The sequence below is a fragment of the Chromohalobacter moromii genome (assembly GCF_023091865.1).
GTDB lineage: Bacteria > Pseudomonadota > Gammaproteobacteria > Pseudomonadales > Halomonadaceae > Chromohalobacter > Chromohalobacter moromii.
Map to the genome: position 1 here is coordinate 226,371 of NZ_JAHXDI010000002.1, position 52,559 is coordinate 278,929.

The 52,559-nt window shown below is 61.0% G+C and carries 71 protein-coding genes and 1 tRNA gene (2 of these 72 cut by a window edge); 51 read left to right on the forward strand and 21 right to left on the reverse strand.

Features of this window, described 5'->3' with window-relative positions; all coding sequences use genetic code 11:
• From rdgC to KZO83_RS07525, 12 genes are all read right to left on the reverse strand, one after another.
• On the reverse strand, positions 1–573 hold the start of the coding sequence (rdgC, locus tag KZO83_RS07470) for a recombination-associated protein RdgC (RefSeq protein ID WP_336296571.1). The gene continues 645 nt to the left of window position 1, outside the view; the window shows 573 of its 1,218 coding nt (coding positions 1–573); the start codon lies at positions 571–573; the stop codon falls past the left edge of the window.
• Between the two features lie 2 nt (positions 574–575).
• Positions 576–905, reverse strand: a complete 330-nt coding sequence (locus KZO83_RS07475) for a hypothetical protein (RefSeq protein WP_247620325.1) — start codon at positions 903–905, stop codon at positions 576–578.
• Positions 902–1,228, reverse strand: a complete 327-nt coding sequence (locus KZO83_RS07480; protein ID WP_247620326.1) for a hypothetical protein — start codon at positions 1,226–1,228, stop codon at positions 902–904. The genes KZO83_RS07475 and KZO83_RS07480 overlap by 4 nt, the downstream gene beginning before the upstream one ends.
• A gap of 501 nt (positions 1,229–1,729) precedes the next feature.
• Positions 1,730–1,975, reverse strand: a complete 246-nt coding sequence (locus tag KZO83_RS07485; RefSeq protein WP_178998762.1) for a hypothetical protein — start codon at positions 1,973–1,975, stop codon at positions 1,730–1,732.
• A gap of 14 nt (positions 1,976–1,989) precedes the next feature.
• A complete protein-coding gene (locus tag KZO83_RS07490) occupies positions 1,990–2,205 on the reverse strand; it encodes a hypothetical protein (RefSeq protein WP_247620327.1) in 216 nt (71 codons plus the stop codon).
• 224 nt (positions 2,206–2,429) lie between these two features.
• A complete protein-coding gene (locus KZO83_RS07495; protein WP_247620328.1) occupies positions 2,430–2,684 on the reverse strand; it encodes a hypothetical protein in 255 nt (84 codons plus the stop codon).
• Positions 2,681–2,992: a hypothetical protein gene (locus KZO83_RS07500; RefSeq protein ID WP_247620329.1), complete on the reverse strand. Its 312-nt coding sequence runs from the start codon at positions 2,990–2,992 to the stop codon at positions 2,681–2,683. Before KZO83_RS07500 ends, KZO83_RS07495 begins: the two co-directional genes overlap by 4 nt.
• Positions 2,989–3,291, reverse strand: a complete 303-nt coding sequence (locus KZO83_RS07505; RefSeq protein ID WP_247620330.1) for a basic helix-loop-helix domain-containing protein — start codon at positions 3,289–3,291, stop codon at positions 2,989–2,991. The genes KZO83_RS07500 and KZO83_RS07505 overlap by 4 nt, the downstream gene beginning before the upstream one ends.
• Positions 3,288–3,692: a LuxR C-terminal-related transcriptional regulator gene (locus tag KZO83_RS07510; RefSeq protein ID WP_247620331.1), complete on the reverse strand. Its 405-nt coding sequence runs from the start codon at positions 3,690–3,692 to the stop codon at positions 3,288–3,290. The genes KZO83_RS07505 and KZO83_RS07510 overlap by 4 nt, the downstream gene beginning before the upstream one ends.
• A gap of 145 nt (positions 3,693–3,837) precedes the next feature.
• Positions 3,838–4,590, reverse strand: coding sequence for a DUF1828 domain-containing protein (locus tag KZO83_RS07515; protein ID WP_247620332.1), 753 nt, complete (start codon positions 4,588–4,590; stop codon positions 3,838–3,840).
• A 3-nt stretch (positions 4,591–4,593) separates the two neighbouring features.
• A complete protein-coding gene (locus KZO83_RS07520; protein ID WP_247620333.1) occupies positions 4,594–5,106 on the reverse strand; it encodes a hypothetical protein in 513 nt (170 codons plus the stop codon).
• A gap of 38 nt (positions 5,107–5,144) precedes the next feature.
• On the reverse strand, positions 5,145–5,894 hold the full coding sequence (locus KZO83_RS07525) for a LexA family transcriptional regulator (RefSeq protein ID WP_247620334.1): 750 nt from the start codon (positions 5,892–5,894) through the stop codon (positions 5,145–5,147).
• 90 nt (positions 5,895–5,984) lie between these two features.
• Between KZO83_RS07525 and KZO83_RS07530 the strand changes: the two genes are divergently transcribed.
• Complete coding sequence (locus tag KZO83_RS07530; RefSeq protein WP_247620335.1) at positions 5,985–6,251, forward strand: helix-turn-helix domain-containing protein; 267 nt, start codon at positions 5,985–5,987, stop codon at positions 6,249–6,251.
• Between the two features lie 37 nt (positions 6,252–6,288).
• Entirely contained in the window at positions 6,289–6,597 is a 309-nt protein-coding gene (locus KZO83_RS07535; protein WP_247620336.1) for a hypothetical protein, read from the forward strand.
• 208 nt (positions 6,598–6,805) lie between these two features.
• On the opposite strand, the gene KZO83_RS07540 is transcribed toward KZO83_RS07535, so the two are convergent.
• A complete protein-coding gene (locus tag KZO83_RS07540) occupies positions 6,806–6,991 on the reverse strand; it encodes a hypothetical protein (protein ID WP_247620337.1) in 186 nt (61 codons plus the stop codon).
• 92 nt (positions 6,992–7,083) lie between these two features.
• Here KZO83_RS07540 and KZO83_RS07545 point away from each other — a divergent pair, with 92 nt between their 5' ends.
• The 15 genes from KZO83_RS07545 (at position 7,084) to KZO83_RS16470 (ending at position 14,441) form a co-directional block, all read left to right on the forward strand.
• Positions 7,084–8,004 (forward strand): DnaT-like ssDNA-binding domain-containing protein, encoded by a 921-nt coding sequence (locus KZO83_RS07545; RefSeq protein ID WP_247620338.1) that lies wholly within the window; start codon positions 7,084–7,086, stop codon positions 8,002–8,004.
• Positions 8,005–8,044: 40 nt separating this feature from the next.
• Positions 8,045–8,644, forward strand: a complete 600-nt coding sequence (locus KZO83_RS07550; protein ID WP_247620339.1) for a replication protein P — start codon at positions 8,045–8,047, stop codon at positions 8,642–8,644.
• 2 nt (positions 8,645–8,646) lie between these two features.
• Entirely contained in the window at positions 8,647–9,429 is a 783-nt protein-coding gene (locus KZO83_RS07555) for a Rha family transcriptional regulator (RefSeq protein ID WP_247620340.1), read from the forward strand.
• Positions 9,426–10,172: an adenylosuccinate synthase gene (locus tag KZO83_RS07560; protein ID WP_247620341.1), complete on the forward strand. Its 747-nt coding sequence runs from the start codon at positions 9,426–9,428 to the stop codon at positions 10,170–10,172. Before KZO83_RS07555 ends, KZO83_RS07560 begins: the two co-directional genes overlap by 4 nt.
• Entirely contained in the window at positions 10,169–10,369 is a 201-nt protein-coding gene (locus KZO83_RS07565) for a hypothetical protein (RefSeq protein ID WP_247620342.1), read from the forward strand. Before KZO83_RS07560 ends, KZO83_RS07565 begins: the two co-directional genes overlap by 4 nt.
• Complete coding sequence (locus KZO83_RS07570; protein WP_247620343.1) at positions 10,366–10,563, forward strand: hypothetical protein; 198 nt, start codon at positions 10,366–10,368, stop codon at positions 10,561–10,563. Before KZO83_RS07565 ends, KZO83_RS07570 begins: the two co-directional genes overlap by 4 nt.
• Positions 10,560–10,862, forward strand: a complete 303-nt coding sequence (locus KZO83_RS07575) for a hypothetical protein (protein WP_247620344.1) — start codon at positions 10,560–10,562, stop codon at positions 10,860–10,862. The genes KZO83_RS07570 and KZO83_RS07575 overlap by 4 nt, the downstream gene beginning before the upstream one ends.
• Complete coding sequence (locus KZO83_RS07580) at positions 10,862–11,359, forward strand: VRR-NUC domain-containing protein (RefSeq protein ID WP_247620345.1); 498 nt, start codon at positions 10,862–10,864, stop codon at positions 11,357–11,359. Before KZO83_RS07575 ends, KZO83_RS07580 begins: the two co-directional genes overlap by 1 nt.
• A gap of 27 nt (positions 11,360–11,386) precedes the next feature.
• Positions 11,387–11,983, forward strand: coding sequence for a hypothetical protein (locus tag KZO83_RS07585; protein ID WP_247620346.1), 597 nt, complete (start codon positions 11,387–11,389; stop codon positions 11,981–11,983).
• Positions 11,984–12,045: 62 nt separating this feature from the next.
• Positions 12,046–12,612 carry a hypothetical protein gene (locus KZO83_RS07590; RefSeq protein WP_247620347.1) on the forward strand — a complete coding sequence of 189 codons (567 nt, stop codon included), beginning with the start codon at positions 12,046–12,048 and terminating at the stop codon, positions 12,610–12,612.
• Positions 12,613–12,792: 180 nt separating this feature from the next.
• Positions 12,793–12,868: transfer RNA gene (locus KZO83_RS07595), tRNA-Met, on the forward strand.
• 81 nt (positions 12,869–12,949) lie between these two features.
• The gene (locus tag KZO83_RS07600; RefSeq protein WP_261505568.1) at positions 12,950–13,486 is read left to right on the forward strand and encodes a glycoside hydrolase family 24 protein; all 537 of its coding nucleotides are present in this window, start codon (positions 12,950–12,952) and stop codon (positions 13,484–13,486) included.
• A 37-nt stretch (positions 13,487–13,523) separates the two neighbouring features.
• Positions 13,524–13,874 carry a phage holin family protein gene (locus KZO83_RS07605; RefSeq protein WP_247620348.1) on the forward strand — a complete coding sequence of 117 codons (351 nt, stop codon included), beginning with the start codon at positions 13,524–13,526 and terminating at the stop codon, positions 13,872–13,874.
• A complete protein-coding gene (locus KZO83_RS07610; protein WP_247620349.1) occupies positions 13,871–14,329 on the forward strand; it encodes a hypothetical protein in 459 nt (152 codons plus the stop codon). Before KZO83_RS07605 ends, KZO83_RS07610 begins: the two co-directional genes overlap by 4 nt.
• Positions 14,262–14,441 carry a hypothetical protein gene (locus KZO83_RS16470; protein WP_418904303.1) on the forward strand — a complete coding sequence of 60 codons (180 nt, stop codon included), beginning with the start codon at positions 14,262–14,264 and terminating at the stop codon, positions 14,439–14,441. Before KZO83_RS07610 ends, KZO83_RS16470 begins: the two co-directional genes overlap by 68 nt.
• Positions 14,442–14,693: 252 nt before the next feature.
• Here KZO83_RS16470 and KZO83_RS07615 read toward each other — a convergent pair whose 3' ends face one another.
• Complete coding sequence (locus KZO83_RS07615) at positions 14,694–15,011, reverse strand: hypothetical protein (protein WP_247620350.1); 318 nt, start codon at positions 15,009–15,011, stop codon at positions 14,694–14,696.
• Between the two features lie 92 nt (positions 15,012–15,103).
• Here KZO83_RS07615 and KZO83_RS07620 point away from each other — a divergent pair, with 92 nt between their 5' ends.
• The 26 genes from KZO83_RS07620 to KZO83_RS07745 all read left to right on the forward strand — a co-directional run bounded on the left by KZO83_RS07620 (position 15,104) and on the right by KZO83_RS07745 (position 37,818).
• Positions 15,104–15,424 carry an HNH endonuclease gene (locus tag KZO83_RS07620; RefSeq protein ID WP_247620673.1) on the forward strand — a complete coding sequence of 107 codons (321 nt, stop codon included), beginning with the start codon at positions 15,104–15,106 and terminating at the stop codon, positions 15,422–15,424.
• Positions 15,425–15,588: 164 nt separating this feature from the next.
• Positions 15,589–16,059, forward strand: coding sequence for a phage terminase small subunit P27 family (locus tag KZO83_RS07625; protein ID WP_247620351.1), 471 nt, complete (start codon positions 15,589–15,591; stop codon positions 16,057–16,059).
• A 6-nt stretch (positions 16,060–16,065) separates the two neighbouring features.
• A complete protein-coding gene (locus KZO83_RS07630; RefSeq protein WP_247620352.1) occupies positions 16,066–17,781 on the forward strand; it encodes a terminase large subunit in 1,716 nt (571 codons plus the stop codon).
• On the forward strand, positions 17,775–17,954 hold the full coding sequence (locus KZO83_RS07635) for a hypothetical protein (protein WP_247620353.1): 180 nt from the start codon (positions 17,775–17,777) through the stop codon (positions 17,952–17,954). Before KZO83_RS07630 ends, KZO83_RS07635 begins: the two co-directional genes overlap by 7 nt.
• Entirely contained in the window at positions 17,954–19,228 is a 1,275-nt protein-coding gene (locus KZO83_RS07640; protein ID WP_247620354.1) for a phage portal protein, read from the forward strand. Before KZO83_RS07635 ends, KZO83_RS07640 begins: the two co-directional genes overlap by 1 nt.
• A complete protein-coding gene (locus KZO83_RS07645) occupies positions 19,213–20,151 on the forward strand; it encodes a S49 family peptidase (RefSeq protein WP_247620355.1) in 939 nt (312 codons plus the stop codon). The genes KZO83_RS07640 and KZO83_RS07645 overlap by 16 nt, the downstream gene beginning before the upstream one ends.
• A 78-nt stretch (positions 20,152–20,229) precedes the next feature.
• Complete coding sequence (locus KZO83_RS07650) at positions 20,230–21,531, forward strand: phage major capsid protein (protein ID WP_247620356.1); 1,302 nt, start codon at positions 20,230–20,232, stop codon at positions 21,529–21,531.
• 75 nt (positions 21,532–21,606) lie between these two features.
• Complete coding sequence (locus KZO83_RS07655) at positions 21,607–21,840, forward strand: hypothetical protein (RefSeq protein ID WP_247620357.1); 234 nt, start codon at positions 21,607–21,609, stop codon at positions 21,838–21,840.
• A gap of 62 nt (positions 21,841–21,902) precedes the next feature.
• Positions 21,903–22,463 (forward strand): head-tail connector protein, encoded by a 561-nt coding sequence (locus KZO83_RS07660; protein WP_247620358.1) that lies wholly within the window; start codon positions 21,903–21,905, stop codon positions 22,461–22,463.
• 2 nt (positions 22,464–22,465) lie between these two features.
• The gene (locus KZO83_RS07665) at positions 22,466–22,801 is read left to right on the forward strand and encodes a phage head closure protein (RefSeq protein ID WP_247620359.1); all 336 of its coding nucleotides are present in this window, start codon (positions 22,466–22,468) and stop codon (positions 22,799–22,801) included.
• Positions 22,788–23,330: an HK97-gp10 family putative phage morphogenesis protein gene (locus KZO83_RS07670; RefSeq protein ID WP_247620360.1), complete on the forward strand. Its 543-nt coding sequence runs from the start codon at positions 22,788–22,790 to the stop codon at positions 23,328–23,330. The genes KZO83_RS07665 and KZO83_RS07670 overlap by 14 nt, the downstream gene beginning before the upstream one ends.
• A 2-nt stretch (positions 23,331–23,332) precedes the next feature.
• Positions 23,333–24,052: a hypothetical protein gene (locus KZO83_RS07675; RefSeq protein ID WP_247620361.1), complete on the forward strand. Its 720-nt coding sequence runs from the start codon at positions 23,333–23,335 to the stop codon at positions 24,050–24,052.
• Between the two features lie 16 nt (positions 24,053–24,068).
• A complete protein-coding gene (locus KZO83_RS07680) occupies positions 24,069–24,254 on the forward strand; it encodes a hypothetical protein (protein WP_247620362.1) in 186 nt (61 codons plus the stop codon).
• On the forward strand, positions 24,241–25,182 hold the full coding sequence (locus tag KZO83_RS07685; protein WP_247620363.1) for a phage tail tube protein: 942 nt from the start codon (positions 24,241–24,243) through the stop codon (positions 25,180–25,182). Before KZO83_RS07680 ends, KZO83_RS07685 begins: the two co-directional genes overlap by 14 nt.
• Before the next feature lie 94 nt (positions 25,183–25,276).
• A complete protein-coding gene (locus KZO83_RS07690) occupies positions 25,277–25,633 on the forward strand; it encodes a hypothetical protein (protein WP_247620364.1) in 357 nt (118 codons plus the stop codon).
• Positions 25,634–25,710: 77 nt separating this feature from the next.
• A complete protein-coding gene (locus KZO83_RS16475; protein ID WP_418904304.1) occupies positions 25,711–25,962 on the forward strand; it encodes a DUF1799 domain-containing protein in 252 nt (83 codons plus the stop codon).
• 191 nt (positions 25,963–26,153) lie between these two features.
• On the forward strand, positions 26,154–26,648 hold the full coding sequence (locus tag KZO83_RS07700) for a BRO family protein (RefSeq protein ID WP_247620366.1): 495 nt from the start codon (positions 26,154–26,156) through the stop codon (positions 26,646–26,648).
• Positions 26,649–26,985: 337 nt separating this feature from the next.
• The gene (locus KZO83_RS07705) at positions 26,986–27,939 is read left to right on the forward strand and encodes a phage antirepressor N-terminal domain-containing protein (RefSeq protein WP_247620367.1); all 954 of its coding nucleotides are present in this window, start codon (positions 26,986–26,988) and stop codon (positions 27,937–27,939) included.
• 82 nt (positions 27,940–28,021) lie between these two features.
• Positions 28,022–28,417: a hypothetical protein gene (locus KZO83_RS07710; protein ID WP_247620368.1), complete on the forward strand. Its 396-nt coding sequence runs from the start codon at positions 28,022–28,024 to the stop codon at positions 28,415–28,417.
• A gap of 58 nt (positions 28,418–28,475) precedes the next feature.
• The gene (locus KZO83_RS07715) at positions 28,476–32,723 is read left to right on the forward strand and encodes a coiled-coil domain-containing protein (protein WP_247620369.1); all 4,248 of its coding nucleotides are present in this window, start codon (positions 28,476–28,478) and stop codon (positions 32,721–32,723) included.
• Positions 32,720–34,162: a hypothetical protein gene (locus tag KZO83_RS07720; RefSeq protein WP_247620370.1), complete on the forward strand. Its 1,443-nt coding sequence runs from the start codon at positions 32,720–32,722 to the stop codon at positions 34,160–34,162. The genes KZO83_RS07715 and KZO83_RS07720 overlap by 4 nt, the downstream gene beginning before the upstream one ends.
• A 2-nt stretch (positions 34,163–34,164) precedes the next feature.
• Positions 34,165–35,133, forward strand: a complete 969-nt coding sequence (locus tag KZO83_RS07725; RefSeq protein WP_247620371.1) for a hypothetical protein — start codon at positions 34,165–34,167, stop codon at positions 35,131–35,133.
• A gap of 16 nt (positions 35,134–35,149) precedes the next feature.
• On the forward strand, positions 35,150–35,518 hold the full coding sequence (locus tag KZO83_RS07730) for a hypothetical protein (RefSeq protein WP_247620372.1): 369 nt from the start codon (positions 35,150–35,152) through the stop codon (positions 35,516–35,518).
• Entirely contained in the window at positions 35,518–35,952 is a 435-nt protein-coding gene (locus tag KZO83_RS07735) for a hypothetical protein (protein WP_247620373.1), read from the forward strand. Before KZO83_RS07730 ends, KZO83_RS07735 begins: the two co-directional genes overlap by 1 nt.
• Before the next feature lie 46 nt (positions 35,953–35,998).
• Entirely contained in the window at positions 35,999–36,814 is an 816-nt protein-coding gene (locus KZO83_RS07740) for a hypothetical protein (protein ID WP_247620374.1), read from the forward strand.
• A 2-nt stretch (positions 36,815–36,816) separates the two neighbouring features.
• Complete coding sequence (locus tag KZO83_RS07745; protein WP_247620375.1) at positions 36,817–37,818, forward strand: phage tail protein; 1,002 nt, start codon at positions 36,817–36,819, stop codon at positions 37,816–37,818.
• Positions 37,819–37,951: 133 nt separating this feature from the next.
• Here KZO83_RS07745 and KZO83_RS07750 read toward each other — a convergent pair whose 3' ends face one another.
• A complete protein-coding gene (locus tag KZO83_RS07750) occupies positions 37,952–38,488 on the reverse strand; it encodes a hypothetical protein (protein WP_247620376.1) in 537 nt (178 codons plus the stop codon).
• Positions 38,489–38,518: 30 nt separating this feature from the next.
• Between KZO83_RS07750 and KZO83_RS07755 the strand changes: the two genes are divergently transcribed.
• Positions 38,519–39,172 (forward strand): SOS response-associated peptidase, encoded by a 654-nt coding sequence (locus KZO83_RS07755; protein ID WP_247620377.1) that lies wholly within the window; start codon positions 38,519–38,521, stop codon positions 39,170–39,172.
• 113 nt (positions 39,173–39,285) lie between these two features.
• Here KZO83_RS07755 and KZO83_RS07760 read toward each other — a convergent pair whose 3' ends face one another.
• From KZO83_RS07760 to KZO83_RS07770, 3 genes are read right to left on the reverse strand one after another with little or no spacing between them, the layout of a single operon-like run.
• Positions 39,286–40,560, reverse strand: a complete 1,275-nt coding sequence (locus tag KZO83_RS07760; RefSeq protein ID WP_247620378.1) for a Y-family DNA polymerase — start codon at positions 40,558–40,560, stop codon at positions 39,286–39,288.
• Positions 40,557–41,003, reverse strand: a complete 447-nt coding sequence (locus KZO83_RS07765) for a LexA family protein (protein WP_336296572.1) — start codon at positions 41,001–41,003, stop codon at positions 40,557–40,559. The genes KZO83_RS07760 and KZO83_RS07765 overlap by 4 nt, the downstream gene beginning before the upstream one ends.
• Complete coding sequence (locus tag KZO83_RS07770) at positions 41,000–41,251, reverse strand: DUF1654 domain-containing protein (protein ID WP_247620379.1); 252 nt, start codon at positions 41,249–41,251, stop codon at positions 41,000–41,002. The genes KZO83_RS07765 and KZO83_RS07770 overlap by 4 nt, the downstream gene beginning before the upstream one ends.
• A 606-nt stretch (positions 41,252–41,857) precedes the next feature.
• Between KZO83_RS07770 and KZO83_RS07775 the strand changes: the two genes are divergently transcribed.
• The 3 genes from KZO83_RS07775 to KZO83_RS07785 all read left to right on the forward strand — a co-directional run bounded on the left by KZO83_RS07775 (position 41,858) and on the right by KZO83_RS07785 (position 46,282).
• Positions 41,858–42,553 (forward strand): endonuclease/exonuclease/phosphatase family protein, encoded by a 696-nt coding sequence (locus KZO83_RS07775; RefSeq protein ID WP_336296573.1) that lies wholly within the window; start codon positions 41,858–41,860, stop codon positions 42,551–42,553.
• A gap of 81 nt (positions 42,554–42,634) precedes the next feature.
• On the forward strand, positions 42,635–42,865 hold the full coding sequence (locus tag KZO83_RS16280) for a ComEA family DNA-binding protein (protein ID WP_247620381.1): 231 nt from the start codon (positions 42,635–42,637) through the stop codon (positions 42,863–42,865).
• Between the two features lie 1,005 nt (positions 42,866–43,870).
• Positions 43,871–46,282, forward strand: coding sequence for a membrane-bound PQQ-dependent dehydrogenase, glucose/quinate/shikimate family (locus KZO83_RS07785; protein ID WP_247620382.1), 2,412 nt, complete (start codon positions 43,871–43,873; stop codon positions 46,280–46,282).
• A gap of 69 nt (positions 46,283–46,351) precedes the next feature.
• Here KZO83_RS07785 and KZO83_RS07790 read toward each other — a convergent pair whose 3' ends face one another.
• Positions 46,352–47,113, reverse strand: a complete 762-nt coding sequence (locus tag KZO83_RS07790; RefSeq protein WP_247620383.1) for an EAL domain-containing protein — start codon at positions 47,111–47,113, stop codon at positions 46,352–46,354.
• A 212-nt stretch (positions 47,114–47,325) separates the two neighbouring features.
• Here KZO83_RS07790 and KZO83_RS07795 point away from each other — a divergent pair, with 212 nt between their 5' ends.
• Positions 47,326–47,700: an MliC family protein gene (locus tag KZO83_RS07795; RefSeq protein ID WP_247620384.1), complete on the forward strand. Its 375-nt coding sequence runs from the start codon at positions 47,326–47,328 to the stop codon at positions 47,698–47,700.
• Positions 47,701–47,751: 51 nt separating this feature from the next.
• A complete protein-coding gene (locus KZO83_RS07800) occupies positions 47,752–48,360 on the forward strand; it encodes a LysE family translocator (protein ID WP_178999616.1) in 609 nt (202 codons plus the stop codon).
• 19 nt (positions 48,361–48,379) lie between these two features.
• Here KZO83_RS07800 and KZO83_RS07805 read toward each other — a convergent pair whose 3' ends face one another.
• Both KZO83_RS07805 and KZO83_RS07810 read right to left on the reverse strand, forming a co-directional pair.
• Entirely contained in the window at positions 48,380–50,032 is a 1,653-nt protein-coding gene (locus tag KZO83_RS07805) for an acyl-CoA dehydrogenase family protein (protein WP_247620385.1), read from the reverse strand.
• 88 nt (positions 50,033–50,120) lie between these two features.
• A complete protein-coding gene (locus KZO83_RS07810; protein ID WP_247620386.1) occupies positions 50,121–50,690 on the reverse strand; it encodes a TetR/AcrR family transcriptional regulator in 570 nt (189 codons plus the stop codon).
• Positions 50,691–50,777: 87 nt separating this feature from the next.
• On the opposite strand from KZO83_RS07810, the gene KZO83_RS07815 reads away from it, so the two are divergent.
• Complete coding sequence (locus KZO83_RS07815) at positions 50,778–52,010, forward strand: MFS transporter (RefSeq protein WP_247620387.1); 1,233 nt, start codon at positions 50,778–50,780, stop codon at positions 52,008–52,010.
• 103 nt (positions 52,011–52,113) lie between these two features.
• Positions 52,114–52,559: the 5' portion of an NUDIX hydrolase gene (locus KZO83_RS07820; RefSeq protein WP_247620388.1), read on the forward strand. Its footprint extends 112 nt past the window's final position; 446 of the gene's 558 nt are visible here — the first part of the coding sequence; its start codon is at positions 52,114–52,116; the stop codon falls past the right edge of the window.

The window sequence follows — 52,559 nt, forward strand, 5'->3', positions numbered from 1 at the left end:
CAGCCAGGCCGGGCGGATTTTGGGTTGATGCACCCAGTTAGTCATGGTGCGCGATGGCAGCTGGCGGACAGCCAGAGGCGTCACCTGCAGCGAGCCGAGGGACTGCCGCAGCAGGTCGAGCACTTCCTCGGCGCGCGTGCGGCTGGCGGCGTTGATGGCGATGAGGGCGCGATCGGTGTCCCACCACATATCGATGCGCTGCGTGCGCGTGAAGGCCCGGGGCAGCAGTTCCTCGATGACCTGTTCTTTGATTGCCTGCCGGTCGCGGCGCGGCACGGGCCGGCCCTCGGTGGCCTCGCGTTCGGCGACGCGTTCCTCGACCTCCTCGCGGATCACCGAGGCGGGCAGGATGCGCTCCTGGCGCAGCACAGTGAGCAGGCGGTGGCCCTGGATCTCATGAACAAGCTGCGTGCCCTGGCGACCCGCTGGCGGATACCACCCCAGGCGGCGGGCCTCGGCGGATGACACGGGCCGGTGGGTGTGCTCTGCGAGGGCGCTGGTCAGAGTGTCGAGGGCTATGCCGGCGGCGGCCGCGCCGTGTAGGCGGTAGGCGTGTACGGTCTTGAACCACATGGTTATTGCTCCTTTCTCCTGATCCACTCGCCGTCGACGAGCATGTCGCTGATGCCGATGGCGTTGAGCTCATCGTGTGTAAGGCTCTCGCCGCTGTATCCGCCTTCGGGCTCGATGACCATGCGCACCGTCAGGTGTTTGATCCGTCCGATAACGACTTCGCCTGCGACAGGGTGGTCCTCGCCGTTGATAGTTCTTGTTGGGTCATGACCGCCCGCCTCCGCCTTGGCGGTTGCCTGGAGGATTGGGGCGGCCAGTGACGTGAATGCTTGCTGTACGGCCGGCTTATCGAGCCAAACCGATAGTGATTGGATATCTGGTGAGGTGCTCACGCGGCGTTCTCCTGTCGTTTCTCGCATGCGATCAAGCCCTGCCGTTCCAGTTGGTGCAGGGCGCCCATGTCATTCGGTGTCGCTCGCTCGATTAGCTGGCCGTCGCGGCACCACCAGGTGTTGATGCCGACAGCCACGTATTCACCGCTTTCGTAGCGCTGGATGACGTACTGCAGATGCTGGCGGTGGCGTTCATCGGCGGAGAGCATTGCGCGCGTTTCGGCGAGCTCGTCGTGTAGCCGGTCCAGGTTGCGCGCGCCCTGGGCAAGAAGCTTTTCCAGTTCGTCGATGTCGGCCTGGATGGTTTCGGGATCTCGGTGCATGCGGCCTCCTAGTCAGGCAGGCGATAGCTAGTCACTCGGCTTTCGAGCAGATCCATGCCGGCGGGCTCTATCTCGCCACGAGTCGCCAGAGACTGGATGGTTCGTGGATGAACGGGGGTGCCGTCTAGTAACCGCCACCCCCCCCAATGATGTAATTGACCTTCTGGCCTCGCTGCATTGAGCGCACAAGGCGCTCTTGTGGCTTGGTTAATGACATGAGGACCTCCTGGGTTTTCAGTGGGTCAGCGCACTGGTCAGGCATCAGTCGTCGAGGATTGCTTGACCACTGCACTGGTGTGGAAAAAGCCCCGGCGGGCGCCGGGGCAAGAGCATGGCTTTCCAAGAGACGCCGAGACGGGACCCCTCCACGCCTCGGCAACGATGCCAACAGGCATCGGGAAACACGCCTGGGGCGCGCTTGCCGATGGCTGCTGAAAAAGCCCCGCCCAGGCGGGCGGGGAAGCAGGGGACTATCGTGATACGCCCGGGGCGCGGTGTGGGTTACATCGGCCCCATGACGGTTACCGGAAAAGCACCGCGACCGGGCTGACACTCGGTCATCCACGACAGCCAGCCATCGGGTGGCGGAGTTTTGCGCATGTAGGTGTGTCGTGGCTGGTCCATGTCGTCCGGGTCATCGCCGGTCATAGCGGCGTAGTCGCGGCGGAATTCGTCAAGGTCGTGATGACCCTTGGCCACCGCCATCGGGCTGCCGTTGCAGTCGATTTCCTCAATCTCGATAGCCATCGTGCTCTCCTTCTCTACGCCCGGGGCGCGGCGTGGACTTGAGCGGCGTACTCGGCAGGCGTAGCGCCTGCACGCCAAGCGTCTCGCGCTCCATCAATCGAATAGCCGTCGATCCATTCAGTGCCATCAAGGTCGTGACCCAGAATGCGCTCGGCATTGGCTGCCCAGCCCTCGAAGTGACTGGGCGCTGCCTGAGCGCTCTCCATTACTCCCATCTCGATATGATTCATGTCGTGCTCTCCTGTCTGTCGTGCATCGGAAAGCGCCCGATCCGCTTGGCGAGAGGGACTAACCCTTGTCTCCAAGGCGTGGACGCTTTCTGATGCCCAGCAGTGTTGCCGTGACCGCTGCTGGGACCGGTCGGGGTCCGCATTGTTAAAGAGCGACTGCATCCGGTAGCGCCACACGTGACGCTGGCGGTTACAGGCCGGCGTGCGCCGCCGGCGGCGTGGTGTTACTGGCTGGCGAGCTGGGCGCCGTTGTAGTCGGGCACGCAGACCTCGCTCGCAATGCCGTCGTAGTCCGGGTGCCCGTACCGGCGGTCGGGAGCGATGCCGCGGGCCGCTTCGGCGCGCCATTGCGCGACGTTGTCGCAGTACTGGGCCTCTTGCCGCTGCTGCACCTCGTATTCGCTGGGCCCCACGCCCGCCAGCAGCGTTAGCCCGCCGGCGGCGACCAGGGCCAGGGCGATGATGGGTGTGCGTTTCATGCCGAGGCCTCCCGATATTTGGAATAGAGCGTCACGCTGCCGTTGTTGTGGAGCTGCTCGAGCATCCAGCTCAGCCAGGCGCACGCCTCGATCTCAGTGCGGTGCGGCTCGCAGGCAACGATCACGACCAGCTCGCCGGTGCTCGGTACGTAAAACGCGGGGCGGTAACCGGCGCGCGGCGATCCCTCGACGGCCTGGCGGGCGAGCAGCTCGGTCTCCGGGTCGGTGATGCCTGAGCGCTGAGCGTGTTCGCGCCAGGCGCCCGCCAGTTCGCGTACCTGGTAGGTGAATACGGTCGCGTCGTTCATGACTGACTCTCCGGCAGCAGAGATTTCAGGTGGTCGTACAGCGCCGCCAGCTCGTTATTGACGCGCTCGCGATGCGCGACCTCGTCTTCGTCGGCGTAGCGCGCCAGGAATGCGACCAAGGATTGGGATTCGTTCGTGGAAAACCATTCGTCGGCGAGGCAGGTGCTGACGAACACCGTATGTACATCACCTCGGTAATCGGCGACGGCCTTGTGCGTGCCGTGCAGCGACACGTCGATGGCGGTGTCCACGATCAGGCTGATGAGCGAGCGCTGGGCGGTGGTCAGTGGGGTCTTCATGCGGCGATACCTCCCCCGATAATTGCCGACTCTTCGCGGCGGGACTGCTTGGTGATCTGGACGCGAGTTCGCGGCTGGCGGACGCGCTGCATGTGCATGTCAGGTGTGAGTGCGCTGACCGCGATGGCGAGCATCAGTGGTGCGATCCAGCCGCGCTTGAGTGCTTCCGCCACCGCCGCGCTTGCCCTGGCGGCGTGCAGCCAGAAGTAGAGGGATTCAGCGGTGCTTTTGACCGTGGTGGGGGATACGCCACGTAACCGGGCGATCTCCTTTTGAGTCATTCCGGCGGCCAGGCCTGCGATGACCTGAGCCTGCTTTTCTGTGGGTAGGCCTTGGGCCTGACGCCCGATGCGGCAGCGATAGCCTGCGAACTCGATGGTTTCCTGCGCTTGTATATCCATGGGTTCATCCCATCTGTCGTTGTGCGATGGGGTAACTATGAACCGATAGTGCCTAATCGGTCAAGAACCGATAGTGCGTAATTTTTAAATGGGCACAAAAAACCCGCCACGGTGGGCGGGTTGGGGTTTTGTTGAGGCAGCCATATCAGTGTATGGGTAGGGTGCTGGCGGCTCGGTGCTGAAGATCGGACAGCAAAGTGGCCTGGGTCAATCGACCCAATACGTCGCGCTCAGCCTCGGCCTTGAGCCGCGATGGGCGATCATCAATCACGAACAGCATTTTCGGAGTGTCCTCGTCGCTTTGCAGCATCAGAACTTTGCGGAGCCGGCTATTAATGCTTTGAGCATTGGGTCGCAGCGCATCCACGTAAGTACTTCCCCAGCGTAGGTCGAAACTGACTTCACCTGTTGGGGTGCTGATTTTCGGCGACCGGACAACCTCTAGGCCCGGCTCAAGGAAGTGGAGGAGCCGCTCCACTTCCTCGGTCAGACTGAAGTCTTGGTCCCCTTCAGCATAATGCTCACGCTCCCAGGCAATCAGTGCCGAGTATAGCTGCAAAAGGCTGTCGATGTGGCTGCCTAAACGTTCACGAGGAAACTCTGTCGTCAGTTCACCGGACTCGGTGAGTTCGAAGCCGTATTCGCTGGCCATGCTGATTAGCCCCTTCCATCGGCGCTTGTCTTCCAGGGCATAGCCGATGCGATGAAAGTGGCTCAGGGTGTCTCCATCATCCGATAGGCGCAACCGATCACCGGGCTCTTCGAAGACGTATATGTCACAGGGATGCCCCGTCGCGAATGTCACCGGGAGGGAAACGTATAGGCACGAAACACCTTTGCTCGCCTCGATGGGCGTGCAGCGCCAGCCAGATGCCTTGAAGAATTCGGTGCATTCCATGACTCAGCCGAACAGGTCGTCTCCGAATGGTGGAAAGAGAATAGTAGAAGTATGGCTTACCCAGGCCAGCTTGCCAAAACGGCGAGCCCATTCGCGCCAGTGGTCACGCTCCGGTGGGACTCGCCATTCTCGCACACAATAGCTGCCAGCACGCTTGTCGCCGAGCTGAACATGAGTGCCGTAGATGTCCGTTCCGTCCGGCTCAGCGTGCGTACGCTTCCAGTCCTCGTCTATTTCGATACACAACACTCGCCGATGTTGCCCCTTTGGCATCGGGTCACGCCACATCAACTGGAAGTCGTAGGTCTCGCGGCCTGTGCGAAGGCCCAAGCGATACTCGGCTTTGAAATAGAGATGCGGCATTGTCTCGCGCCTGTCATTCAGCACCTGGGCGCGGAGCCATAGAGTGTTAGGCTGCTTCTCGCGCCACTCACGATGCTCCGACTGGATCGCTATATACTTGACCTGTCGGCACCAGTTACGACAGTCATCGATCCACGTTGGGGCGTTCGCCATGCTTTACTCCCATGCGTGCTGCTTCCTCTTGGCGTTCTTTACAGCCGTGTCTTGGCTTCCACGGCCACACCGACGATTCGGCAATTGCCATTGATGGCAATGACGGGATAGGCCGGGTTGAGCGCTTTCAAGAACCGCTGTCCGCCATCTTCGACGAGCTTCTTGAATGTCGCCTCATTGCTGTCATCGACCTGTGCAACCACCAGCTTTCCTGGCGCTGCTTCAACACCGGGATCAATAAGCACCAAGGTGCCTTCTGGGATCGTCGGCGTGGCGCCAGGCGGCGCTGTCATCGAGTCACCCTTGATCTCAAGCCAGAACGCGTGCCCCTTGGCCTGATAATCGGTCGCCTCGAGGTGAGGCTCGACGCCTGGGGCGTACGGGATGACGCACTCAGTCCATCCGCCAGCCTGACCGTAGCCAATCACGGGGTAGCGATAGTAACTGGCGGGCTGATCCGCTGGTCGGGTATTGGGGGCTATTTGTCCATCGCCGGCCGGTTTTGCCTCATATGCTGCCGAGGTGTCACTGACTTTCGCTAATTCCATCGGGCCACGACCGTAGGCTAGCCACTCCTCTCTAACCTGCAGGCGTTCGGACAGCGTCATGATCTTCTCATGACCAGGTATGGAGTCACCGTTCAGCCACTTGATGGCAGCTCGCGGCGAAACCTCGCACATTTTGGCGAGTTTTTGGCCGGATCCCCAGTCACGAATGCCTGCATTCCTCAGGGCTTCACGCAGCCTCTCGGCGAAGGCCTGCTTTGCTTGCTCAGAAGTTTGAACCATAAGTACATCATCCCACTACTTGAAGGCACTATCAGTTCCGTATACAGTTCAGCGTAATTGGCACTATTGGTTCTTAATTCGGAGTGAGCCATGACCGTATTGCGCAAAGCTATCGACCAGGTGGGCGGTGTATCCGCCTGCGCTGACATCTGCGGGATCTCCCCTCGAGGGGTCTACAAGTGGCTGCATCGTGGCTCTCTTCCGCGTACCGAATACACCGGAGAAACCCGGCATGCCCAGCGCTTGGCCAAAGCCAGCGACGGGGCGTTCAGCGCCGAGTGGTTGCTGGCGAATGCCAAGCCCTCCGTATCTGGTTCACAGCTTATGCCAGTCGAGGACCACGCCGCGTCCTCTTGACGGGGGTGGTTGTACATACAGGGGAATGGGGGAAGTCATGGATATACCTGATTACAACACATGGTCACGCGACGACCTGATCGATCAGACCCACCGGCTCGCATGTCGCATGTCGCAGCTGGCGGGCGATCCGGATAGCACACGTGAGCGTCGCCACGGCGTCGCGGCCCGTTACCACGCGGCGTATGCGGCATTGCTGGGCATGACCGAGCCATTCGATATCGCCGCGCGTGAGCGCCTGGCGAAAGCGCAGCAGTGGAACCTCGACGAGAGCGAGCGCCATGAGCGGCTGGCACTCGGCATGGAAGCGCCGGCAGGGCGCCGGGCGGGTGTGTCATGCAGCTAAGAAGAGGATACGGGCGTGTCTGGTGCCCAGCGGGCGCGCATTGGGTCGGTGAGGGCCAGGTAAGTGATTACGATCCGATGACGCATGAACGCCGCCAGCTCAAGACATGCCGGCAGTGTCAGCTCAGCTCCGGGAAGCTCAATCGCAAGGCGCGTGCCGTGTCAGCGGCGGGGAGGGCGTGATGCGCCCCACCCTTAAAAGAACGTACTTACGGCTTCCGGTCGAGCTTCTCCTGAAGAATGTGGAGCATGTAGCCGCAATGTCCGTCGCCCCAATGCGCGATCAGCTTGAGATCGTCGGCGTTCTCATCGATGAAGTCATTGAAAAGCTTCACCGCTCGACGTTCGCGCTCGATCTCATCCTGCTTCGCCGCTTCGTGGTGCGCGTTATCCATGTGCCGCTCCTCAGTTTCTCGCGTGGTGTGGTCGCCGTAGCTTACACCCGATCACAAATGAGCCGTCAATTCGCGATGCGGGGATGTCACTGATGCAGTACCTCGTCGCCATCAACCAAGCCAAGGCCGTCGAGTGGGGGCTCAATGCTCAGCAGGCGATGCTGTTCGCGTTCCTGCATCAGGTGCCGACCTGGGCGGATGCGCGTCAGATCGATGGCCACACGTATTTCAACATCGGCAAGGGGAAGATCTGCGAGGAGCTTCCGCTACTGACCGATAAGCACGACACCGCCTACCGGCTCATGAAGCAACTGGCCAAGCTCGACCTGATCGTGATGACCAGCTGTGACAACCGGACGTACATGCGCCTGACCGAGAAGGGCATCACTTGGAATCGCTCGGCAGGGTCGGAAAAATCTCCGACCTCTGGCAAGAAGTCCCAAGGGTCGGAAAAAAATCCGACCTCGGAAAATTATCCGAGCGGGGTCGGAAAAATATCCGATCTAGGGTCGGAAAAATCTCCGACGAATCAAGATACCAATGATCATAACTCCAACACTCACTCTGGCGCTGGCGAATCGATATTCGAGCAAGCGGCGCGATGCACGGACGACGGCGACCCGGTGCCGACCGGAGGTGCCCGCCAATTCCCGATGACACTCGACTGGCAGCCCGATCCCGAGCAGCTGGCGGCCGCATGTCAGCGAGCTGGTTTGTCTGCCGACACCCAGCCCGCCGCGCATCAGCTCGCCAAGTTCACCGCACACCACGCCGACCAGGGTCGCCGCTACGGCGCCATGGCGTGGACTGCCAAGCTCGTCGATTGGCTCCGCAACGATGCGCGCCAGCAGGCCCAGCAACAGACCCAGCCCACCGGAGGATCCCATGCAAACCGCCAGCAGCGTACTTCGCGCCGCCGTCTCACCGCAGCAGAAGCGCGTGAACGTGACCGAGCCCTCGTCCGAGGCGAGCACCCCGGCGACGTCCTCGACGGAGAGTGCACCCCGGGTTAGCGAGCAGGACATGGACCAGGTGTTCGACGCGATGGCCCGCATGTACGGCGCGAAATTCACGTCGCAGTGGGGCGAGTACGACGACGGCGCATGGCTTGCGGAGCTTGCTCATCTGCCACGCCATTGCCTCGAGCTGGGTTTTCGGCGCCTCCGCCAGGAGGTGAGCGCCGCGGCACGGGCCGGTGATACGGCGTGGCCACCTCAGCCGGTGGCATTCGCGGCGATGTGCGAACCCCGGCCCGAGGACATGGGGATGCCGACCGTGGACGCAGCATGGCGCGAAGCCTGTGACCACAGCCACGACCCGAGCGGCTGGCGGTGGAGCCATGAGGCCGTTCGACTGGCTGGGCAGGCGGTGGGCTGGCGGGAGATACACGGCGCCACGGCGCAGAGCGTCCGCGCTCGGCTCGAGTCGCGCTTCGCTCGCCAGTACAGCGCTCTGGTTAATCGCGTCATGGCCGGCGAGGAACTGACGCCCCGGCATTTGCTCGAGCAAGACGGGCAGCGCACTGCTGCAGAGCTGGCGGAGCGAGCCGGTCGGGAGGCCGCTGCCCAGCGTGCGGAGGCCGAGGGTTTGCCGGATCGCATGATTGCCAGCCAGGGGCTGGCGATGCTCAAAGCCGCCACGGGGAGAGCGTGAGGATGACGGAGATCGTGATTGCCGGTGAGTCCGGCGAGCTGTTGACCACCACTGCTGCGATTGCCGAGGGCATCGAGCGTGATCATGCCTCGGTCATTCGCCTGGTTCGCGAGCATCAGGACGACCTCGAGGACTTCGGAAGGGTCGGATTTGAAATCGTGCCCTTGACCACCGCCGGCGGCACCCAGCGGCGTGAGGTGGCCAGGCTCAACGAGCCCCAGGCGACATTGCTGCTCACGTTCATGCGCAACAACGAGATCGTGCGGGCATTTAAGAAACGCCTGGTGCGCACGTTCTTCGAGATGCGTGACCAGTTGCACAACGCGCCGCCAGAACCGGAAGCCGTCGATACCACGGCGATCTCGCGGGCCTCGGCGTTTGCCGGTGCCCTGGACGCGGCAGCGCGCGCCCTGGGCCTGGACGACAACATGCGGCTGTTGAGCGTCAACCAGGCCGTGCAGAAGCGTACAGGCGTCGACTTGTTGAGCGAGCTGGGCGCTACCCACCTGCTGAGCCCGATCAACGAGCGCTACATGACGCCGACCGAACTCGGTGCACCGGTAGACATGAGCGCCGTGGCAGTCAATCGCGTGCTGCGCGACCTGGGCTACCAGCGCGAGGGCCGTGATGGAAAGGGCAAGCTGGTGTGGTCATTGACCGATCGAGGACGAGAGGCTGGTGGCCGGATGATGGACACCGGCAAGAAGCATGGTGACGGCACGGCCGTGCAGCAACTCAAGTGGCCCGAATCAGTGGCGGACGTGCTGGCGGAGGAAGCGGCGTGAGCGACCTGTTCCCGATGAATCACGCCGATCTATGCGCCATTGCGGTGAAGTGGCTCCAGCGTGAACCCAGTAAGAAGGGGCATGGCTGCGATGTGGCGGTCAGCGAGGTGAAGACTGGATACACCGGCGAGATACCCGATGCAGTCGGTTTCCGGCGCAAGGATGATCACAGGGATGGTTCTGTGGTCGTCGAGGTTAAGGTCAGTCGCGCCGATTTCCTGGCTGATGGAAAGAAAGCGCACCGTGTAGACGGTGGTGTGGGCAACTGGCGTTATTTCATGTGCCCCGAAGGACTGATCGCCGCTGATGAGCTGCCGCCTGGCTGGGGGCTGCTGTGGGTGAACAAGCGTGGTCACGTGAAGCCGCAAGCTGGCCCGGTCTTGCAGCGCCACTATGGCCCGTATGTCGAGGCCCTGTGCGAGTGGCGCCACGACACCGACCACGGTCGCGAGCAATTCATTCTCGTGAAGTTGCTGTCCCGCGTCGGTGACGTCGAAGAGATGAACAGCCGTCTTAAGCAGGCCTACAGCGAGCAAAGCCGCTTGGCCAAGCGCTGTAACGACCTTACTCGAGAACTACACAGTTCAAGCCCTGCGGTGCCCGATAGCCTTATCAAAGGTCTTCAGTCCATTGCGCCCTGTGATGGTTGCGGTTCATCGCATGGTGAGCACCACGCGCCTGAATGCCCATCGGTTGATGCGTTCGCTGCGGGCCGAATTGCTGAGTCGGAGGCCCGATCATGATCGTGATCTCATCCGAAGCCGGGAAGCGATTGGCGCAGGCTAAGGCCGCATGCGACCGCTGGTATGCGTGCGGCGCAAGGGGCGAAACCACCGGTGCCGCCCTTCGCTTGGAATATGCCGAGGCGGCGGGGCAGGTGGCCGACGAGCTGATAGCCCAAGGGTTTCATCAGGACGGGGAGTGGGAGGTGCAGTCGTGAGCACGATTTACACAGACCGCTTCGCCTATGAAAAAGCGGATATTGAGATAGCGCCGCCGACGCTCGGGCATGGCGAGTATGAGCTGTGCATCAGCACCGAAAAGCACGAGGTGAGGCTTGAGCTGACCGAAGAGCAGCTTCTCGAGATTGTCGATCAAGTGAAACGGCAAGGAATAGAGGTGCCGGCGTCATGACCACGGAGCGCCAACGAATGGGCGGCAGGCAGGCCCGGCGCGCCGCGATGCTCTGCAACGATGCGCGGTTTCGGCTCTACCTCGATGCGCGCCGCCGAAAACGCAATCGCATGACGCGTGAGCAACTACCAGACGGCACGCACAGCGCGGAAGATGCGGCAGATTTCATCCGCGGTGCATGTGGCATCGGCAGCCGCGCCGCGCTCGATCACAACGCACAGGCCTGGCAGATGTTCGTGAGGATCGTCGAGGACTACAACCGGTGGCAACGCCGCCAGCACCAGAACCGGGGGCAATGATGGGCCTGAATACGAAGCCGCGCCGGCCGCGTGCTCGCAATGCCAATGGCACGCCACGTAAGAAGCCGGTCGATTGGGAAGGGCAAGAACAAACCAGGTTGATGCTGTGGCTCAAGGGCGAGGTGAATCGCGGCACGGCAGTTGGTCTGGCTCACGCAAACACCTACGCGGTACCCAACGGCGGGAGCCGGCACGGCCTCGAGGCGGCCAAGATGAAACAGCAGGGCGTTCGCTCTGGCGTGAGCGACCTTGTGATCGCGGTGCCGCGCGGTGGCTATCACGGCCTCTACCTCGAGCTGAAGGCGACACCGCCTCGCGATGCTGAGCTGGCGGAATCGCAGCGTGAGTGGCTGGCCAAGATGGAAGAGGCCGGCTACTGCGCCAAGCTGGCCCGGGGGATTGAAGAGGCTAAGGCGGTGATACGTGAGTACATGGTCATGTCGCCCACCGAGGTGGCTGGGGGGCGGCTGCCGGTGCTGTCCGGCAGCGAGTGGTAAACCAGGGGATAAAGGGGAGTGTGACGAATGCGGCCATTGGATCGTATGAGCATCGGTCAGCTGCTGGCGGTCATCCGCCAGCAGCCGGAGGGAAGTGACCTACGCGAACGCGCGCTGCGCCAGTGCTTGGATGAGTTGATCGAAGTCGAGATCGAGTGGCGGATCGATCATCGCCACCTCAATCAGGGTTATCACAAGGCGAGCACCATCGCGGGCATCGGCAAGGGGCGTGGCGAGATGACGGGGTGCGTCGATCATGTTGGAGAAGCGGCCGAGCGCTATCGCCATGCTTGTCGCTGGCGGGCGATGGCTCAGGCGCTATTGGGTCACCTCAACGAGCGGCAGCGTATGGCGTTGCTGTTGTGCGGGTATGCGATCCCCGAGCAGCGCTGCGCGGTGCTGGGCGGCAATGAAGCACGCATGCAGTTGATCAAGCAAGGTAGCCGGGCGCTGACGCTGGCAGAGGTGTGCGAAGGCCAGAGCGTGATACTTAAGCGGATGGGTTGGCCTGCCGTTGGCGCCGTGGCAATCTTTGAAGGGAGCGAGAGCTTGAAAAGCAGTGCAAAGCGCGCACGATCCAAACTACTTACCGTAGTAGGAGAGCAGGCGAGCATGGTCGCTTAGAAAAATTAAAGTGGTGCGGTTACGCAGCCGATAGTCGTAATGGAGCAAAGGGAGAACTAAGAATGAAAACTGGCGTACTTTTAATTGCCGCAATGGTTTGCAGTTTTGCAAGCTCAGTCTATGCGGCCACCTATAATATTTCCGAACAAAGAATCAATGGAGATTGGTTTTCAGCCAAGCTGTCGCTAGGAAATGTAGTGTATTATCGTGCAGGAAATGTCCTAAAAGATGGTTCGTCCTTGTTTTTGGATTACTATCCCGGGGATTGTGGCAATCCTCATCTTCAAATAATGACCTCAGGTCCAGAGTCTATGTCGGAAGATGTCGATCTGTATTTAGATTCTTTTGTGCGCGTCGACCATAAAGATGTGATCAAAAGCTCTTCTCACGTGACAGCTTCCCGTGGTGACACTAATGTATTTACTTCCTTCGACAGTGATAACCCACGAAAAATCCTTGAGGCACTAAAAGAAGGAAAGAATGTAAGGTTCAAAGTGGTGACTGATGAGCCTTTTTTCTTCACCTTTGGTCTCAATGGGTCTGCAGCTTCTATGACGTTAGCTTCATCGCGCTGTAAGCGTCAGTCGGATGACCCTGAATCCTATTTCCCTGATACCTCGACCAACTAGTTCGTCAGGCTAAAAGTGAGCGCTCTCAATGCAGCGCCGATACCACATATGGGTATTTATTACATTTAGGAGGAGGTTGAGCACAAGATGTTGCAAAAGCGACACTCATGAGGTACGGTTCAGCTAATCTTGTAATTTCTGCGCCCTGGCGGGCTTACCCGCTGGGGCGCTTTCGTTTGCAGCAGCTGTGGATCACTGGAAGATCGCCGGTCTCATAAGCCGGAGGAAGCGGGTTCGACTCCCGCCGCTGCTACCACGTTCGCCGCTCTGGCAATCCCCCGACGTTCCCCGGCGTTTCCCGGCCTGGGCGGCAACTCTTCCCCCGTGAGACCTCGTCATGTCTGCTCATTTGCCACGCAACTGGCTCGACGAGGTCGAGCTGGCTCCGTTTGATACGCCTGTTGATCCGTCTGCTGATGACGCCGCTAACGTGGCTGCATTCCTGGACATGCTGGCCGATGCCGAGGGTACGCGCCGCTTTGGCGATGAGGATGGTTATAACGTCCTGGTTGGCGGCGGGGTGTTCGACAGCTACGCCGATCATCCGCGTCAGTCGGTCTACCTACCTGCCTACGAGATCCACAGCACCGCAGCCGGTCGCTACCAGTTCCTGGCTGGCACCTGGGACGACCTGGTGAAGCGCTTCGGCTATCGCGATTTCGGACCGGTCAGTCAAGACGAGGCGGCGGTTCAGCTGATTCGACAATGCAAGGCGCTTGGCATGGTGCGGGATGGCCGTATCCGCGACGCGATCCATGCGTGTCGCTCGATATGGGCCAGCCTGCCTGGCGCAGGATATGGGCAGCGTGAGGTGGCAACTGATGACCTGGTCGACGCCTACCGTCTCGCCGGTGGCAACGTTGCACAACGATAACCGTTTGGTACGCGGGCAGCTCATGAGGTGCCCAGTTATGAACCGAAGAGATGAGAAACGCGCCATGCAGGAACGTGATCCTGAGTTCTGGCAGCGGATGCTCGAGTATTTGCCGAACATGCTGGCGGCGTTGCTGACGTTCGCTATCGCGCTATTCCGTGGGTTGCAGGATGGCGGCCCTTGGAAGAAAGCCCTGCTAGGCGCACTGGTGTGCACATTCCTCAGTGTCGGCCTGTTCCCGTTGTTCCAGGCGCTGGCCGATCGCTACGACCTGGCGCCGTCGGTGGCCATCGCGCCCTGCGTGTTCCTCGGATTCCTCGGCACCGAGTGGCTGCGCAACAAGGCTGACGATATCTACGACATCGTTGTTGGCAGGTGGCGCAAGTGATCGCTCGGCTCCTGCGTTTATTCCCCGCGTGGGCGTGGATGCTGGGCGCTGCTGGTGTTGCCGGTCTGCTGGGCTGGTGGCGCATCGAGGCAGTGACCGCCGAGCGCGACGCAGCGCAATTGAAGTCAGAGCAGATGCAGCAAAACGTTGAGCAAATGCAGCTGGTGGTCAATTGGGCGCGGGCTCAGTCAGCTGTATTGAGCGTCGCGCTCGAAGATCGTGCTGCCGAGCTTGAGCGAATCAGGCGGGACGTGATGGAGCACCGGCAGGCCCTTGATCAGCTGGAGGCGAATGATGCGGATACTCGCGAGTGGTCTGGCAAGTCTGTGCCTAGCGCTGTTGCTGACTGGGTGCGCCAACTCAGTGCCTCGGGTCGAGACGGTGATGATGACGCCGACAATTCCCGCACACCTGACGCGCCAGTTGTCGGCACCGAGTATCGAAGCCTCGAGTAACCGTGACCTGCTGGACCTGCTGGCGAAGTATGAGTCGCTGCGCCGACGTGCGAACGCTGACCGTGCGGCTGTGGTTGAGATCATGGCCAACGACGTCGGCGGCGATGAGTGACCGCCAGCCCCGCAACCACAGGCCTCGCGCGACGCACCAGCTTGGTGCAAAAACGTGGGTCCTTCCCGGGCCCCTCAGCGCCGTCTACGGGGGGGCGCACTCGTGGGATTTGAGAATTTTTGCGAAACATGTTTCGGAGATGTACCGCGCAGATATTGTTCAGCTTCTATCTCTCCTTACGTGCATCGCATGCCATACCGCTGCCGTAATCGGCAGCGGATAATGAAGTGAAGTTTTCGGTGATAGCTTTACTCAGATAACTTTGACCTCACTTAGGCCAAGAGAATCCTTAAGTGTGACTGGATATTGCATTCCTCTTTGAATGTACTTTTTATTAGTCAAGTCGATGACGAGTAGCTTGTCCTTGCTTTCAAGAAGCTTGGAGTCGAAATATAAGACATGAGAAGCGCCCTGTAAGTCGTAAGAAGATTTGAAGGACAAGAATGAAGTTGTTTCTTCCCAAGGTAATTCGTTAGCGATTTTTTGTGCGGCATCCATTAATGATTTTCGAACTTCTGCGTAGTTATCTCTATCGGAAGATATTTCAAAAGATACAATGTAGTTAGTCATGATTTTCTAGTTCTCTGCGTAGGTTGGTTCGAATAGAAAATATAGGGCCTCTAAAGATGCCATGCAAACCCCCGCGCCCATGCCGCGCCGCCATGTGCCCGCGCAAGACGATATCGGCGAATGGATACTGCGAGGATCACCAGCACCTGGTTGTTGCCTGGCAGAAGTCACGGCAGAAGAGCAGCGGTCGAGGTGGTCGCCCTTGGCGTCGCATCCGAGATCGCATCCTCCAGCGTGACCGATACCTGTGCCAGCTATGCGAACGCAAAGGTGTTATCACTCCCGCGAATGAGGTCGATCACATCGTCAACCGAGAGTCGGGCGGCTCCGACGCCGAATGGAACCTCGAGGCGATCTGCACGCCATGCCACAAGGCCAAGACGGCCCGGGAGTCGCAGGCCGGGCGGTTGTGAGTTGGAATGCACCTCGGTGGTGCATCGAGGATCGAGGGGGAGGGGGAGGTCAAATCCCTGGAGCCTTTCCCCCCCCGGACACCGCCGCCATCATCAGATTTTTATACCCGCGAAATTGAAAAATCAGGTCGGCGGGATTGGTTCTCAGTTGGGAGTGATTGCAAATGACAAAAGGTCGCAAGCCCAAGCCGACCCATTTGAAGGCCGTCCAGGGTAACGCCGGTAAGCGAGCAATTAACCATGACGAGCCTCAGGCCGATGCGCTGAGCGACGTTCCTTTGCCGCCGGAGTGGCTCGACCCGGTCGGTATCGAGATGTGGGAGAAGGTCGCGCCCTGGTTGGTGAGCAGCAAGATTCTCACGGAGTCGGACGTCCCCAACCTCGAGGCCTACTGCGCTGCGTACGCGCGGTGGCGACAGGCCGAGAAGGACATCGCCAAGAATGGCATCACGGTGATGGGCATGAACTCAGAAATAAAGAACCCGGCATGCACCGTGGCCAATGAATCCCTCAAGCAGATGACGACCTTCGGCAGCGCCTTGGGCCTGGATCCCGCCAGTCGGGCTCGCCTGGCAGTGCCGGGCGCGAAGGAAGCAAACAACCCGTTCAAGGACTTGGTGGGTAAGAAGCGATGAGATCGAATGGCCAGCTACCCCAACGTCAACGCCGCGAACAAGTACGCCAGGGACGTCGTGGCTGGCCGGATACCGGCGTGCAAAGAGGTCCGGCAGGCTTGCCAGCGCCATCTGGACGATCTCAAGGCAGCGAAGTCCCGGTCGTTTCCGTACCGGTTCGACCGCGACGCCGCTGAACACGCCAGCGTCTTCATCCAACTGCTGCCTCACACCAAGGGGCGCTGGGCGCGCGAGAAGCAGCTGGTCTCCCTAGAGCCTTGGCAGCTATTCATCGTCTGCGCCATCTTCGGCTGGCTGAAGAAGAAGACCGGGCTGCGGCGGTTCAGCGAGGCCTACATCGAGGTCGAGCGCAAGAATGGCAAGTCGGTGCTGGCCGCGGCCATCGCCAACTACATGCTGTGTGCCGATGGCGAATACGGCGCCGAGGTCTACTGCGGGGCGACCACCGAGAAGCAGGCCTGGGAGGTGTTCCGCCCGGCCCGGCTGATGCTTAAAAAGTCGCCAGCCCTGGTCAGTGCGGCTGGCATCGAGGTGATGGCCAAGAACATCTCGATCCCGGAGGACGGCAGCCGCCTCGAGCCGCTAATCGGCGATCCTGGCGACGGCTCATCGCCCAGCTGCTCGCTGGTCGATGAGTTCCACGAGCACCAGAGCCCGAACCTCTACGACACCATGCTCACCGGCATGGGGGCTCGCGACCAGGGGCTGATGTTCATCATCACCACCGCCGGCTTCAACCTGGCAGGACCGTGCTACGACAAGCGACGCCAAGTGCAGCAGATGCTCTCAGGCGCACTGCCTAACGATGAACTGTTCGGGATTATCTACACGATCGACCAGGGTGACGACTGGCAAGATCCGGCGGTGCTGCGCAAGGCGAATCCCAACTTCGGCGTCTCCGTCTCCGAGGAGTTTCTGCTCAAGGCGCAGCGTGACGCCATCCGCTACCCGAGTCGCCAGAATTCTTTCCTGACGAAGCACCTCAACGTCTGGGTCAGCGCCCGGACGGCTTGGCTGAACATGGCGGACTGGCACTCGTCTGGCGACGACGGTCTGACACTCGACGATTTCGAAGGGCAGGAGTGTTGGCTAGGTGTCGACCTCGCCAGCAAGACAGACATCGCCGCCATTGCGCTGCTGTTTCGCGATGAGATTGAGGATAAGAACGGTCGAGCCAAGACGCGCTGGACCGTCTTCGTGCGCAGCTACTTGCCGGAAGGCGCGGTTGAGCGCGCGAGTAACAACCGTGCCGCTTATGAAAGTTGGGTGAACAGTGGCGATCTGATCACTACCGACGGCGAAGAGCTCGACTTCGACATCATTCGCGAGGACATCAAGGACCTCGCTGGGCGCTTCGACATCCAGGAGATTGCCTACGACCCATGGCGCGCCACGCAGCTTGCCCATCAGCTGATGAAGGACGGCGCCGAGGTCATCGAATACCGCAACACGGTGCAGAACATGAGCCCCGCGATGCGCGAGATGGAGGCTGCCATTACCGGCAGTCGCTGGCGTCACAGCGCCGACCCGGTTCTCACCTGGATGGCTTCTAACGTGGTCGCCAAGTCCGATGCGAAGGACAACATCTACCCGCGCAAAGAGAAGGAAGAGAACAAGATCGACGGCATCATCGCGATCCTCATGGCGCTGGGCCGTGCGGTGCTCACCGAGAATGACGAGGCCGAGCAATCCATTTACGACACGACGGACGTTACATGCTGACTTCCCTAATCATCTTCCTGATCGGGCTGATCGGCGCCGCACTGGTGTCGTTCGGCACCTGGCTGATGGTGCCTGCTGCCGGTTACATCGTCGCTGGGGTGCTGTGCCTGTCATGGTCATGGCTCGCCTCACGCGCTGCTGGACGTCAGGCGCCGCCGCAGGAGGGTGACTGATGTTCTGGCCCGGCCTATTTACAACCGCTGCAGGCGGACACCAACGCAAAAACACTGACTGGACCGGCTGGGTGAGCTCAGTCACCGGCCGTCAGAGTAGCGCGGGCACCATGGTGAACACCGAATCAGCGCTCGCTGTTGGCGCGTTACGCGCGTGCGTGACGCTGCTGGCGGAATCCGTGGCCCAACTTCCCTGCGAACTTTACCGGCGGGACGGTGACGGCGGGCGTGATCGTGCTGTTGATCACCCGATCTATGATCTCGTTCACAGCCAGCCGAATCGCAAGGACACCTCGTTCGAGTATTACGAGCAGGCTCAGGGATGCCTCGGGCTGGAAGGCAATCATTTCTCACTGATCGAACGTGACGAGCGTGGGTACCCGACTGAGCTGATCCCCATTCACCCGAAGAAAGTACGAGTGCTCAAAGGCCCGGATGGCATGCCGTATTACCACCTGGTCGAGGTCGACGAGGTGGTGCCGATGCGCATGATGCATCACATCAAAGCGTTCTCGGTGGATGGTTACGTCGGTCTATCACCGATCGCCACCAACTCTGATGTGATCGGACTTGGCCTCGCCACTGAGCAACATGCCGCCGCCGTCTTTCAGCGCGGCGCCACGATGTCTGGTGTGATCGAGCGCCCCAGAGAATCGGAAGGCATCAAGGACCAGGCAGCAGTAGACCGGCTATTGAATAAGTTCACCGAGCGCCATGGGGGCGGACTGAGGAATGCGTTCTCGGTAGCGCTTCTCCAAGAGGGCATGACCTACAAGCAGCTCTCGATGGACAACGAAAAGGCGCAGCTGCTCGAGTCGCGCAACTTCTCTATCAATGAGGTTTGCCGTCTGTACAAAGTGCCGCCGCACATGGTCCAGCAGCTCGACAAGGCCACCTTTAACAACATCGAACACCAAGGGCTGCAGTATGTCATCTACACCCTACTGCCCTGGGTGAAGCGCATTGAAGCGGCAATGATGCGCGACCTGCTGCTGCCGGAAGAGCGCAAGCAGCTTTACATCGAGTTCAATGTCGGCGGCCTACTGCGCGGTGATCAGAAGTCGCGCTATGAGTCCTATGCCCTCGGGCGCCAATGGGGATGGTTGTCGGTCAACGATATCCGGCGCTTGGAGAATATGCCGCCGATCTCAGGTGGTGACCGCTACCTCACGCCCATGAACATGAACGACTCCGGCAACATTCAGCAGTCGATCAATGCCACGCCCGAGCAAATGAAGGAAATCGAGGGGATCATCCAATGTCGCACGCCCTGATCAACTATCCACACATTGCGTCGATGGTGTTCGATACACCGCTCTACGCGACGCCCACGCTGGTCCAGTCCGTGCGCTCGGTCCTTGAGCCGCGCCTGCTCGGCAAAGCCACAGATCTCCCCGATGGCATCAACCTCGGGAGTGATACGCCTGAAGAGCGCGAGATGCAGCATCTTCAGGTAGTCGGCCGCATGGCGATCATTCCCGTGCACGGCGTGCTGGTCGCCCGCCGCGGCACCATCAACGCGGCATGCGAAGAGCTGGTGTCCTATGAACGCCTGCGCACGCAAATTACCGCTGCGCTCAATCATGAGTTCGTCGAGGAAATCGTGCTCGATTTCCATACCGGCGGTGGCCACGCCATGGGGTGCAAGGAACTGGCGGATTTCATTCGTGCCAGTACCGCGACCAAGCCGATCACGGCGCTTGTCAATTTCGCGGCTTACTCAGCGGGTTACTTCCTCGCGGCGGCTTGTTCACGCATCGTCTGCAGCCCGACGGCTGGCGTTGGCTCCATCGGCGTCATTATCGAAACGTTCGAAGTGAGTCGCATGGAAGAAGAGGCCGGGATCGTCTTCAACACCTTCTTCCGTGGTGACCACAAGAACGACGGCTCCCCGCACGAGCCGATCACCGACCAAGCCGTCGCCGAGATCAACCACAAGCTCGACGTCCATTACACGGTGTTCACCGACGCGATTGCCGCCTATCGCGGCATGAGCACGGATGAAGTGGTCTCCACGCAAGCGCGGCTCTATACCGCCGAGGATGCGCTGGCGGCCAAACTGATTGATGAGATCGCACCCGCCCAAGATGCGGTGGACGCCATCGCGCAACGCTACTCCAGCCAATCCAGCAATACCGGTCCAGTTCGAAGCATCCGAGCACAAGCTCGGGCGCTCGACGCCCAGTGTCAGCTCTAGCCGAGCGGCGGAGCGACAACCACAGGCGGCCATTGGGTCGCTTTTTTTATGCCCGTGAATCCTCAAGGAGACGCCACGATGCCTTCGATTGAAGAACTCCGCCGCGAGCGCGCCGAGGTCAATGATCAGATCCAAGCGCTGGCCAAGCAGGAAGAAGAGAGCGGCGAGCTCAGTGCCGAGCAGCTCGAGCAGTTCGAGAAGCTGTCCAAGCAATTCGACGACACCAGCGCCAAGCTTGGGCGTGCCGAACGTACCGAACGCATGAATGCCACTGCCTCAACGCCTGTCGAGAGCTACGGCGGTCGCGGCCCGGCAGTGCACACCAAGCCCGAGCTCAAGCAGTATGTCGGCGCTACCGCCGCGCGCATGGCCATGTCCATGGCCGCCGGTCGGGGCGATATGCAGCTCGCCGCTCAGTTCGCGCGTAACGAGATCGGTGATGACGATGTCGCCATGGCAGTAGAGACCGCCGCTGGCTCAGGTGGGTCATTGGTACCGCAGAACATGCACGATGAGATTATCGAGCTGCTGCGGCCCAAGACCATCGTGCGTTCGCTGGGTGCCCAGACCATGCCGCTACCCAACGGTAACCTCAGCCTGCCGCGCATGGCCTCTGGTGCCACGTCGAGCTATGTGGGCGAGGGCAGTGACGTGCTGGCCAGCGAGGGCGGTACCGACGACGTCGCGCTGAACGCCAAGACCATGATCACCATGGTGCCGTTCTCGAATCAGCTGATCGGTCGTGCCGGCTTCAACGTCGAACAGATGTTCCTCAACGACATGCTGTCCAGCATGGCGGTGCGTGAAGACAAGGCGTTCTTGCGCGATGACGGGTCCAGCGATACCCCCACCGGCTTCTCCAAGATTTGTCGCGACGAAGGGCGCGTCGTTCCATGGGACAGCGCCGACGCCAAAGACATGGCTGCCATCGACGCCTATCTCGACCGACTGATCCTGACGCTGATGGAGAGCGATAGCCTGCTGATGCGTCCGGGCTGGGGTATGTCACCGCGCACCTACATGAAGCTTTTCGGCTTGCGAGATGGCAACGGGAACAAGGTTTATCCGGAAATGGCCAACGGTGAGCTGAAGGGCTGGCCGATCCGTCACACCACTACCATTCCCAACAACCTCGATACCTCAGAAGCCGGCAACAGTAACGAAAGCGAGATCTACTTCGCGGACTGGAACGATGTGGTGATCGGTGAAAGCGACACCATGACCATCGACTTCAGTCGCGAGGCTACCTACAAGGATGCCAACGACAACCTGGTTAGCGCCTTCTCGCGCAACCAATCGCTGCTGCGTGTCGTGAAAGAGCACGACGTGGCGTTCCGTCATCCCGAAGGGCTGGTACTCGGCAGCGAAGTGCCTTGGTAAGCCATCCTCGTGACAATCGCCCGGTGATGAGCCGGGCGTAGTCTGCTTCTCACCTGACCATCAAGGAATTATCCCATGGCCACTACCCAGAAAGACTCTCGCAAGCTGACCTCCATGACGTTCAAACGCCCCTGGCATCGTTATACGAAAGGCGACCGCGCCGGGTTCGAGCCTGAGCGTGCCAAGCAACTGGAAGAGCGGAAGATCGCCGTACCGACTGCCAGCCTCAAGAAAGACGCTGGCGGCGAGACCAAAGCCAGCAACAGCAACAGCAACAGCAAAAGCGAAAGCGCCGCCGATAAGGCCTGACGCCCTTAACACGGCCGCCGTATAGCGGTGGTCGTGATTCCGAATTCTGAGCGAGTGCCCGCATGATCGAACTTGCCGATGCCAAGCTCCACCTGCGATTGATCGACAGTCGTGACGACGCGGATAGCTACACCGCCGAGGACACGCTGATTCAGGCGTTGATCGATGCGGCCGTTCGCTACGCCGAGAACCACACGCAAGCACGGATCGCATCGCCCACTGTTTCAAAGGTGCTCGACGGGTTCCCCGCCCAGGATGGGGCTATTGAGCTTCCCTGGTCGCCGGTGATCGCCATCGAGAGCCTCGAATATGTCGACCCCGAGGGCGTGGAACAGACGCTCGACGCCTCGACGTTGCGTCTCGACACCCGGCCGATCATGCCAACGCTGTCACCTCAGTATGGCAGCGACTGGCCACGAACGATCGACGAGCCCGAGTCGGTGACAATCAGCGCCACCGTGGGATACGAAACCATCCCGCCCGATATTCGTGTCGCGCTGCTGTTGCTGGTGGGGCACTGGTACGAAAACCGCGAGCAGGTCATCACCGGGACCATCACCAGCGAGGTGCCGATGGGGGTCGCCGCGCTGCTGGCGCCGTACCGCATTCACGCCGTGGGGTGACCATGAGAGCTGGACGACTACGCCATCGGGTGACGCTTCAGCGACCCGTCGATGGCGCTAAGGACCAATACAACCAACCGACGGAAAGCTTTGAACAAGTCGCCACGGTTTGGGCGTCGGTCGAGCCCCTTCGGGGCCGTGAGTTCTTCGAAGCGCAGCAGGTCAACTCCGAGATCACTACCCGCATTCGTTGCCGTTACCGTCGGGACCTGGCCGGCGTAGAGGTGAACGAGTGGCGTATTGAATATCGCGGCCGCACCTATGAAATAGACGGCCCGCCTATCAATTCCCGCATGGAAGATCGCCAACTGGAGTTCATGTGCCATGAACGGCTTTGAGATCTCAATCAGTGAAGAGGGCGCCGAAGCAATCCGTAAGCGGCTCGCAGGGCTCGAGGCAGAGCTTCAAAGCCGAGCCGTTCGTGCAGGCCTCAACCGTGCCGGCAAGCCGATACTCCAGACCATGCAGCAGCTGGTGCCGGTCAGTCAGGGCGAGGATGGCGGGGAGCTTAAGCAATCCCTGGCCCGTCGGTCACTATCCAAGAACGCGCGCGGCCGGCTCGGTCTTGCCGAAGGCACGGTCGCTGTGCGCATCGGGCCGATCAAGAAGGTCAACAGCTATAGCCAGGCTTACGTCGGCCGCCTCGTCGAGCACGGCGTAGAACCCAGCACGCGCAAGGTATTTCGGCGCATCGGAGGCACCCACAACCTCAAGCGCCGCTACGCCCATATCCGCGCCTACACCTATAAGCACCCGGGGCAAAAGGCCCAGCCGTTCATGGCGCCCGCATTGAAGCGCAACGCTTCACAATTCCAGAGCCGCTTCTACGACGGCATGGCGGCCTACCTCAAGCGTAAGGGGGTTTGATCATGCTGCAGGCCATCATCGACCGGCTAACTGCCGAGGGCATCGACGCCAACTTGTCGAGCAAAGCGGACCCCAGCCTCGCCGACACCGCCGTCACCATGGTCGAGCTGCTCAATCCGCTGGTGTCATCCCGCGCCTACCCGCTGACGCTTCCGGAGAAAGAGCCGTTGCCGAATGCGGTGTACCAGCCCATGGCGCGAAACTTCCTCGATGCTGATGGCTACCTGGTAGGGCGCGTCGATATCTACATGGTCACGCTGCGCGGCGAGCGTTTCGCCGATCTGCAGGACCTCAGCGCCGGGCTGGACACCGCCGTTTCACAGCACACCGGTGTCGACTCCATCGAGATCACCGACGCCGCCCAGGAGTACGAGAACGAACAGCAGCAGTATCAGGCGCACTTCGAGATCCAGGTCGCCACGCTCTCGACACAAGCCCCCGCGCTGCCTGCCGCGTTCGTGTACACCGTATCCAGCGAGGCCGACCCGCCCCGCACGACCTGCCGCCACCAGACCGTGACCGAGTACGTCGCCGTGGTGCTGGTGGCCAACCAGCAGGAGATCGAAGCGCTGAGCAAGCAGGCCGTTAGCGCGTTGATCGGCCTGGAGCAGCCTGGTGCCATCACCCCGCTTGAAGACGTCGGCGGCCAGCAGGTCGCCGTCTCCGGGCGGCACGTCTACTGGCGCGAGCTGATGCGGTGGCAGCGCCGCATCCCAACCTGAAACCTCGGAGGTCACTATGCCCGCACGTAAAGGCGGCAGCTATGTCATGAAGAACGGTGCGCCGACGCTGAAGCAACGTACGAAACCAGCGTCGCGCAAACCGAAAACCGGGGCCGACAGCGGGAAGAAAGCGAAGCCGGCCAAGCCCAATACCGCGCCGAGCGCGGACGTGAAGAAGGAGAGCGACAATGCTGACGCGTAAGACGTTCGCGCTCGTTAAGATCGAAGAGGAATACGGTGTCGACCCGGGCCTGACGGTCGACGACATGCTGGCGCTGACCGACGTCAGCGGCACCCGCTACGGCGGCAACACCACAGACCGCACGCGCATGCGGCCCTCGCTCGGCGGGTTCGCTCAGATCAACACCGGCCCCAACGCCCAGGTCACGTTGACGGCACCCCTCAAGGGCGCCGGCACCCCCGGCGACGTGCCGGAAAGTGGCGCCTTGCTGCGCGCTTGTGGCCACTCCGAAACGATCACTGCCGACGATGGATCCGGCACCGGCAATGTGGTCTACCAGCCCGTTTCCGAGGATTTCGAATCGGTCACGGTCTACTGGATCACCGATAACCAGGTCCAGCGCATCACCGGCGCTCGCGGTACCGCAACGCTCAACCTAACGGCCGGTAGCGATCCCACAATCGAAGTGGCGCTGACCGGTGCTTACACGCGCCCCGAGGAATTCGAACTCACTGGCGAGTACGAGGAAACTCTGACTGAAGTGCCGGTGAACGAGCAGAACACCAGCGACTACTCCGTTCACGGCTACGAGGGGTGTGGTCAGTCCCTGACGGTCACGCAGAACAATACCGTCACATGGCGCAACCTCATCAACTGCGTGGGCGCCCACATCACCGACCGGCAAAGCACCGGCCAGGTGAATATCGAAGCCCCGGATCTCGCGACCAAGGACTATTTCGCCGAGATCGAATCGCATCAAGCGGTGAAGACCGGTGCCATCGCGCTCACGCACGGGACAGCCGCCGGCAATATCTTCGAGTTCAACGCGCCCGCCGCGCAGCTCTCGTCAATCAGTGACCAGGACCAGGACGGCTACGTCCACTACCAGATGGACGCTCGGTTCCTGCCCGTCAACGGCGACGACGAGTACACCCTCACGTTCCGTTGATCTCATCCACCCTTGGATAGCAGACCCTTTTGCGCAAAGCGTCGCCGGCCCATCCGGCGGCGCTTCTTTTTGCCCCATAAATCAGGAGACCAACATGGGCATCGTGATCGTCAAGCAACCCACTGCCACCGTCGAGATGGACGTCGACGTTCCCCAGGTCGGACAGCTCGGCTACGACGTCACCTGGACACTGCTGACCGCCGATGAACTCAAGGCGCTCGAAGAGAGCAAGCGCGACATCGTCGACGTGATCGTCGAACACTGCAAAGGCATCGAAGGCCCTCGGGGGCTCGACGAAAGTGATGCCCCGAAGAAACACCAAAGCACCGTGGCAAAAATCGACGAAGACGGCCTTCGTGAGATCCTCCAGATCAACTACTACCGCCGCGCCCTCGCGCAGAGCTTCTTCGCCACCCAGCAGGGCCGGGCAGTCTACGCGGCAAAAAACTGAAAGACCTCGGTGCCAGCTGGGCTGGCGGCGGGCACCGGGGGAGTCTCAAGGAAAAGGCTGCGCTGATCGGCATCAAGATCAAGGAGCGCTACGCGCGCTCCAACGATACTGAGCTATGGCCGGAGCACCGCGAGGCGTACGAGACGTTCTGCGCATGTGCCACCCAATGGCGCGTGATCGCGGGCATGGGCGGCGCCATCCACCAAGGCATCGACTACACCGCCTTGGAATCCGTCATGCGCATGCGCGGCATCGAAGATCAAGCGTCCCGCCTCGACCAGATCCAGCACATAGAGAGCGGGGCGCTTGGTGTGATCAACAAGCGTTGACAGAAAACCCTTCCACACCTTCGACACGCTGGCCGCTCCCTCGGCTGGCATCTTTTGTGAGCGCCATTCACACGGCGCGTAAACCATGGAGCCCTTGCGGGATGAGTCCATTGGGGTCGGCAGTGGTGTCGAGCTCCATGGTCTGCCTGTACCCGTGTGAACAATGGGCTCATCGCCAGAAGGACGACATCATGCAAACGATGGTATTCGACGGTACCGAGATTGACCTGATCACTTGCGACGGCGAGGTCTGGGCAAGGGGTCCCCAAATTGGGGATGCCTTGGGCTACAAGGACAGCAGCGCAGTGAGCCGAATCTACTCTCGCAACAAGGACGAGTTCACCGACACCATGACCTGCACGGTCAAATTGACCGACCAGCATGGGCAGCTCAAGGAAGTCCGAGTCTTCTCCCTGCGAGGCGCACACCTAGTCGCCATGTTCGCCCGCACGCCGAAAGCCAAGGCCTTCCGGCGCTGGGTGTTGGATGTGCTCGACACCATCACCCAGGGTGGCGAGTACGTGCGTCGCAAGTGGGAGGCAGCGAGTCAGGCGCTTGAAGACCGGCGCGAGCAAGCAAGCGCGGAAGGACGCGGATTGGCCGCCTGGCGCTGGGAAAAGCAGCCGATGGAATGTGCCGAGCGCTATTGGCGCGAGCGGACGCAGCTTTGCCTGGCACTGCACTGAACATTTATACACCGCCACCAGGCGGGCCCCATTGGCCAGGCGGTTCTGGTATCGTGCACACGGTCGCGTTCTTGACGCCTGCGCCTGGCTGGGCCACTATTCTCGTGCCGCTGCAAAATCAGTGGCCGGGTGTGGAAGCCCGATGAGGTAATCGCAGGCGCACGGCGCCCTAGGCGCTTTTTTTGTGTTTGCCCGTTATGGCGGGCCGTGCGCGGGAGGCCTTCGGGCCTGCCGGGTTTCCCTGTGATTCCCCCGGTCTTCCACCCCGCGTACGGTCCGCCCCCAATCATGTGGAAGTGAGGTGGCGGACCCTGAATCAAATCCAGGGAGCTACACCATGACTGCTATCACCGCTTCACCCGTTACCGTTGATTTCCACGGCACCGCCATCCCGACCTTCAACGTCGAAGGCATTGTGCGTGTGGCCATGAAGCCGATCTGCGATGGCATTGGCCTTCAATGGCAAGCCCAGTTCAACCGCATCAAGCGCCACCCGGTGCTCTCCAAAGGGGTATCCATGATGGATATACCTTCGAAGGGCGGCATCCAGAAGTACCTCACGCTGCCGTTGAACAAGCTCAACGGCTGGCTGTTCGGCATCGACACCAACCGGGTCAAGCCAGAAATTCGCAAGCTCCTCGTCGCGTATCAGGCCGAATGCTTCGACGTGCTGGCGGACTACTGGCAGAAGGGCGAAGCGGTCAACCCGCGCGCCACCACCATCGCCGAGCGTCGTCCGCTCAATCGTGCCGTGCGCACCCTGGCCAATCTGCGCAGTGTGCGCGGCCAGTCCGCCGACTACGCCGGCATGTGGAAACTGGTCAACGGCTACCTGGGCATCGAGCATATCGACGAGGCCACCCAGAAACAGGTTGAGCACGCCATGGCATTCGTGCAGGAAGGTATCGAGCGCGAGACCTCACGCATCGTCGAGGGCGAATGGCTGGGCCGAGACGCTGCCCCGGCGCCCGCCGCGATCACGCTCGACTACCCGCTCACGCGGCAGTGGAACGAGTGGCAAGAGCATCAGCTGATCGGCGGCGATGCCATGTATCACTCCGACCTGCGGCGCTTGGTCCAGCAACTGCTGGAAGCATCGCGCACGGGTGCCATGGTGCAGGTGGGGCGAGTCGATAACATCCAATCGGAACTGAAAGCGCTGGCCAACCTGTGTGAGGTGCAGGGCATCCAGAAGCGAGCTGCGCAATCCCGGCTTGCCCGTGTCGAGAACTTCGTCGGCGCGCTGGCCAAGACCACACAGTGCATGCAAAGCGCGGTGTCGGGCCGGTAACGGCCCCGCCCTCTAGATTGTCGGCCGTTTCCCCTGCTATGTTGCTTTGGGTAAACATAAAGCAATATACGCAGGGGGCGGCATGGCCAAAACACCACTAGACCCACACGGGCAACCTGTCACAAGGCAACTGAGCTTGCCGCGTAAAAAATTAATATCAATTTTGATTCTTATGATTGTATCTTCTGTCTCATATGCTAAAGATTGCAATCAGGAAGAAGCGAAAGATGAGTGGCGAAATCTCGAACAAAAAAAAGTGGTTGGAGGTGTTGGTTTTATAAACAAACTGCCTACCGTGTCAGTAGATGAATCAACATGGCGGCAGGTTTCCTATGGAGCAAGAGTCGGTTTGGTGGAACTCCTGGATTGCATCGTGATGGGTCCGGAAGAAAGCTTCACTAAAATTCAGGTTGTTAATTTTGGTGGTAGGCCATTGGCCGTTTGGGATGCAATATCCAGAGAGTTCGATTTTAAATAGCAAGATGAAAAAATAAAAACCCCGCCTCAGCGGGGTTTTTTTATGCCTGGAGGAAAGTATGGCGCGTAAATATGAATCGGCCGTCTTGCTGACAGGCGATGCTACCGGCGCGGTCAAGGCCATCGATCTGACCGATGATCATCTGCGGCAACTCAATGCGCGCCAGCAGCGTAACCAGAAGACGACCCGCAATCAGGGGCAGTCCTGGGAGCAATTTTCCGGCACGCTCAAGGGCGCCGCCGCTGCGATGGGGCTTTCGGTGGCAGGGTTGACGGCGCTCGGCCAGCGTCAATTGAATGCAGTGGCCGAGACGGATCGCCTGGCGAAATCTATTGGCGTGCAGACCAGCCAACTCCAGGCCATGCAGTATGCCGCCCAGTTTGTGGGTATCGAACACGACAAGATGGGCGACATCCTCAAGGATGTCAGTGACAAGATCGGTGATGCCTACGCTAACGGTGGCGGCGAAGCAATCGACGTCATCAATAACTTGGGGCTATCTGCCGAGAAGCTCGTCCAGATGGACCCCGCCGAGCAGATCATGACGATCGGATCGGCCCTCGGTCAGTTGCAGTCCCAGTCTGAGCGCGTCACTGCGATGGAGGCGATCTCCGACAACGCCACTCGGCTGTTGCCGCTGCTAGAGGACAACTCCGCCGAGATGCGCCGCCTGATGCAGGAAGGTCGCGATCTCAATGTGGCCATGAGCGATTCGGATATCGAATCGTTCGTTGGCGCCAATAACGCCATCGAGACAATGACCTCGACGGTGGATGGCCTGACAAATTCGTTATTGATCGAACTCGCGCCGGCGATCACGCAGAGCGTGGAAGATATTCAGGCTTGGGTCGATGAAATGGGCGGCATGGAAGTTGTCGTCGACCGTATATCAAATGCCTTTAGCGTGGCTATTGATGTGGCCGAAGTGCTGTTCTCTGTTTGGCTAGGGCGTAAAGCATTCGAGGTCATTGATAAAAACAAAGGACTATTTCGAAGCCTGGGCACCGCTGGCAGTGCTGCCATGGTGGCGATGCAGCGCGATAGCGTTGGTCTGAATCGTGCCCTGGTTATCACTCAAGGACGCATTGCGGCCACGGCGGCCGCTGGCCGCGCCCTGTCTGGCGCCATGGGGCTTCTAGGTGGCCCGGCCGGTACGGCCATTGTGGCGGCGGGTGCAATCTACACATTTCGCGAAGAGCTGGGCCTTGTGCCGACCGAGGCACGCTCGGCGACCGAGATACTGAGTGATCTCCAGGGGCGCATCGAGGGTGTTACCCGAGCATCCATTGATTCGGAGGTCGCGGGGTTCACCGCCGAACTGGTGCGTCTTCAATCCCAGGCGGGGCAGGCGCGGGATGCCATCGACACCCTGGAGAAAGCCAAGAGCCAGCCCACCTCGTACGGGCAGGGGCAGCAGGCGGACCTGAGCTACGGGATCACCCGGCATCAGTCTGAATTGAATGAGCTGGACTCGGAAATCGAGGCCCGGCAACGCGCCGTCGAGCAACTGCTCGACATGCGGCGCGATCTTGATAATGAAAGCAGCGAAAACCCGGGAGAGGTCTCCAACACTAAAGAGTTGGTCGAGACCTACGACCAGCAGCACCAGAAGTTACAGCAGCTTCGCGCGGATCGCGCCGAGCTTCAACAGTTGGTTAAGGACGATCCCGAGCATGCCGACCAGTATCGGCGGATGCTGGAAGAGAACGCGCAGCAAATTGAAAAGGCCACGGAATCCACCAAGGATAACAGCGCCGCTAAGAAAGCCGCCAAGGAAGCCGAACGCGAGCACGAGCGCGCCCTGGAAGAATCCGCTAGCGCCTATGCCGATCTGTTCGCCGAACTCTCCCCGGTAGGGAATGCCCAGGCCGAGTATCAATCCACCCTGGCGCAGCTGCAGCTACAGGTGGAAGAGGGCACGAAGAGCGAGCTTGAATACTACGCCGCCGTGGGCATGGCCGCGCAGGTCTACAACCAGGCTGCCAAGGCAGCGGACCCGTACCATCAGCGTCTTGATGAACTCGAGTCTACCTACGGCGGCAGCCAAGCCAAAGCTCGCCAGCTCAGCAGCGACATCGACTTTCTTCGCCAGGCAATCGAGCGGACCGGCGACCCGACCGGGCGCCTGACCGAGCAACTCCACAACGCGCAGGATGAAATGCGGGGTGTGGGTGGTGAATCAGAAGCCATGGCCGAGCTATGGGAGAACTCGCTAGACCGCATGGACGACGCGGCCGTCGATATGTGGCGCTCGTTTCTCGATGGCAGTGAAGACGCGTTCAGCTCGTTCAAGAACCTGGCACTCGATACGCTGGCCGAGGTGATCCACGCCTACACCACGCGACAGATCACGGCATCTCTCGGGGCGTCGCTGAGCGTTGCAGGCTCAGGCAGCGCGGCTGCGGGACAGGCCGGCGGCATGGGAAGCACAGGCTCGATCAGCGACCTGGCAAGCGTCGGAAGTAGCCTCTACGGCGGTGGGATGCAGACGGCGGGTAACGCCTATCGTGCGTTCGCGGGTACTGGCTCTACCTATGGTGGCCAGTTTGGTTCAAGCCTCGCCGCGAGCAGCGGCGGTGGCGCGACTCAAGGTTTTCAGTCGTTTGCAGGCAGTGGTATTGGCAACGCGGCTCTCGGTATTGGCGGCGGTCTCGCGGGCGGTTATCTCGGCAACGAGGTATTCGGCGGCGGTGAGTATTCAGGTATCGGCGCTACGTTAGGCGGTGTGGCTGGGCAGGCGTTAATCCCGATCCCCGGTGTCGGGGCTGCTGTCGGTTCATTCCTCGGGTCTGGCATTGGTTCGCTGTTTGGCGGCTCCGGCGTCGATCCCAACACTATTTTCAAAACCGAGGGAGAATACGGCAGTAGCGGCCGCGATGGCTTCGAGCGCGAAATCTATGCTGATAGCTCGCTCGGTCGCGTAGGCTTTGCACGCGAGTCGCAAGACCTAGACTACGCGTTCGATTCGTTCGACGAAGCCCAGCAGTTCATCGATCAAGTAGCACAGCTTGACAACGCATTCGCCCAGGCGGCGGGGTCGGATAGCGGCCTCGCGAAGATGCAGGAGGCTGTTCAGAACCAGGGTCTTCTTGATCGCTCGGGCGATGAGTTCCTCGAGCAGCGCTATCGCACTGCGTTCGATACGCTCGATTCGCGCTTCGAAGACCTGGTCATGGGCATCAACGGCGATGCCCAGGGATTCGTTCAGGCGGCGGTGGCGGTCTCTCAAGTCGAGCCGATGCTCGATGAGTTCAGCAGTGCCGTGCAAAACGAGGTCGTGTCACGCATCACAGGCGGCGCTGAACAGATCGTACAGAGCGCTGGAGAAATGCAGACGGCGTTGCAGTCGCTGGCGGTGCTCGACGGCAGCGTTGATCGCCTCAACCTGCGCTTCGACGAGACGTCGGCAGCAGCGGTCACCGCCGCATCAGACCTGCAGCAGCTGATGGGCGGTGTCGACTCCCTCGCCAGCGCTCAGCAGTCCTATTACGACGCGTTCTACTCCGAAGATGAGAAGCTCGCGAACTTGGAGGACGACCTGCAGGAGCGTTTCGGGGAGCTTGACCTGTCCATGCCGGACACCGCCGAGGGCTTCCGCGACCTCGTCGAAGCCCAGAATCTGATGACCGAGGCGGGGCGCGAGCAATACGCCGCGCTGCTCAACCTGGTGCCGACCATGTCGGACTACATCAGCGTCACCGAGCAGGCCGCCGACGCGCTCGAGCAGCAGATGTCACGGCTGCAGGGATGGATCGACAGCTTGCTGTTGTCCGATCAGTCCACCCTCGACCCCGGCGAGCGCTTCCAGGAGGCGCAAAGCCAGTACGCCTCCGTGCTGGTGCGCGCCGAGGAAGGCGACCTGGATGCCATCGGCAACCTGGGCAGCGTGGCCGACCAGTTCCTCCAGGAAGCGGCCAGCTACTACGGTCAGGCGTCCGGCCAGTACGGCGATCTGTTCGAAGAGATCCTCGCGGATGCCCGCGGCATCGACGGCTCGCACGCCGACGGGCTGGCCTCGGTGCCGTTCGACGGCTACCGCGCCGAGCTGCACGCCGCCGAAACGGTGCTCCCCGCGTCCATCGCTCAGCTCTACCGCGACTCCGCCCCGGGTAGCAGCACCAACCGGGAAATGCTCGCCGAGCTGCAGGCCCTGCGCCGCGAGTCACAGCAGCTCCGTGAGGAAGTGCGCCAGCTGCGCGGCGAACGTTCGCAAGACGCGGCACGTGCCGCTGGCCAGCGCGCCGATCAACTGCGCGAGCAGCAGCGCATCAACCGCAACACCAAGACGAGGCCGACCACCGTATGACAGACGCCGAATACGAGGCCTGGCTGGCGGATCTCTCGGCGCCACGCATCGTGCTGTGTGAACTCGACTATGCCGGCGGTACCGAGTACATCGCGTCGCGCCCGTACATCTCGCGGCCCACTGACAGCGACCCGAACCGCGCCTACGACGACCTGCTCGTCGAAGCCATCGACATCGAGACGCGTACCGATGGGCTGATCTCATTCGGTGAAATCACGCTGGTCGATGACGGTTCTCTGTGGCGCTGGGTCTCCCGGGCGTGGAAAGGGTTTCCCGTGCGGCTGTACCTCGGCGGGCCGGAGTGGTCGCGGGACGATTTTCGGCTGCATGCCCGGGCCCTGAACGGTGGCGTGTCGGAGTCACGGCGGGGCACGCTGGCGTTCTCGGTCACTGACGAATCAGCGCAGCTCGACGAGCCGATCGATACTGGCTCGCTGCCCGAGGACGCCGGGCCGGTGCCGCTGGCCCTGGGCTCGGTCTTCAATGCGCCACTGGTGCGTGTCTCCACGAGTGAGCTGACCTACCGTGCGTCGTATCTCGCGGTCAGCTCACTATCGCCCAAGGATGCCGGGGCAGCTGCGCCGCACACAGCGGATCTCGCCGGCGGCACGGTGACACTCGACAACGCCCCGGGCGACACCCTCACGGTCGATATCGAGGAATCGCACAACACGCCCGCGGCCATCGTGTCCTGGGTAGCAGATCAATACGGACTGACGCTCGGTACGCTCGAGCTGCCCGCCTACACCGTGGGGCTCTACTACGGCAGCGAGGTGACGGGGCGCCAGATCCTCGATGAGCTGTGCCAGGGCCTCGGCGCCTACTGGTACCTCGACGCCCTGGGGCGGCTCGTCGCGCGCCAGCATGACATCCCCGGCGAGGCCGACATCGTGCTGAGCATCGACGAAATCGAGGATGGCCAGATAGCGCTGGTGGAGACCGAGCAGCCCTGGCACTCGCTGACGCTGCGCTGGCGGCGCAATTACGCCCCGCTGCGCAGCGTCGCCGGCGTCATCGACGAGAACAACGCCACGCTGGCGGCCAGGCTCCAACGCACCTGGACCGAGACCAAGGGCACTCAGGACACCAGCGATCACCCGCTGGCGGAGACGCCGACACGCGATAGCTGCATCCAGATCGAGGCCGACGCCGTCACCGAGCGCGATCGCCTGCTGGGGCTGCGCACTGTGCGCGCGGACGTGTTCGAGATCGACGCGTTCCTCGCCCCTGTGGCGCTCGGCCAGCGTATCGAGGTCGAACACCCGGCCACCGAGCGCATGATCGGCCGCGTCATCTCCGTCAGCCGCTCGCCGACGCGCAGCACCACCACGCTCAACGTCTGGTTTCCGACGCCGTGGCCACCCGGCGAGCTCGGCGATGCCGTCGACGCCCTCGATATCGCCGTCAATGAAACCATGCCCGCATTACTCGAGGACTGAGCATGCCCACGATTCCGCAGGAAATCGCCGAGTCGACCGAGAAGCTGACTACCAATACCGACATCGTCGACCAGTTCGTCCACGGCCCGGCCACGATCTATATCCCCGTGCGCGGCGGCACGCTGCGCCCGCTTCTCTACTGGCAAGGGACCTTTCAGGACAAGGTCGTCGAACTCGCGGGGCCCTATGTGCAGCAGGCCGAGGACTCGGCCAGCGCCGCCGCGCAGTCCGCGCAGACGGCTGCTGAAAAACGCGACCAAACCGCACTTGATGCACAGGCCACCGCCGCCGATCGGCAGCAGACGGGGATAGATCGCCAAGCCGCCGCCGATTCAGCCACTGCCTCGAGCGAAAGCGCCACCACGGCCGGCGAGGCGCAGGTGGCCGCAGAAACGGCGCGGGATAAATCGAAGGCCTGGGCCAGTCAGGAAACGGGAGAGGTTGAGCCAGGCCTCAAGTCCGCCAAGCAATATGCGGAAGAAGCCGCTTCATACGGTGATCCCAACGCATTCAACATCACCGCCGATCAGACCAGCGACACGCGGCGACTGGATGAATGGGCGGGGCAGGCTAGGGCCAACCAGCAGGAGCTCTCATCACTTGTGGCAGGCGGTAATTTCACGGCAATGCCCACCATTAATGGTGATCCCATTGTTGAGAGTGGCAGTAACAGTTTTGGTGACTGGGTTCGATTTTACGGCGGTAGAGTGTTCATGAATAGAGAGGTCGAGCCGAACTATAACGAAAGTAGTTTTCAAAATTATGCTATGCCCTTAACTGGCGATAACAGGAGGGTTAGTGGCGGCTTTGCAAAGACTAACCATGAGGGGAATGGGCCGGGTAATGATGCCCTAGATGTCTTGAGGGATGCGACCATGACTATTACTGATAGTCAATGGAAAATTGCATTTAGAGGGATCACTAGTTCAACTGCCGAAGCGCGTTTGAATTTATGGGCAATGTTTTATTGAGTACTTGGAGGTGCTTATGAAGATCAATATGCTAGCAGGCCCCGGTCCTGACTATTACAAAATAATAGGTGATGTCATCACTGCCTACGTCGGCAGCGAGTCAGAAAATTATGATCTATCAGTTATCGAAGAAGGTGACACGGTTACCGATGTCTCCTCAATAGGTGGCATCCAGCCTATTCATTATGCAACTCGCGAAAATGGCGAGCTGAAAGTCAACCTTTGCCAGCGAGTAGGCCCCGGCTATTGGTCGGAATCCGGCTGGTTCGATGCGAGCGAGTATGACCCCGATGCCGTTCATGTTGTATTCGATGGGTCCAAGGCTTTTTGGGGCACGCCCGTCGTCTACACGCGCCAGGGCGCGATAACACCGGAGGCTTCCTGATGGGATCGCTAACGATCAAGAAAGCGCCTACCGCCGCTGAGCAGTTGCATAAGGCCCAGCGCCAGCAACTACGCCAATTCAACGACGACTATGATGCCGCTGCGAAACCTCTCATCAAAGATTATCCCGAGGCCGAGCGGTTGAGCTGGGCCAAGCAGCTCGACGAAGCGTCGCGGTACCGTGAGTGGCAAGAAGCCGGAGAGAATGGGACCGCGCCGCCGACGCCCGCGCTGAATGCGATCCTGAAAGGGCGCAATAACGGCGACGGCACGGAGACGCTGGCCGATCTGGTTACTGCAGTCCTGACGCGCGCTGACGCGTTCATCCAGTGGCAGGAGTACACCGGAATCCGCCATCGCGGCGAGCGCCTGATCCTCAACGCCGAAACGATCGAGGACGTACAGGCCGTGACCTGGGAGTCACTGACGTCATAGCGCCCACACCACGCCTGCCCGCCATCACCTGGTCACCGAGGCGCCCATGCCCAATCTCCGCTTCATTATCAACAACGCCCACGACGGCACGCTGCTGAACGCTACCTCCAATGCTCTCCCTATCACCAACACGCAACGCAGTGAGCGCGTGAAGGTGTGGCGTTCGACCAATACCAGCCAGCAGGTGATCGATGCCACGCTGCCGACGCCGACCTACCTCGGGGCGGTGGTGCTGTATCGGCACAACCTGTCATCGGGCTCGCGCGTGCGCCTCGAACTGTTGGTCGATAACGACGTCATCTATGACTCGGGCAGCGTCAATATCAGCGGGCTGATCCCCCTCGGTGAGTTCGCGATAGGCGTAGACCCCTGGGGCGCGACAAGTACCGATAGTATCCCGACGCAACAGGCGGCTTTCTGGCTGCCCGTGCTGCTTGCCACGCGGTACCGCATCACCATCGATGACCCCGACAACCTGGATGGCTACATGGAAATCGGCCGCATCATCAGCGGCCAGGTGATCTCGCCAAAATTCAACGCGAGCTATGGGCTGACTCTCGAGTGGCAGGACGCCGGGGAGCATCGGCGCACAGAGGGCGGATCTCTCCGCACCGTCGGAGAGGGGCTGTCGCGACGGTTGCCGATCGACCTCGACTGGCTCGATGCCACCGACCGCGCCCGGTTCACCGCCGCGATCCTGAAAAGCGGCAAGAACCGGGACATCTACGTCAGCGTTCTTCCCGAAGAGGGCGGCATCGACGAGGCCGAATACGCGTTTCTCGCCCGCCGCGAGAACAACTACGCGCACACGCACAATCAGTTCAACAACTGGCGTAGCCAGCTGATTTTCTTGGAGGTCTGACCATGGCCCACGTCCCGACAGTCCCGAATTTCGCGCAGTGGGATTTCGAATACGGCGACACCGACGCCGCGATCATCAAAGACAACGCCCGCAATGCCGCCCTGGTTCAGTTCGGTGGCCAGCTGCGGCAGATGACCCAGACATTCAACGATGATCTGGAAACTGTCGCCGAAGACAAAGCCGCCGCCGCACAGTCAGCGAGCGAGGCGCAGACATTCCGCGACGAGGCGCAGGAGATCAGCGAAACCGGCCTGCCGCCTAAGGCGGGCAATGCCGGCGCGATCCTGCGTGTTGCGGATGACGAAAGCGGTTACGTGCTCGACGCACTGCTGCGCCATTTGCTCCCGGTAGGCGAGATCAAGATGTTCCCGGCGACGGTCGCTCCGGAGGGTTTCCGGAAGGCCAATGGAGATGAAGTCTCCCGCACGGAATACGCCGATCTGTGGGCTTTCGCCCAGGCCAGCGGCAACCTGGCGGCCAGCGAGGCCGAGAAAGACCCCGTGCAATTCGGCCCCGGCGACGGCTCGACGACGTTCACGCTGCCGGACTATCGCGGCCTACACCCACGTTTCTGGGATGACGGCCGTGGCATTGATCCTGGTCGCGAAATGGGTACGACCCAGCAGAGCCAGAACAAGGCACACGACCATGGCGGCAACACGCGCAACGACACCCACGGCCACGGCGGCAGCATTGGTCAAGGGGGGCTCCACTCCCATGCTGGCCGCACCGCTGAGGACGGCAATCACCGTCACCCGTATACAGCGCGAGGTAACGCGAGCACCGACACAGGCGGCAGCGCTCGGCAAACGCAAACCACAGAAGAGAGCAATTATACCGAATACGCTGGCCTGCACTGGCACTACCTGCAAATCGAAAACGCCGGCTTGCATGGTCACTCACTGACCATCAACAACAACACCCACGCTCACGGCATCAACAGCGACGGCGGCGCCGAGGCTCGAGGCATCAACGGCCCGCTGCTCGCGTGTATTCGGTGCTGAGGGGGCGCATCGAGCAGGCTGAGTCCGTGAAAGAGGTGCGCGCGGTGGTGTGGGAGAGTCTGGCGGGGTGAGCGCTAGCACAATCCGCACGCAGAACAATGCCCCGGCTCCGGCCGGGGCTTTTTGTATATATTCAGCCGTGTTCAGTATCTGAGAATTTAAAAGGAAGTCCATCGGTCGTGTCATGTATCACAAGAAGTGATTTCATGTTGTCAATTTTCTCTGGATGTTCTTTTTTTAGCCAATGTATCCAGTTGCGGCATGCTTCAATTATTTCCCGGCAAAAAATATCGACCTGTAGTTGAAGCACGTTATCTATAAGGTTTCTATGAATCAAAGCTCCCTTTTGAGGTGTTATGAAGTGAAATCGTTCAAGGGTGTGCTTCGCTTGCTCATCTAATTCTCCACCTCCCTCGTGTAGGTAGCTGCATCTGAGCCCATAGCAATCTTCAGGCGTTAGTAAAACTTTTACCGCTTTATCTGCACCGTATTGAACGGTATAGGTTGGGAGTACCCATTGTTCATACCATTTTTTATAGCGTGATCGACCGCGAGTATCCGGATCCTCTATCTTTCCGCAAATGTCGGGGATGGTAAGGGCAGTGGAGAGTGCACCGTACCAGTCTTCATGGCGGAGGGCCGTTTCGATGGATTGCAGAAAACGTTCCATAATGACAAAAACCCCAATATGTGAATTGTTATGTGTGGACGCTTTGCTTTCTACTCCCAGCTCGCTGCGGTGGCCAAGCGGCTCAAAGCCCAGCTGCCGGCCGATACGCCGTCGCCTCGCTACAACGTGTCTCCGGGGACATGGATCACCGGCGTAGGCCACCCTGCGCCTGATTCGGAGCCTACCATCGATCGGTACTGGTGGGGCTACCACCCGGCCTGGGCCGGTGAGTCGGCGCCGTCGCCGATCAATGCCAAGGTCGAGAAGGTCGCCACCAGCAATTACTACAAGGGTGCCTTTGCTCGCCATCGCATCCTGATCCCCGCTGATGGCTGGTACGAGTGGCTGCCTGTCGATGGGCGCAAGCAGCCGCATTTCATCTGCCGTGAGGACCGTGAGCCGATCTACTTGGCGGCTATCTGGGCCGAACGCGCCGACGGCTCGCCGGGCTGCGCGATCCTCACCGAGCCGGCTCGTGGTATTGCCGCCGAGATTCATTCACGCATGCCTGTGGCACTCGACGACGAGAGCCTAGAACCTTGGCTCGACCCACACCTGACCGACCGCGAATCGATCCGCGGGGCAGTGGGTCACTTGCCCGCAAAGCTGCTCACCCACTGGGCTGTTGATCGCCGCGTCGGCAACGTGAAGAACGACACGGCCGATCTGCCCAATCCGGCGTGAGCCTTTGGGGTAGGCATACTCGTACACTCGTTGTCGGCAATCACTTACAAGCTAAGAGGTTCCCTTGCGCTACAGTCGGGCCTAGGGAGGAAGTCTGCCAGGGATGGCTTCCATCACCGCATCCTCGCGATTGGCAGCTCATCCCAGCTGGTCGTGTACCGCCCCGTCAAATACTCCCGCCGCAACTGCCACGCCGCGCGTTTGCGTTGGCCGCCCAGCCTGACCGTGTCTCTCCCCATCTGCTGGTTCAGCGTGTCCATCACGCTCATGAGGGATTCGCTTCGGCGGCGCTGTTCCTCGCTCATTTCCTCGTCGAATAGATCAGACTGCAGCGTGCCCTTGTCGGTCAAGTCCATCATCATCACACCCGCTTTCATGTAGCGCGGTCCTGATCGATAGCATTGCTCGAGCGCATGCTGCGCCGTGGCCACGATGGTTCGCGAGTCATCGGTGGGGCGGGGCAGTTGCACGACCAGGTTCGGATTGTGCTGAGGCAGATCCGGGCGGTGCCGGTTCGTTCGCAGCAGAATCATGATCGCGCGGGCGACCGACCCCTGTTTGCGCAGTTTCTCTGCGCCGCGTGCCGCGTGGACGCGCAGCGCCTCGCGGATCTCGACCAGCGAGCCGGTGGCCTGTCCAAACGATCGCGAGGTCATGATGTTCTTTTTCGGCTCTCCGTAATCATCGGTCTCGATGCACGACACGCCGCGCAGCTCGTAGACCAGCCGTTCTTGCACAACGCTGAAATGGCGCCGAATTCGTTTTGGGTCAGCAGTGCGCAGGTCCCACGCCGTCTCGATCCCCAGCTCCATCATGCGAGCGGCCAGGCGCCCGGAAACGCCCCATATCTCCGTCAGCGGTAAACGCTCGAGGATGAAACGTGTCGGCGTGCTGTCGGCATCAAGCCGGCACACGCCTTCATACGCTGCCTGTTTCTTCGCGAGGTGGTTGGCAATCTTCGCGAGCGTGCGGCTGGCGGCCAGGCCGACGCTCACCGGGATGCCCGTATTGCGGCGCACTGTGGCGCGCAGCCGGTGGCAATGCGGCTCGAGCTCGGTCTGCGCGAACATGCTCAGGTCGAGGAACGACTCATCGATGCTGTAGATCTCGACGCTGGGGGAGAACTCGCGCAGCGTCTGCGTCACGCGCCGGCTCATGTCGCCATACAGCGAATAGTTAGAGCTGAGAAGCGTCACGCGGCGCTTTATGTCCGGTGGGATCTGGTACAGCGGCATGCCCATCGGCACCATCGGTTTGATCTCGTTCGAGCGAGCGATCACGCAGCCGTCGTTGTTCGAGAGGATGCCCACCGGCTGGCCTTCGAGCCGGGGATCGAACACTCTCTCGCAGCTCACGTAGAAATTGTTGCAATCGACCAGGGCAATCATCGTCCCACCCCGCAACGCAGTGCGTGCACGTTGTGTGTGACCACGCCCCACACGTGACACTCGACGTTTTCCAACGGGATGGGCTGGTAGCTGGGATTGCCCGGCAGCAGGTAGGGGCGGTTGCCGATCCGGCCCAGGCGCTTGCACGTCAGCTCACCATCGACGGCGATGATGAGCACGTCGCCGTCGCGTGGTTCGAGCGAACGATCGACGATCAGCAGGTCGCCATCGTAGATCCCGTACGTCTCCATGCTGTCGCCCTTGGCGCGCACAAAAAACGTCGCGCTGGGGTGCTGCACCAGGTGCGCCACCAGGTCCAGCTCGGTTTCAACGTAGTCATCCGCCGGAGAGGGAAACCCTGCGCGGACTGCATCGGCGGCAAGCGGGAGTGGTGTTGGCGCCGCCGATTCATCGACTCTGCCGAGATATTCCGTGCGCATCATTCGCTCACCTCGGCAGGGTTCCAAGAGACAAGGTAGCTCTCGCCGGTGCGCGTGACCTCGACACCGTCGAGCGTGGCGAACTCATCGGCGAGGCGCTCCCAATCCTCGGGCGAGTCATCCGGCTCGGGCGTGAGTTCGATCTGACGCTGTTTGCGCGCGTTTGCCGACGCCACCAGGCGCTGCACACGCTGGCCCAGCAGCTCATAGGACGAAGGTGGCGTGGGGGATGAGGGGCGTTTACGGGCCATAAACCATGCTCCATGCAAATACTGTTTATATATACAGTATCTGCATGGGCAGGTACGTAAGGCAAGTGCTGATATACCTTGGATAGGTGCTCGGATCGCGCCGGGACCTGGCGGGGAGCGACCTTAGGTGCCCATGGAGCCGCTATTTTTTCGGTTTACCGTACCGCGCGAGGCACGCGTCTCGTTTGCGTTTAACCACCCACCACACAGTCAGCCCGACCACAACTGGCATGATCATCGCTACCAGCAAACCAGACGCCATGCCACTGCCAGCACCCATCATGTTGAGACCGTGGGTTGTTTCAGAAGCGCTATTGCCACTGAAGGCGAGAAATACGATACCGACTGGTAGGCTCCCCACAATGAGGGCGCATCGCACTGGCGTTAGAACGGAGACAGCTCGGTAGCGCGCTCTGTCAATTGTTCGCTCGATTATCTTCACCCTGCCCCCACTAATTGCCCATCAGGAATGACTCATTCGTTTATATCGAGTAGGTTGCCGCCAGTAAATCGCTCATACGGTGGAATTTTCTAATGTCAAATAGCCTTATATCTCTCAGTGCACTCATTGCGGCTCTTTCACTGCCCGTCACTGCAGTAGCAGACATGACCATTGGCACTTGGAACTTGAAGCACTTGGGGTGGGACAACGGCAAGAGGATGGATCTCGTTGCTCACATCGCCCAAGGCGCCGATCTCTGGGCTCTAACTGAGGTGATGGACGAGCCTGCGGTCGCGCAGCTCGAGAGTGAGTTGGAGTCGCTGACAGGCGAGCCGTGGAGCTCTATGACATCTCACGAGGTAGGGCGGTCATCGTACCAGGAGAGCTACAGCTATCTCTGGCGCGAGAGCCAAGTCGAGTACACCCAGGGCGCCGTCGTCTACCTGGATCCCGGCGACAATTTCGCGCGGGAGCCGTATCTGGCCGAATTCCGCGACACGGAAACAGGGCAGAAGGTGGCGCTAGCCACGGTGCATATCCTATATGGCGACAACCGCTCCGATCGCACGCCTGAGATTCGGCAGTTGGCTGAGATCTGGAGCTGGATGTCTGAGGTCTACTCCGAGACGCCGCGGATTATAGCCGGTGACTACAACCTGGCTCCGGAGCATGAGGCTTGGCAGCTGCTGCGCGACCAAGGGGCCGCCCCGGCGATTACATCAGGGGCGACGACACTCAGCACGACAGACGGCCAATACGCCAATCTCTACGACAACCTTTGGCTTGATGCTGATGCGCTCGAAGTTACCGGTAGTGGCATCGTGCAGTTTCCGGAGCTTATGGGTCTTACGCACGAGTAGGCGAGGGACATCGTCTCAGATCATGCACCCATCTACATAACTGTCGGTGATGCCGACCCCGAATTCGTAGCCTTAGATGGAGTGTCTGTCGTCGAGAGTACAGGCAGCAAAAGTGCGGGGAGCGAATGCGTCAACATCAATAAGGCTACGCTCAAGCGGTTGGATGAATTGCCGCACATTGGTCCTGCTAGGGCAGAAGCCGTCATTAATGCCCGCCCGTACCAGGGTGTTGAGGGACTGACCCGGGTGAGTGGTATCGGCCCGTCGCGGCTTGAGGACATCAAAGCCAGCGGCATGGTTTGCTCCTTGTAAAGCTTTGCTTTACAAGACCCGAGGTGGAGATCTTCACGGCACATTCACTCCACTCGCCGACTCTTTAGCAGGTGCTAAAGGGTAAATTGCTCGGACGGAGTACGCAGGGTGAGGTGCCCCCACCAGCGGATTTCTCCGCTGGGAGGGGCGGTTGCCATCACAGACGATATAGCGCGATGACCACCGGTAGAGACACGGTTACAGCCGCCCACAACGGCAGGGAAGCTGCTAGCGTCGTAAACACAATGGCCCACGCGCCGGCTCGAGCCGTAATGTCAACTGAGCGTGTTGATTCGGGTGCGAACATTCAGTTCCCTCGTCAACAGTTCTCCCCAGGCTCATGAAGAGTCGGGAGGGGAGGCCCAGCCCTGCTGCCTATTTCGATTTAAATGCAGTCTCAGATGGTGGCAGCCCCCGACTGCACAACGTGGCAATTGCCAAAGCCCTTGTGGGTAAACCGAATGTAACCTAGTGGTTCAGGAATGGAAAGGGATAGCTTGGTCGCAGTTTGGTCGCAGGCTGGGCGCGACCGGTGGTCTAGGTGGGAGTGGCGGACGGCTCTAACGTCCTGATTTTACGGGGCAGGCCCGGTGCAAGCGCGGCCGTGGTTACCGTGTAAAACGGATTCAAAATCCCCCGGTGGCGACACCGTGTCGGTTCGAGTCCGACCCCGGGCACCAACCTTCCTTCATGACCTCTGGTCATTTCAGCAAGACCATTTTCTAGCGATCGCCTTTACCTGATGGTGTCGATGAGACATGCGTCCTTTTTCGTGCGCGCATGCCAAGCGTTTTGCCTACCTTTCTTTTTTATATCTTTTATTAATCAATTATGTAAAACGCTTTGATTGCTCTATCCTGGGGGCGAGCCATCAAGACGGCAGGGCGCATCGATAACGTGCCTAAAGCCGCATGGCGCGTCGCTTTCACCGGCGATGCAAGGGATTACGGGCATTCAAGGAGAAATGTTTTGGCTACTAATGCATCTTCCCGCAGGGCTGGCGGCATGTTCGCCAAGCTCGTGGGTATCATCGTTGCCCTCGCCGGCCTCGCGCTGGGCGGCGGCGGGCTTTATCTAGCGTCACTGGGCGGTTCCTGGTATTACGCGATCGCGGGCATTCTGATGCTCGTCTCCGGCGTTCAATTGGTGCGTGGCCGTGTTTCCGGTGCCTGGCTTTATGGTGTGGTGTTCATCGGCACGCTGGTCTGGGCCGCTTGGGAATCCGGGTTGAATTACTGGCGCTGGATTCCGCGCCTCGACGTCGCGTTGATCCTGGCCATTCTGGTTGCGTTGGTCATGCCGAGCCTCCGGGGCGGGCCCTCGCGCAAGGCGAGTTTCTCGGTGGCAGGCGTGTTGTGCCTGGGCCTGATCGTCGCCGGGGCCTTGGCGTTCGTGCCGCGCGGGTATCAACATCTCGAGGACGTGCCGGACGTCGCCGATAGTTCATTGGCGACCGATGTCGGCGATGCACAGCCCGCGGATACGCCTGCTGACGAAGACTGGGTCGCCTACGGACGCGACAGCGCCGCGACGCGTTACTCGCCGCTCGATCAAGTTACCCCGGAGAACGTCGGCGATCTCGAAGTAGCGTGGCAGTACCGCACCGGCGATTTGCTCGATCACCGCTGGGGCGCAGAGACCACGCCGCTCAAGGTCGGTGACGATGTGTTCCTGTGTACGTCGCGCAACATCCTGATCTCGCTCGATGCCGATAGTGGTGAAGAGAACTGGCGTTACGATCCACAGGTATCCGAAGACGCCATTCCTTATACCGCCGCCTGCCGTGGCGTCACGTATTATGAAGTGCCGGATGACCGTCTCGACGATCTGGCCAGTAGTGATGATGGCGATTCGCAGCGCTGTCGCGCCCGCATCATTTCCGGCACGCTCGACGGCCGTATGCTCGAAGTCGATGCCGCAACTGGCGAACCGTGTACCGGTTTCGGAAATAACGGCCAAGTCGATATCAAAAAGAACATGGGCGAGACGCCGGACGGTTACGTCTCCATCAACTCCGCGCCGGTGGTGGTGCGTGATGTCGTCGTGACGGGGCACCAGGTGCTCGATGGCCAGCGGCGTTATCCGCCCTCCGGTGTCATCAAGGGCTTCGATGCCGTGACCGGTGAACTCGAGTGGGCCTGGGACGCAGGGCGCCCCGAGCAGAGCGAACCGCTTAGCGGTGACGAAACGTATGTACGTGGCTCTCCCAATATGTGGACGACGGCCGCCGGCGATAGCCAGCTCGGTCTGGTGTATCTGCCGATGGCCAACAGCGCCGCCGATTACTGGAGTAGTTCGCGCACGCCGGCTGAAAACGAGTGGGCCAGCTCGATGGTGGCGCTCAACGTCGAGACCGGTCTGCCTGAGTGGCACTTCCAGACTGCGCACAAGGATGTCTGGGATTACGACCCCGGTTCGCAGCCGTCATTGATCGATTTCCCCACCGATGAGGGAGAAGTGCCGGCATTGGTGATGCCCACCAAGCAGGGTGAGATCTACGTCTTCAACCGTGAAACCGGCGAGTTGCTAGGCGGTGGTGCCGAAGAACGCCCCGTGCCGCAAGGCGGTGCCGAGCCGGAAGAACGCAGCGAGACACAGCCGTTCTCGCGTTACGCGACCCTGCGTCAGCCCGACATCAATGAGAAGGACATGTGGGGCATGTCGCCTTTCGATCAGCTTTTCTGCCGTATCCAGTACCAGCAAGCCAGTTGGAAGGGCATGTATACGCCGCCCACCGCCGATCAGCCGTGGATCCAGTACACCGGCTATAACGGGGGCTCCGACTGGGGCAGTGTTTCCATCGACCCTCGGCGCGGGGTGATGATCGCCAATTACAATGACATGCCCAACTACAATGAGCTGGTGCCGCGCGAGGTGGCCGATGCCAAGGGCTGGAAGCCCCGCGAGGAGCAGGAAAGCGATAGCGGCGGTGCCGAAGGTGCCGGCGATCCGCAAGCCAACACGCCATACGCGATCAACGTCAACGCCGGCTGGCGTGTGCCCTACACGGGCATGCTGTGCAAGCAGCCTCCCTATGGCCACATCCGCGCCATCGAACTGGCCAGTGGCGATACGCTGTGGGATCGCCCGTTGGGTACCGCGCGCGCCAACGGTCCTTGGGGAATCCGCTCGGGGCTGCCCATCGACATCGGCACGCCCAACAACGGTGGCTCCGTGGTCACGGCCGGAGGACTGATCTTCATCGCTGCGGCGACGGATGATCTGATCCGCGCGATCGACATCGAGAGCGGCGAGACCGTGTGGCAAGCGCCGTTGCCGGCGGGTGGTCAGGCCAACCCGATGGTCTACGAGGCGAACGGACGTCAGTATCTGGTGATCGTCGCTACGGGGCATCACTTCATGGAAACCCCTAGCGGTGACTACGTGATCGCCTATGCGTTGCCCGACGGTGCCTGACGGCTCGATAGGGTAAGAGAAGCACAGCAGCGACCCCGGCATGCGTGTCGGGGTCGCTGCATTTAGGGGCTAGGAAGCCGCGAAGCCATGAATCGGGGGCAGTGCTTCGAACGCGGGACGCGCATAATAGAAGCCTTGGTGCTGCACGATACCGGCCTCCTCATGGAGCCAGCGGGCTTCTTCCCGGCGCTCGATGCCTTCGGCCACGAGGTCGATTTCCAATTGCCTGGCGATATCGACGACCGCCTTGAGCAATACCTGGCGGCGTGTGTCTTGATGGCAGTCCATGACCAGTGCGCGGTCTATCTTGAGCTTGTCGGGACGTAGGTCGACGAGCAGGTCGAGATTGGCGTGGCCCTTGCCGAAGTCGTCCAGGGCGGTGGTGAATCCCATTTGCCGATAGGTATCGATGATGCTGCGCAGGTGTCCGCGATCGCTCACGCTCTCGACTTCGGTGATTTCGAAGACCAGGCGCTCGGTGGGCCATCCGACGCGTCTGGAGACATCCAGCGTGGCCTGTATGCAAGCTTCGGGTTCATAGACGGCATTGGGCAAGAAGTTGATCGACAGTGCGCTGGTCATGTCCAACTGACCGGCCAGTTCGATGGCCTTGACGCGACAGGCCTGATCGAAGCGATACAGCAGTGCGTTCGAGACTTGGGACAGCACTTGATAGGCCGACTCGCCATTGATGCCGCGTACCAGGGCTTCGTGGGTAACGATGCGTTGCGTCGCGACATCGACGATGGGCTGGAATGCCATGCTAAACGCGAATGGCAACGAGCCTTCACAACGCTGGCAATGATGGTCGTTTCGCGCGCAATTCGGCATGCCTGACCTCCGTGTGATGGACTGAGAACACCGTCATGATGCCCGATAAATATTCCGATGCGTATTGGGTGCGGCATGCGTCGTTTAAGATAGGATGTCTGCGATATTATTGTACGATCATAAATTAGCTGCGCTACGCCTTCGGGCACGTCGCATCGTATTGCGCTTCCATCATGATATTCCTGGATAAAGATCCTGGATAAGGAGTTCCGATGAAATCTGTGAGTCTTACCCTGTTGGCGCTCGCGACCTTAATGACGGGGTGCGCCATGCAAGGTGGCGATGCCGATCGCGTCGATCAGCATACCCAGATTTACCAATGTGAGGGAGAGACATCGCTGTCGGTGACCTATTTCCAATATGGCGCTGATACCGATCGCGCCATGCTGAGCTATGGTCACGACTCCATTCCCATGCATCAAGTAGCCTCAGGCTCCGGTGCGCGCTATGCCAGCGACGACGAACAGCTTGCCTACGTATGGCACACCAAAGGCGACAACGGCATGTTGTATCGCGAGAACGACGAGGGTGAACGCAACGTCCTCGAGCGCGATTGCCAGGGCCGCATGAAGGACGCCGACCGCTAAGTTGAGCGCTGATTTTAAGTTGTACGCTCATTTCATGACGGGGCCTGTGCGATGTCTCTGAGTTTGTGGCTGTCGCTAGCGGCCGTTTGTGCCATGGGAGCGATGTCGCCGGGGCCGAGCCTGGCGATGGTGCTGCGCCATACGCTAGGGGGCGGACGCATGCCGGGCGTCATTGCGAGCGTTTGCCATGCGGCAGGCGTGGGCTTCTACGCGGCGTTGACCGTGTGGGGCCTGGGTGCGGTCATCGCTCATCAGCCGGTGTTGTTCAAGGCGATTACCTGGGGCGGGGCAGCGTATCTGGCCTGGCTGGGCGTGAAGGCGTTGCGCGCCGGGCGCGGCGGTGCCCTGGAGGCGGGCGATATAGCGAGCCACTCCGGAGCGGCAGCGCGAGACGGCGTGCTGGTGGCGTTAGCCAATCCCAAGCTGATTCTCTTCTTCGTGGCCTTGTTGAGTCAGTTCGTTAGCGCCGACATGGGCGCGGGGGCCAAGACGACGATCGTGGCGACCGCGTCACTGATCGATGCTGGCTGGTACGTGCTGGTGGCGTTGGCGCTCTCGCATTCGGCGGTTTTGCCCTGGCTTCAGGCGCGTGCGCATTGGATCAATCGGGCGACGGGCGTCCTGCTGTTGGGGCTGGCGCTGCGCATCGTCATCGGTTGATGGGCCGTTGAAACCGCTGTCAGGTCTCGATTCGCTCAAGAATGGCGTCCAGCGGTGCGTGTGACGGCAAGACACCGAACAGCGGCGAAGCCTCCTCACCGAGGCGGGCAGCACAAAAGGTCTCACCGATGGCGATGGGCGCATGACGCAATAGCAATGCGGCCTGTAGGCATTGTGCGAGGCGCTGGGTCAACCAGCGCGCCTGCGCTTCCAGTACGTCCGGCGTGGCCTTGAGGCATCGTTCGAGGGCCTCGAGCGCCCGGTCAAAATCGGGATGCGCGCCGCGTGCCAGAGCGAGCTCCTGGCGCAGGGCGGCGATGCTTTCCGGATGGCGGGCCAGTACGCGCATCACGTCCAGGCACATGACATTGCCCGAGCCTTCCCATATCGAATTTACCGGCGCCTCGCGGTAAAGCCGCGCGAGCGGCGCCTCCTCGACGTAGCCGATACCGCCGAGACATTCCATGGCTTCAGCCATGAACGCTGGACTACGCTTGTTGTGCCAGAACTTGGCCAGCGCGGGGAGCAAGCGCGCCAGGGCGTGCTCATGCGGGTCTCGGGAGGCGCCATCGAAGGCACGCGCCGTGCGTAGGCAGAGTGCCAGGCTGGCCTCGGTTTCCAGCGCCAGGTCGGCGATCACGCGCTGCATCAGCGGCTGGTCGGCGAGGCGTTTACCGAACGCTTCGCGGCCCTGAACGTGGCGCCAGGCTTCGAGCGTCGCCTGGCGCATCATGCCGGCGGGTGCGGTAGCGGCATCGAGCCGGGTCTGCTGGACCATCTCGAGAATGGTGGCGACGCCGCGCCCTGGCTCGCCGATAGGGTGCGCCCAGGCATCGGCATACTCGATTTCCGCCGAGGCGTTGGCGCGGTTGCCGCACTTGTCCTTGAGGCGCTGCAGTTGAATGCCATTGCGTTCGCCATCGGGGCGAAAGCGTGGCACCAGGAAGCAACCGAGGCCGGCGTCGTCTTGTGCGAGGGTCAGGAAGGCATCCGACATCGGGGCGCTGCAGAACCACTTGTGGCCGGTGAGGCGCACGCTGCCATCCGATTGGTGTGTCGCGTGGGTGGTGTTGCGGCGCACGTCGCTGCCGCCTTGTTTCTCGGTCATCGCCATGCCGAAGGTTGCCGCACGCTTGTCGCCGGCGGGCAGAGCACGCGGATCGTAGTCGTTTGCCAGCAGGCGCGGTCCCCAGGTCTCGAGTATGGCGCTGTCGTGGCGTAGCACCGGATACGCGGCGTGGGTCATGGTGATCGGGCAGCAGAATCCCGGCTCGACTTGGGTCAAGAGATACAGCGCGGCGATATGCGCTTGATGACCGCCATTGCCTTCATGTTCCCAGGCCACCGCCTGCCAGCCGCCATCGCAGGCGAGATGCATCAAGCGATGATAGGCTTCGGTGTAGTGCACTTCGTCGAGCCTGCGCCCGTGCCGGTCGAACAAACGTAGCTCGGGAGAATGGCGATTGGCCTCGTCGGCGATGGCTTGCCAGGTATCACGCCCGGCCTCGCGGGCGAGTGGGGCAAGGCGCGTCGCGACCCAAGCCGGGGCTTCGCGGGCCAGAGTCTCACGCAGGGCGATGTCCTCTGCCAGGAGGTCATGGTCGCCACCGAGCAACGGCTGGTTGGTGACCTCGTGCGTGGCGAGATGAGTGCGAGCGGCATGATCGACCATGGAAGCGACTCCTGAAGACGGCAAGGGGATGCGTCGTGCTTCGAGCATGGTCAGACGTCGTGCCGGGGTCAATGCGACCCTGGTGGAGTTAGTCGGGCGAGTCGGTGCTTGGCAGTGTCTGCGCGATCCAGCGGCTGAGGCGCGCGGGCGTCGCTGTATCGAGGTCGTAGAGTAGCCGGTACGTCATCGGCGCGATCACGCCGTCCATCAAGTCCTCGACCGATGGCGTGGCTTCGCCGCGCTTCACGGCACGTTCGCGCAAGCACGTCATGATCGTTTCACTGTAACGGCAGCAGCGTTCGCGTCGTTCGCGTTCGGCGCTGGCCATGATATCGCTGAGCATCCACTGGCCGGCCGGCGAGGTCATCTCGTCGAGATATTGCTCGCCCCAAGCCTGTAGATCACCCGCCAAGGAACCGGTCTGCGGCGGCTCGACGTCGGGACGCAGGCGTTCGAGCGACACGTCCGCCAGCAACTCGGCGAGATTTCCCCAGCGCCGATAGATCGTCGACGGCGTCACGCCGGCCTTGTTCGCGATCTGGGGCACGCTGAGTTCTTCGCGGGATTTGGTGATCTGCAGCTCGCGGACCGCGTGATGCACGGCTTCTTGCACCCGCGCGCTGCGTCCCCCGGGACGAACGGCTTCTTTGATGGCCATGGTCACCTAACGCAAAATATTTGCTTTATGAGCCTGCTAAGTTCAGACTGCCTTTAACGCACAATCTTAGCATTAATGGATTTCATCATGACACCGCCTTCATCCACGGGTACGACGGATGCCTACCCGACGCCGCGCCTCGGGCAACTGACTTATTATGTCATCCTCATGATCACCTTCCTGGCGGCATCCAGCGCACCGACGCCGCTGTATCGCCTCTATCAAATGACGTGGCACTTCTCGGCAACGATGCTCACGCTGGTGTTTGCCAGCTACGTGTTTGCCTTGTTGGTGGCGCTACTGGTGTCCGGATCGTTGTCGGATCATATCGGTCGGCGGCCCGTGGTGGCCGGTGCGATCGTGGGCGAACTTCTATCGTTAGGAGTGTTCTTCTGGGCCGATAGCCTGGCGTGGCTCATGGTAGCGCGTATTCTGCAGGGCATCGCCACTGGTGTGGTGACCAGCGCGTTGGCGGCGGCCATGCTCGATAGCGATCACCGACGTGGGCCCGTCATGGCGAGTATCGCGCCGCTCTTCGGTATGGGCATCGGCGCCCTGATTGCGGGCATCTTGGTAACGTATGCGCCCGCGCCGCTGCATCTGGTGTACGCGTTCTTGGCCGTGGCGCTGGTAGTTCAAGGTTTGCTGCTAGGGCGAGTTCGCGAAAGCGTGACGCCGCGCCCGGGCGCATGGGCCTCGTTGCGGCCACGCGCCTATATACCGCCGCCTGTCCGGGGGCCGCTGATGCGCGTGGTGTCAGCGGTGATCTCGTCCTGGGCACTGGGTGGTTTCTCGCTTTCGCTGGGTCCCTCGCTCGTGGAGACCGTCAGCGGTATTCATAACCCGCTGGTGGGGTGTCTGATTACGTTCCTGCTGCCCTGCGTGGGCGCGATCAGTGTGTTGACGCTGCGGGCCAAGCCGCCTCGTGTGGCCGTGCTCATCGGGACGGGGTGCTTGATCGTCGGGATGAGCGTGCTGTTGTTGGGGGTGCATTGGCGCAGCGTGGCGGTGCTGTTGAGCGGCACAGCCTTTGCAGGGATCGGCTTCGGCGCGGCGTTCATGGGCGCCATGCGTACGGTGATGCCATTGGCACCGCCCACCGAGCGCTCGGCGTTGATGGCGGCGTTCTACGTCATTTGCTATTTGTCTGCCAGCCTTTTGGCCATGGTCGGCGGCGTGGCGACACAGCACATGGGGTTGCTGCCGACGACGTACGTATATGGCGGTGTCGTGGCGGCGTTGTCGCTCATCGCCTTCATCGGTGCGCTGACGCAGCGCGCGACGTCATATCGTTGCCAAGCTTGCGATAGCCCAGCGTGAGGTGCGCTGCCTTGTGCATGTCCATTAGTGTATTCGACATGACGCGATGCGCGGGCTCTGGCATGCTGACGCCTTCCCGCATCGATACGTCACAGGACACACCATGTTCACGCCGTCGCCTTCCGCAACGCTTGGGGCGCTGCCCGAGCCGATCATCAAGGATGAGCGCATCCAGCTGGTGGATGCACGCAATCGTCCTTGCGGCAGCGCCTCGCGTCGGCTGATGCGGCGCTTTCGCTTCTGGCACCGCGCGACGTACGTGTTCGTGCGCAATGGTCGGGGCGAGCTATGCGTGCAGCGCCGCACGCTGACCAAGGAAGTGTTTCCTGGCTATCATGATTTGGCCACCGGTGGCGTGGTCGGTGCGGGTGAAGCGGAGCATGTCGCCGCGCGTCGCGAGCTGGCCGAAGAACTCGGCATCGAGGGCGTGTCGTTGACGCCGTGTTTCACGTTCCGTTATACCGATGGCGGTAACTTCATTCATGGCAGCGCCTTCTTGGCCGATTACGATGGGCCGCTGGTGTTGCAAGCGGACGAAGTCGCCGACGC

What these genes read in the sequence shown, in the direction of transcription:
- KZO83_RS07480 (WP_247620326.1), bottom strand. Translation starts at nt 1,228, where the DNA reads ATGCACCGAGATCCCGAAACCATCCAGGCCGACATCGACGAACTGGAA.
- KZO83_RS07485 (WP_178998762.1), bottom strand. Translation starts at nt 1,975, where the DNA reads ATGGCTATCGAGATTGAGGAAATCGACTGCAACGGCAGCCCGATGGCG.
- KZO83_RS07490 (WP_247620327.1), bottom strand. Translation starts at nt 2,205, where the DNA reads ATGAATCATATCGAGATGGGAGTAATGGAGAGCGCTCAGGCAGCGCCC.
- KZO83_RS07495 (WP_247620328.1), bottom strand. Translation starts at nt 2,684, where the DNA reads ATGAAACGCACACCCATCATCGCCCTGGCCCTGGTCGCCGCCGGCGGG.
- KZO83_RS07500 (WP_247620329.1), bottom strand. Translation starts at nt 2,992, where the DNA reads ATGAACGACGCGACCGTATTCACCTACCAGGTACGCGAACTGGCGGGC.
- KZO83_RS07505 (WP_247620330.1), bottom strand. Translation starts at nt 3,291, where the DNA reads ATGAAGACCCCACTGACCACCGCCCAGCGCTCGCTCATCAGCCTGATC.
- KZO83_RS07510 (WP_247620331.1), bottom strand. Translation starts at nt 3,692, where the DNA reads ATGGATATACAAGCGCAGGAAACCATCGAGTTCGCAGGCTATCGCTGC.
- KZO83_RS07515 (WP_247620332.1), bottom strand. Translation starts at nt 4,590, where the DNA reads ATGGAATGCACCGAATTCTTCAAGGCATCTGGCTGGCGCTGCACGCCC.
- KZO83_RS07520 (WP_247620333.1), bottom strand. Translation starts at nt 5,106, where the DNA reads ATGGCGAACGCCCCAACGTGGATCGATGACTGTCGTAACTGGTGCCGA.
- KZO83_RS07525 (WP_247620334.1), bottom strand. Translation starts at nt 5,894, where the DNA reads ATGGTTCAAACTTCTGAGCAAGCAAAGCAGGCCTTCGCCGAGAGGCTG.
- KZO83_RS07530 (WP_247620335.1), top strand. Translation starts at nt 5,985, where the DNA reads ATGACCGTATTGCGCAAAGCTATCGACCAGGTGGGCGGTGTATCCGCC.
- KZO83_RS07535 (WP_247620336.1), top strand. Translation starts at nt 6,289, where the DNA reads ATGGATATACCTGATTACAACACATGGTCACGCGACGACCTGATCGAT.
- KZO83_RS07540 (WP_247620337.1), bottom strand. Translation starts at nt 6,991, where the DNA reads ATGGATAACGCGCACCACGAAGCGGCGAAGCAGGATGAGATCGAGCGC.
- KZO83_RS07545 (WP_247620338.1), top strand. Translation starts at nt 7,084, where the DNA reads ATGCAGTACCTCGTCGCCATCAACCAAGCCAAGGCCGTCGAGTGGGGG.
- KZO83_RS07550 (WP_247620339.1), top strand. Translation starts at nt 8,045, where the DNA reads ATGTACGGCGCGAAATTCACGTCGCAGTGGGGCGAGTACGACGACGGC.
- KZO83_RS07555 (WP_247620340.1), top strand. Translation starts at nt 8,647, where the DNA reads ATGACGGAGATCGTGATTGCCGGTGAGTCCGGCGAGCTGTTGACCACC.
- KZO83_RS07565 (WP_247620342.1), top strand. Translation starts at nt 10,169, where the DNA reads ATGATCGTGATCTCATCCGAAGCCGGGAAGCGATTGGCGCAGGCTAAG.
- KZO83_RS07575 (WP_247620344.1), top strand. Translation starts at nt 10,560, where the DNA reads ATGACCACGGAGCGCCAACGAATGGGCGGCAGGCAGGCCCGGCGCGCC.
- KZO83_RS07580 (WP_247620345.1), top strand. Translation starts at nt 10,862, where the DNA reads ATGGGCCTGAATACGAAGCCGCGCCGGCCGCGTGCTCGCAATGCCAAT.
- KZO83_RS07585 (WP_247620346.1), top strand. Translation starts at nt 11,387, where the DNA reads ATGCGGCCATTGGATCGTATGAGCATCGGTCAGCTGCTGGCGGTCATC.
- KZO83_RS07590 (WP_247620347.1), top strand. Translation starts at nt 12,046, where the DNA reads ATGAAAACTGGCGTACTTTTAATTGCCGCAATGGTTTGCAGTTTTGCA.
- KZO83_RS07600 (WP_261505568.1), top strand. Translation starts at nt 12,950, where the DNA reads ATGTCTGCTCATTTGCCACGCAACTGGCTCGACGAGGTCGAGCTGGCT.
- KZO83_RS07605 (WP_247620348.1), top strand. Translation starts at nt 13,524, where the DNA reads ATGAACCGAAGAGATGAGAAACGCGCCATGCAGGAACGTGATCCTGAG.
- KZO83_RS16470 (WP_418904303.1), top strand. Translation starts at nt 14,262, where the DNA reads ATGACGCCGACAATTCCCGCACACCTGACGCGCCAGTTGTCGGCACCG.
- KZO83_RS07615 (WP_247620350.1), bottom strand. Translation starts at nt 15,011, where the DNA reads ATGACTAACTACATTGTATCTTTTGAAATATCTTCCGATAGAGATAAC.
- KZO83_RS07620 (WP_247620673.1), top strand. Translation starts at nt 15,104, where the DNA reads ATGTGCCCGCGCAAGACGATATCGGCGAATGGATACTGCGAGGATCAC.
- KZO83_RS07625 (WP_247620351.1), top strand. Translation starts at nt 15,589, where the DNA reads ATGACAAAAGGTCGCAAGCCCAAGCCGACCCATTTGAAGGCCGTCCAG.
- KZO83_RS07630 (WP_247620352.1), top strand. Translation starts at nt 16,066, where the DNA reads ATGGCCAGCTACCCCAACGTCAACGCCGCGAACAAGTACGCCAGGGAC.
- KZO83_RS07635 (WP_247620353.1), top strand. Translation starts at nt 17,775, where the DNA reads ATGCTGACTTCCCTAATCATCTTCCTGATCGGGCTGATCGGCGCCGCA.
- KZO83_RS07640 (WP_247620354.1), top strand. Translation starts at nt 17,954, where the DNA reads ATGTTCTGGCCCGGCCTATTTACAACCGCTGCAGGCGGACACCAACGC.
- KZO83_RS07645 (WP_247620355.1), top strand. Translation starts at nt 19,213, where the DNA reads ATGTCGCACGCCCTGATCAACTATCCACACATTGCGTCGATGGTGTTC.
- KZO83_RS07650 (WP_247620356.1), top strand. Translation starts at nt 20,230, where the DNA reads ATGCCTTCGATTGAAGAACTCCGCCGCGAGCGCGCCGAGGTCAATGAT.
- KZO83_RS07655 (WP_247620357.1), top strand. Translation starts at nt 21,607, where the DNA reads ATGGCCACTACCCAGAAAGACTCTCGCAAGCTGACCTCCATGACGTTC.
- KZO83_RS07660 (WP_247620358.1), top strand. Translation starts at nt 21,903, where the DNA reads ATGATCGAACTTGCCGATGCCAAGCTCCACCTGCGATTGATCGACAGT.
- KZO83_RS07665 (WP_247620359.1), top strand. Translation starts at nt 22,466, where the DNA reads ATGAGAGCTGGACGACTACGCCATCGGGTGACGCTTCAGCGACCCGTC.
- KZO83_RS07670 (WP_247620360.1), top strand. Translation starts at nt 22,788, where the DNA reads ATGAACGGCTTTGAGATCTCAATCAGTGAAGAGGGCGCCGAAGCAATC.
- KZO83_RS07675 (WP_247620361.1), top strand. Translation starts at nt 23,333, where the DNA reads ATGCTGCAGGCCATCATCGACCGGCTAACTGCCGAGGGCATCGACGCC.
- KZO83_RS07680 (WP_247620362.1), top strand. Translation starts at nt 24,069, where the DNA reads ATGCCCGCACGTAAAGGCGGCAGCTATGTCATGAAGAACGGTGCGCCG.
- KZO83_RS07685 (WP_247620363.1), top strand. Translation starts at nt 24,241, where the DNA reads ATGCTGACGCGTAAGACGTTCGCGCTCGTTAAGATCGAAGAGGAATAC.
- KZO83_RS07690 (WP_247620364.1), top strand. Translation starts at nt 25,277, where the DNA reads ATGGGCATCGTGATCGTCAAGCAACCCACTGCCACCGTCGAGATGGAC.
- KZO83_RS07700 (WP_247620366.1), top strand. Translation starts at nt 26,154, where the DNA reads ATGCAAACGATGGTATTCGACGGTACCGAGATTGACCTGATCACTTGC.
- KZO83_RS07705 (WP_247620367.1), top strand. Translation starts at nt 26,986, where the DNA reads ATGACTGCTATCACCGCTTCACCCGTTACCGTTGATTTCCACGGCACC.
- KZO83_RS07710 (WP_247620368.1), top strand. Translation starts at nt 28,022, where the DNA reads ATGGCCAAAACACCACTAGACCCACACGGGCAACCTGTCACAAGGCAA.
- KZO83_RS07715 (WP_247620369.1), top strand. Translation starts at nt 28,476, where the DNA reads ATGGCGCGTAAATATGAATCGGCCGTCTTGCTGACAGGCGATGCTACC.
- KZO83_RS07720 (WP_247620370.1), top strand. Translation starts at nt 32,720, where the DNA reads ATGACAGACGCCGAATACGAGGCCTGGCTGGCGGATCTCTCGGCGCCA.
- KZO83_RS07725 (WP_247620371.1), top strand. Translation starts at nt 34,165, where the DNA reads ATGCCCACGATTCCGCAGGAAATCGCCGAGTCGACCGAGAAGCTGACT.
- KZO83_RS07730 (WP_247620372.1), top strand. Translation starts at nt 35,150, where the DNA reads ATGAAGATCAATATGCTAGCAGGCCCCGGTCCTGACTATTACAAAATA.
- KZO83_RS07735 (WP_247620373.1), top strand. Translation starts at nt 35,518, where the DNA reads ATGGGATCGCTAACGATCAAGAAAGCGCCTACCGCCGCTGAGCAGTTG.
- KZO83_RS07740 (WP_247620374.1), top strand. Translation starts at nt 35,999, where the DNA reads ATGCCCAATCTCCGCTTCATTATCAACAACGCCCACGACGGCACGCTG.
- KZO83_RS07745 (WP_247620375.1), top strand. Translation starts at nt 36,817, where the DNA reads ATGGCCCACGTCCCGACAGTCCCGAATTTCGCGCAGTGGGATTTCGAA.
- KZO83_RS07750 (WP_247620376.1), bottom strand. Translation starts at nt 38,488, where the DNA reads ATGGAACGTTTTCTGCAATCCATCGAAACGGCCCTCCGCCATGAAGAC.
- KZO83_RS07755 (WP_247620377.1), top strand. Translation starts at nt 38,519, where the DNA reads ATGTGTGGACGCTTTGCTTTCTACTCCCAGCTCGCTGCGGTGGCCAAG.
- KZO83_RS07760 (WP_247620378.1), bottom strand. Translation starts at nt 40,560, where the DNA reads ATGATTGCCCTGGTCGATTGCAACAATTTCTACGTGAGCTGCGAGAGA.
- KZO83_RS07765 (WP_336296572.1), bottom strand. Translation starts at nt 41,003, where the DNA reads ATGATGCGCACGGAATATCTCGGCAGAGTCGATGAATCGGCGGCGCCA.
- KZO83_RS07770 (WP_247620379.1), bottom strand. Translation starts at nt 41,251, where the DNA reads ATGGCCCGTAAACGCCCCTCATCCCCCACGCCACCTTCGTCCTATGAG.
- KZO83_RS07775 (WP_336296573.1), top strand. Translation starts at nt 41,858, where the DNA reads ATGACCATTGGCACTTGGAACTTGAAGCACTTGGGGTGGGACAACGGC.
- KZO83_RS07785 (WP_247620382.1), top strand. Translation starts at nt 43,871, where the DNA reads ATGTTCGCCAAGCTCGTGGGTATCATCGTTGCCCTCGCCGGCCTCGCG.
- KZO83_RS07790 (WP_247620383.1), bottom strand. Translation starts at nt 47,113, where the DNA reads ATGCCGAATTGCGCGCGAAACGACCATCATTGCCAGCGTTGTGAAGGC.
- KZO83_RS07795 (WP_247620384.1), top strand. Translation starts at nt 47,326, where the DNA reads ATGAAATCTGTGAGTCTTACCCTGTTGGCGCTCGCGACCTTAATGACG.
- KZO83_RS07800 (WP_178999616.1), top strand. Translation starts at nt 47,752, where the DNA reads ATGTCTCTGAGTTTGTGGCTGTCGCTAGCGGCCGTTTGTGCCATGGGA.
- KZO83_RS07805 (WP_247620385.1), bottom strand. Translation starts at nt 50,032, where the DNA reads ATGGTCGATCATGCCGCTCGCACTCATCTCGCCACGCACGAGGTCACC.
- KZO83_RS07810 (WP_247620386.1), bottom strand. Translation starts at nt 50,690, where the DNA reads ATGGCCATCAAAGAAGCCGTTCGTCCCGGGGGACGCAGCGCGCGGGTG.
- KZO83_RS07815 (WP_247620387.1), top strand. Translation starts at nt 50,778, where the DNA reads ATGACACCGCCTTCATCCACGGGTACGACGGATGCCTACCCGACGCCG.